This window comes from Mycobacterium sp., from assembly GCF_035274705.1.
GTDB lineage: Bacteria > Actinomycetota > Actinomycetes > Mycobacteriales > Mycobacteriaceae > Mycobacterium.
Genome location: NZ_DATENY010000121.1, coordinates 1 through 48,972, shown reverse-complemented (window position 1 = coordinate 48,972; position 48,972 = coordinate 1). Strand labels below are relative to the sequence as shown.

The window sequence follows — 48,972 nt, the reverse complement described above, 5'->3', positions numbered from 1 at the left end:
CGCCTTGCTGAGTTGCAAGGCGGCCATCGCATCAGTTGTCTACTTCCACCACTTCCACGGCTGATCCCAATGTCCCGGCGGCGGGATGAACGGCAACTGGGCGATATGCCCAGGCGTCGGGACGAAGTGCCCAGGCGGAGGCACTGGATCACACCAGCCCCACCAGCACCAGCCGTCATCGGCCTGCGCTGAACCCGCACCGATACCGACCGAAGCGAAACCGAGCGCCCCCAAGACAGCTACCCCTGCTGCAATCTTCTTCAGTTTCATCGTGAACTCCTTTGTCAGCTGGCTGCCTTGCCGCTACCAAGGACGGCGGCTTGCCGCACACTGGCGAAACGGCAAGGCGCTCACGACTATTTCCCTATATGTCTATCGTCCCACCGGACGAGCTTGTTAGCCACAATGGTGGTCCCGCTTGCGAATTCAGGAGTCAGTATGGGCAACGACTGCCTGGCCGAATCCCTGAAAGTGCTCAATGAGCTCGGCTACCGACAGGTGTATGCGAGCTATGGCCAGTCCACCCTTCAGGAGGGATGACATCCACCGCTAGAGCCCGGCGAATACTACGTGGAGAGCTGGATGCCCGATTGGGCCAGCCTCCGCGAGGAGAACGTCATTCACGTCGAGGCCGACCCCGCCCGTCCGCTCCCCGAAGGCCTGCAGCTGCAGTAGGCGATCTCGTCGCCGCTCGCTATTGGGATGTGCGACTGCCGCACTGACGGCGGAAGCCCAGCGCCAGTTAGGAACCCGTTAGCACCGCTTTCCCCTCGCCAGAAAGCATCGATAGCCCAGCGAGCCGCCCGGTCAAGACGAGCAGGATCGCAATCATCGGACCTTCGATCTCGCGCCCCGAACCAACAGACCATGGGGTGTCGGTTGCGGTGAAGCGTAAGCCGGCGAGTTGAATCTTCTTGAACACCTTGGCCTTCGGGCCTCCCGCATAGAACCACACGCGCATCGCAGCCACCGCCGCAACTTCCGGATCCACATCGAGCCTCCGGCTCAGTGGTATTGCGATGTCCTGTGAATGAACCAGGATGTCGATCAGCGTCTCCTGGCACGTCACTCCGATGTTGTGCCGCCGCAAGCCCACCATTCCGCGGATCTGGGCAATGATCCGCTCTCTCGGCAGACCAGCTTGCCGTTCGGCGGCCTGGCGGATCATCCGATTCATCCCGCCGGGACGGCGGATCGCACATAGCAGCGCCTCGCGAACACCCATCTGCTGCATCGTCAGATGCGCAGCGACGTCTCGCACGGTCCAGCCCTCACACAGCGATCGGTGCTGCCACTCGTCGTCCGAAAGTTGTTCGAGGAGTTCGGCGGTACGCAATCGGTGAGCGTCGATCGCGGCCCAGACATCGTCTTCTTCCATCGTTATCCTCAGCTGAACACCGGCGCGCTGGTCCGCGTGCGCTTCAACTCGAAGAAGTCCGGAAATCCGGCAAGCAGCCGGGCGCCCTCGAACATCTGTAGTGCATCTTCGCCGCGTGGAATCGAGTTGAGCACAGGACCGAAGAATGCGACACCGTCGATATGAACTATCGGTGAGTTGTGTGAGGTATCGAGTGGCGCACGTTGCACTTGACGCAACACCATGTACGTATCGACATGACGTTTCGGTCATCCGAACGGACCTGGCACCGGTTATTGGGGTGGTGCAAGGAGTACGGCGGAGTTGTGTCCGCCCATGCCCAGCGAGGTTTTCAGCGTGATTCCCTTACTCAGGGCTGTGGGTCCATCTAGTAATCGCGGATGACCTTCGGCGACAACGGGAGGGGCTGGTATGACGTCATGTTGGTAGGCGAGGGCGGCTGCGGCGATCTCGACCGCCGCGGCAGCGCCCTGGCAGTGCCCGGCCAATGGTTTCACCGAATAGATGTGTGGCCGCGAAGCGAAAACCTGCTCCAGTAGGGCAATCTCGGCGGTGTCACATTGTTGGGTTCCGGGCCCGTGAGCGTTGACATAGCGGACCTGGTCAGCGGTAACGCCGGACCTGTCCAGCGCTGTTTCGACGCAGTCGATGACGTGCGTCAGCGACGGGTCGACGGATGTCACGTGGTACGCGTCGTGCGACATCGCCCCGCCCAACACCGTCGCGTAGGCGGCAACCTTTTGTTTGGTCAATACGAAAGCCACGGCTGCCTCGCCGACCGCGAATCCGCGGCTGCCCCGCTGGAACGGACGGCACGCATCGAGGGGCTCGGTGTCCACCACCGCCACGCCGAGCCGCACGAAATGCTCGACGTTCTCCCGGGTCAGCGACAGATCGGTGGCGACGAACACCACGTCATCAACGAAGCCGGTGTCCAGCCACATTTTGGCAGTGATTAACCCGGCATTGCCCGAGGCGCACATCGCCGAGATGTTCATCGCCGGGCCGTGAAAGTCGAACTCCTGCATCAGCATCGACACCGGCGTGGACGGCATTAGGGTCAAATAGTCGCGCACCTGGCGCTGACCACCGTCGGTGAGGTAGAACTCCCTCCACTGCTTGGCCTCGGGCAGTACCACCGCGTGCAGCAGCCCCACGCGCGGCCCCGGATTCCAGCCGCGAGCCCGAGCGGCGGCAATGGCCTCGCGGGCCGCGGAACGCATTGCGCGCGCCGATCGGCTCGGCCCGTCGGCATCATCACCGCCGACGGGCACCAGAGCAAGCCACGCGTGTTCGCCGTCGGCGCCGCCGTGCCCAGCCACCATGGCCGCAGCTGGTTTGCTGCTAAGCAAACCGTTCCACAGCCTTTCGGTGCCCCACCCGTAGCCGGTGACCGCGCCGACGCCGGCGATCGCCATTGCGTGTGTTTGCATGTCATTTCTCCTCTGTTGTGTGGGCGGCACCCCGATTGGTGCTCCACTTCTCTTGATTAACCGCTAAGTAGACGGCCATGTGCAGCCCAATATCGATTTGCGTCGTCGTAGCTGTTGCTAGAGTCCGCTAGGGGAGCTAATTTGTCGCTCGGGCAAATTAGGAAGCATCGGTCGGTGGCGAGGGGGTCAACAGCAAAGGAGGCGAGGTTTGACAACGCAAAGCAAACCGGCCGACCTCGGTAAAGCCGACGACGCATTGGGTCCATCGCCCGACGCCGCACGAACTTTCGCCGAGTTAGCCGAGCTGCGTTACCGCCGTTTGGTCGATCACTCCCCCGACGCAATCTGTGTGCACGAAGACGGCTGTATCGTGTATATCAACCCCGCGGGCGTGCGGTGGATGGCCGGCGAGTCCGCCGACCAGATGCTGGGGCATCGCATCACCGAGTTTGTCCACGCCGCCTCGATACCCGCCATGCTGGCGCGCATCACTTTGCTGCGCGAGGAGGGCGACGCATCAGAGCCCTCGGAGGCGAAGTTGCTGCGTTTCGACGGCACCGTACTGGATGTAGAGGCAGTGTCCGTCCTGACCGCGTGGGACGGCCGACCCGCCTACCAGGTGGTGTTTCGCGATCTGTCGGCCCAGAAGGCCGCCGAAGCCACCCTTCGATATCAGGCGGCGCTGGTTAACCATGTCAGCGACGCGATCATCGCCACGACGTCGAGCGGGATGGTGACGAGCTGGAACCCCGCTGCCGAAGCCGTCTACCACCGACCCGCCACACAAGCCCTCGCTACACCGGTCAGCGACGCCGTCGGCGCGCCGTTCGATCCCGCAGAAATTGTCGCCGCCGGCGGGGTTGTTCACACCACCCACTACGCAGCAGACGGATCAGCGCTCGCGGTGCGGGTATCGGCAGCCGCGATGGACAACGGCTACGTGCTGGTGAGCTGCGATCAAACAGCCTTACGCCGCGCAGAACGCTACTTCCAGACGGTGGTGAGGTCGCTGGAGGAAGGTGTCGTGGTATTCGGCCCAGACGGGGGCGTCGAATCGGCGAATCCTGCAGCGCTGCGCCTGTTCGGCGTCGACGGCGAGGATCTTCCCGCTGACCATGACCAACGAGTTCGTGATTTTCCGCTATACGACGAGAATGGCGACGCCGTCGAGGTGGGTCGGCGTCCGATCACGAAAACGCTTCGGACCGGACAACCCACGGAGCCCATCGTCCTCGGCGTCGATCACCCTGACGGGCAACGTGTTTGGCTATCAGGTGGCACCTGTCTACTCAATCCCGACGACCCAAACAATTCGGCTGTGCTGCTTTCGCTCAGAGACGTCACCGCCCAGCGTGCACGCGACGAACGTCTGGCCCGCGACGCCTACCATGACGCCCTCACCGGGCTCCCCAACCGGGCCTATATCGAACGCCACCTCACAGAGGCCTTGCGCCCCGCCAATCGGGGCAGCGTAGCCGCGGTGTTCTACCTCGATCTTGACAACCTCAAGACCATCAACGACTCCATGGGCCATCACGCCGGAGACACCGCCATCCAGGTCGCAGCACAACGCCTGAGAGCCGCCCTGCGTACTGACGACATCGTCGGACGGCTCGGTGGTGATGAATTCGTCGCTGTTCTCGCCGGCAACAGCCCACGCCAGGACCCCGATCAGGTCGCCGACAGAGTGCACGCCACGCTGTCGAAGCCAGTTATCGTCGACGACAAGACCTTCTCCCTCAGCGCGAGCATTGGCATCACCGTTGTAAGGACCGACGAGGCGCGCAGCGCAGCACAGCTACTGCGCGACGCTGACCAAGCCATGTATGAAGCAAAGACCTCAGGACAAGGACGAAGCTGCTACTTCGCTGACGATCTACCTCACGCGGCGCTTGACTGAGGCATTATCCCCAATCAAACCCCTGGCCTCTAGGCTGGAACGATGTACTGATCCCTGCCCGCCAGTGTGAAACGTGCGTGCGAATAGCGGGATGCCACTTGGAATCCGAGAGTCCACCCAAGCCTGTGGTGCTCGGCGGTACTGAAGAAGAAGCGCCGTGCGCGGCGGAGCGCCACCACACACCGTCCGCGCGGCCGGGTCCGCCCTCCACACATGCACCGTGTCTTTCGTACCGACCAACGCGCGCCGTAGGGCTCTTTTACGCGCGGGCTATGCAAGCGGTTTTTGTGTTGCCTGCTTCGCGCGATCACCGATCCCTACGCGTAAGCTCGGGCGCTTCAATAGGCGTCATTCAGCCGCATCCATTCATGCGCTGATACGTTCGGCCGCGTGCGCACCAAGTTCGAATTCGACTTTGCGACAACGGCAACACCCGACCAAGTCATCGAGCTGACGACAGACTTCTCCGCCAGCCGCCCACACCGATGGCCGGCGTCGTCGGTCGAGGCGTTCGAGGTGTATCGCCTCGGCGAGACCGAGGCGGATATCCGTGAGGGACAGGACTTTCCGAAGCTGTGGGCAATGTGGCACTACGACTGGTCCATCCCCGGCTCGGTGACGCTGACGGTCACCGAAAGCGCCGCACTGGCACCCAGCAGCTACATGACGTTGACCGCGACGCCGCGAGCCGAAGGCGGAAGCGCCGTACACGGCGAATGGGAGCAGACGTCGAAGAACCTCATCGCGCTGATCGGCGTGGCCGCGATGCGAGTGATCGGCCCGCGGTTTCTGTCGTCGTACTACAAGAAGGTCTACGACAGGCTGTGACGCTATCGGCCGCGGAAGGCGTCGATGACTGCGCCCGCGGCGAGCACCCGGTCTGTTTGCTTCAAAGATCGCAATAGCCGCGCAATGCACTTTGCAAACTGCCGATTCGCTTCGCTCGCACGCGCCGGGCATCAGCGTTGGTTATGAGGTTGCCCTCGCGTGAGATCCGCTGCGATAGCTGCACCTTATTGCTTCAAATTAGGTGCAACAGGGGTTGCATGCTGGCGCATGTGGTACCCCACCCTTTCCGTCGCTAATACGAGCCAGGGCCGCCGGCTCCATTACGGGCCATCACCACGCCCATGAGAGCCTCCGCCAGAGTGTGTGGCGTCTCCAGAGGCCCAAACCGCACGCAGGCATAGCCGTGTGCGCCGGAGACGCCAGCAAACTAATTGACGTGCGACAAGGGACGTGCCGAGAGAGTGATTCGCGGGGCGATATCCCGGGTCGCACCCATATACTGGCCACGGGAACGTCGGGAGACGAGCGCAGCTCAGGAAAACACGCACGAGATGCCCAGACGGGCAAAAGGGCTAATTAGCGCAAGCGTCAGATCTTCGCGGCACTAGCGAACCGGCTGGGCACTTTGGCAAATCTGTTAAGCATCCGAAATATTGTTCGGCGGTAAAGGCGCCGCTTATCGCGAAGGTTTCCTTATGGCAGTGATGATTAGGAAGCCTAGTATGCGCGCATTGAACGTCGATCTTGATTCGGCTACTTAGGCAACTTAGCTGAATTTAACTTCGATTCGCGAAGCCAAGAACCATTTCGCACAAATAGCGTCCGATTTCGCATTCGAGCTCTTACGTGGGCGTAAATTATTTGCTGTCCACAAAGCCAGGTCAAGGGGGATCAAATGGAACTGACAGTTCGCCCATACCTCACCGCCGGAATAGCCACCGTCGGGGCCACTGCGCTCATCGCCAGCCCGATAGCCCCACCCGCGCCCGACATCCAAGTGCCGGCGCTGCCGTCCGTCACGGCCGATTACCACCTACTGGATGTGGCATCGGCGTTGTCGTTCTTGGTCACCCAGACGTCAGACCTGATCAACTTCGGCTTGATCCAGGTCGCCGACGACACGTCCTTCGGCGCCCAGCAGTTGGCGCAGCTCATCGCATTCGGCGCCGACGGAGTCAGCGCGTTAACCACCGCTGCCGCCGGGATGGGTGTTTTCATTACCGACTCTCTCGCCCAGCTCATCGTGTTCGGGGTGAACCAGACCGCTGCGCTGACCAACTTCGGACTGTCCCAGACGGCGGACGCCATCGCCTTCGCCGCAGGAGGGGTCGCAGGTCTTTCGACTTTCGGGGCCACGGCGTTCGGAAACCTCGTGACAGCCGCGGCCACGGCCGGGGTATTTTTCAACACCCAGATTGGCAACCTGGTCACGTTCGCTATCAATTCGGTTCTCCCCGCTCCCATCGCGGGGGCCTTGACACCCGTGGTCGCCGGACTCACCGCGCTGGGCAACTTTGGGATGAATCAGATGGCGGGTGGCCTTATCTTCGGCGCACAAGCGCTCGCGGGTCTCATCGCCGCCGGCGCCACCGCGACCGCCGCGCTCGCCGGTGGCGCGGCCGACACTGCGACGTTCGCGGTCACACAGCTGGCCGGGCTCACCACTTTCGCGGTGAACCAGACCGCCGCGCTGGTCGACTTCGGAATGACACAGACAGCGGCCGCGATGGCCTTCGGCGCGCAAGCGGTCGCCGACCTCGCCGCTGGCGGAGCCGCAGCATTCTCGGCCATCGTCCAAGCCGCTGCTGCAACCGGGGTGTTTATCAGCACTCAGGTCGCTAATGTCCTGGTGTCGATCATCAACGCGGTCGGGAGCGTAGTGCCGTTCGCCGCACCCACGGTCACCGCCGCGGCCGCCGGACCGGCGACCGTGCCGCTCGCCTCCGCGCGAGTTGTGGCGGTAAACGTTGACAACGGTGCGGTCGATACCGTTGACGCGCAGGGCTCAAAGCAGGACCTGACCGTGAAGGGCAAGGACGAGTCCCAGTCCGTGGCAGCGGTCGAGACCTCCGGTTCGGTTGCCCGCAACACCGCGGCAACTGAGAACGAGTCCGCCGTAGTCGACGGCTCCGCGACGAACGACGAGAAGTCCGCGACGCACGACGAGAAGTCCGCAACGCACGACGCTGATGTCGCGGCCGGCGACGACTCCGCGACTGGGTCGGACGTTCAGAAGAAGGGCTCAACTGACACCGCAGGATCCAACGACACCGCCAAGACCGGTGCCGGCACCGGTTCCGCCACCGGCTCGACCGGCGGTTCCAGCACCGGCTCGACCAGCGGTTCCAGCACCGGCTCGACCAGCGGTTCCGGCGGCGGCTCCGATGGTGGATCGGGGGGCGGTTCCGATAAGAACTGAACCGGAGTAGTTCGGTCAATCACCGCAATCGGGCCCCTCTCGGTAACTTCCGAAGAGGGGCCCGAGTGTGTTTGGTGCCCAAAATTCCAATTCGCTTAGTACGCAGCCAGCCGAGGCACGACCACCGTCACGAGCCGCACCCGGTCCGTCCACGCCGCCAACGCACGCAACAGCGTCAGGCTCTCAGGATTGTCGAGCGCGATCCGCTACGCCCAGCACTGGGGGCACCTCCCGCTTGCGGGGGACGACGAGAACGGACCGTCGTCGATCACTCGAGCCCAGCCCTTCAGCGTCGCCACATCCAGGCTGGGCTCCATCACCGGCGTGGTCATCCCGATTCGCACGTCGGCGATTCTGGCATGCCCGGCGCGGAACTAACTCCGACGCAGGCCGATGACCCTCAGCAATTCCGGACGCCGCATCGCTAATCCGACCCACATGAGCACGCCCAGGTATACCGCGAACAACGTATGGGAGAACAGCGGCGATTCGACGCGCATGTTGGCCGTGACCGCTCCGCCCAGATATGCGGTGACCCCGAGGGCGCCCAGCACCGCCGTACGCGGGATCGCGTAAACCGCAACGCAGATGGCCAGTACGAGGCCCATGATCAGCGCCTGGCCGGCCGGGAATCCGAGCGTTTGTGTGCCGTCCTTCACCTGCGGCACTCCTGCGAGCTTGCCGGCGGCGTCGAACACGAGAAACGCAGTGACCAGCGCACTGATGACGATCCCGGCCTTTCTGAACCGTGGGTGGTCTTTGGCGCCGACGTGGACGGTTTCGGTCGAAGTGACGGTCATGATGGTGCTCCCTGTTGTCGTTGAGGTGGTGACGCTTAGACAGACAGGGGCACCGCAGGAAAATCATCGCGGGCGGCGCCTGGCAGCATGAGCCCATGCCGATCAGCACCTCTTCCATTGCCCACGTCCGGTTGACCGTCACGGACATCGAGCGGTCGCGACAGTTCTACGAGAGCGTCTTCGGCTGGCGCATCCTGATCGAATCGCCCGATAGTGCCGACGAGGCCACCCGTCAGGCACTGGGCTTTCTGTTCGGCGGCGTGATCTACGACCTCGGCGGCGCGCTGATCGGCCTTCGACCCGTCGCGACGGACACCTTCCATGAAGATCGCTGCGGACTCGACCACCTGGCCTTCCGCGTCGGAAGCAAAGCCGAATTGGACGATGCCGCAAAGCATCTCGACGACCTGGGCATCACGCATGAACCCATCAAGGACATTGGGCCTTCATACATTCTGGAATTCCGGGACCCGGACAACATCGCCCTGGAACTGACCGCGCCCAAGTAGCTAACCGCGGGTGAGGCGGGTGACTCCGCTCCAGGTTTTGCCGCCCGGGTTACGCGGATCGGGTTGCGGTAACCAAGCAAGCAACCGCATCCACCGCGGCACCCGATGGTATCGATGCGCGACGGTGAATACGGATTCCACTTCGATGGTCCGCCAGCCGAGTTCTTCGAAGTAGGCCAGGCCGCTGACAGGTGCGAACTTGAAGGGTGCTCTGCCCATCAGGCCCCGGGTCGACGTGTTCATCCTCTTCTGCAGTCCCGGGGAGGAGAAATCCAACATCCACCACGCGATCTCGGGGCGTGTGAACGCATCCGACAATGCGCGGACGTCGCGTTCCTCCAGATACATCAGCAAGCCCTCGGTCAGGACGAGCGCTTTGGTGACACCCTTGAGTTCCTCGTTCAGGAACGCGTCGCGCGCGGCCGGATCGGCGAGGTCGACCGCATGCCTGGTCAACCGGCACCGTGGCGTCTGGTCGGCGAGCATCTGCTCTTTTTCGGCGAGCAGGTCCGGCAGATCTGCTTCCACCCACGTGAAATCTGGCGGGAGGTCCAGCCGGTACGGCCGGGTGTCCAGCCCCGCAGCCAGGTTCAGAACCTTGTCGCAGCCGTCGCCGATCGCCGCGGCGATGGCGTCGTCGATGATTTTGGTGCGAGCCACCAGCCACCAGCCATTGCCGGTCGCTCGCGGCGCCGCGGCCACGATGGCACGGCCCTGTTCGCCCGCAAGCCGGTCGGCGAGCGGATCGTGGAACAACGCGTCCGGACGTGCCGATTCGATCGCCCGATAGGTCGCCACCCAACGAGCCGTATCCGAAACGTGCGAAATCAAGGGCTCAGTCACATTGCGAGTGTGCCATGCACTCCTTCCGCCTAAGTGGCGGCCGTCGGGTCCTTATGCGCCTTGATGGGTGCGGTCGACGGCGGTGCGAAGATGTTGCCGCGCATGCCACCTCGGAACGTCCGAACCGCTACAAGACACCAAGTGCTCAGTAGCCCGACGTAGGCGATAGCGGCGGCCACGCGGAACGCCGGCAGACCCGTGTGGATCGCGAGCTGTGTGGTGCCGGTGACAAAGGTCCCGACGGGGAACGTCAGGCTCCACCAGGTGAGCGCGAACGGCATCCCACGGCGCGCCGTCCGCACGGTCAGTGCGGTGGCCAACGAGATCCACAGCACCGCGAATCCCCACACCGGAACGCCGTACAGAACCGCGAAGACACCCATCCCGTCCGCTAGCTGCGGATCGACGGCCAGGGCGGCGTTCGTCCCGAGAAGGCCTGCGGCCGTGATGGATTGACCCAGCGGGCCCAACACGATCCACAGCGTCGGCACGCGCGCTGTGCCGGAGGTGCCGAAGTGCGCCAGGCGACTCCACACCATGGTGATGATGATCAGCGATGCGACGAGCGACAGCCCGAACATCGCGTAGCAGCCGTAGAGCATGGTTTGACGTCCGGTGCCCGGCACCATGTGCGGGATCAGCAGCGCGCCCGTCGCCGCCGAAACCATCGGTGGTACCACCGGCATCAGCCAGCCGCCGAACGCAGCGTCGGGCTCGACCCGGTACTGGGTGAACATCAGATACGGAATGCTCATCGCGGTGAACAGCCCGCCGAGCGTCCCTGCCGTCCACAGCCCCCAGTGGAGGTCGACGGCCGCCCGCACGCCGATCAGATCCTTGCCGACGAGGACCGCGCCGGCGCCGACTGTGAGCAACGCCATCGGGGCTGCGCCGTAGAAATGACCCATCTGCGGGTTGTATGCGTGACTGCGGGCCACGGTCGGGTGTCGCACCCAATGCGCGACCTCCGCGAGGATGAGGATCACCAGCCATACCGTCGCCGCCACCCACACCGCTTGGGCGAACGCGCGTAAACCGGGGACATGCAGCGGCAATGTCGCGCCGGCCGTGGCCACAATGCCGGTTCCCATGACCGATGCGAACCAGTTCGGACCCAAATAACTCAGTAGCCGGTGCCGCTCAGTTGTCGCCATACGGTCATCCTCCTGCCGCGAGCGTGCGCAAAATGCGCGTATTGAGCGGCGTGTCGGCGTGCAGACTCGCACGGTCGCGGTGGAGACGTGAGGGAATACGGGGGTTTTCCCCCGGCAGCTTCTCCGGAAAACGCTGTGTCGCGCATCGCCTGCGGTCCATAGGTTGAGTGCATGGTCGCAGTTACCGAGCCGATACCCGCCGCCAGCCCGGCGCCCGCTGCCGTCGACGACGGCGCCGCATCGCCCACCCGCAATATCGGCGTGGTGCCGACCGCCTCGTTGCTCACCGGCGCGGCGATCGCATCGGTGTGGTTGTGGATCCCGTTGACGATCCTGATCCTCGGCATCTCCTCGATCCCCAGCGGCATCGGCTTCGCGCTGTCCGCGGTGGTGTTCGTCTACCTGATCCGGGGCGTCGAACACGTCGAACGACTCCGCAGCGAGGCGGTTTTCGGCCTTGGTATCGGCGTTCCGCCGCGGCGGATCTCGCCGTACACGGGCATTCAGCGCTGGCTGCACCAGCTGTGGCTGGACATCAGCAGCGCCAAATTCTGGAAAGCGGCCGCGCATCACTTCCTGCGGATGATCTACGACATGGTGGTCGCCGGCATTGCGCTGGCGCTGCTGGCGTTCGCGTTCCTCGGGCCAGCGGCCGCGATCGCGATCCGTCACAGCGACGTCGACGCGGGCCTGTCGTTCCTGTCGCCACCGCTGGCGTGGCTGCTGGCCGTCGTCGCGCTGGCCGCGGCCGTCGGGATCCTGATATTCGCGCCGGCGCTCGACGCGGCGATCGACCGGTGGCTGCTGTCGCCGTCGCCGACGGCGGCGCTGCAGTACCAGGTCAGCGCACTGGCCGATGCCCGCCAGGGCGCGGTGTCGTCGGCTCAGACCGAGCGTCATCGCATCGAACGCGACCTGCACGACAGCGTGCAGCCACGGCTGGTGTCGCTGGCGATGACGATCGGGCTGGCGCAGACGAAGCTCGACACTGACCTGCCCGCGGCCAAGCAGTTGATCACCGAGGCGCACGACGACGCCAAGAACGCGCTCGTCGAGTTGCGCAACGTGGTGCGCGGCATCGCGCCGACCATCCTGGCCGACCGTGGCCTGGATGCTGCGCTCTCGTCGGTGGTGCAGCGCACGGAAAGCGCAGGGGTGCCGACCATTTTGAATCTGCACCTTCCGCGGCGCTTGCCCGACGAAGTGGAATCGGTCGCGTATTTCGTGGTGGCCGAGGCGTTGACGAATATCGCCAAACACGCACGCGCGTCGCAAGCGGTGGTCACGGTGCGGCTGGACGAAGCCGCCAATCAGTTGCACGTCACGGTGTTCGACGATGGCCGTGGCGGCGCATCTATCACCACCGACGACAACGCCACCGGCCTGCGCGGGCTGGAAGAACGCGTGCGCGCCGCGCGCGGTACGTTCACCGTGTCGAGCCCCGCGACGGGCCCCACGATAGTCACCGCGGTGCTGCCATGCGCATCGTGATCGCAGAGGATTCGGCGCTGCTGCGAGCCGGCATCGAGCGCATCCTCATCGACGCGGGCCACGAGGTGGTCGCCGGTGTGCCCGATGCGACGAATCTGCTGCGGCTGGTCAACGAGAAGCGGCCCGACCTTGCGATCGTCGACGTGCGGATGCCGCCGACGTTCACCGACGAAGGCATCCGCGCCGCGGCGCTGTTGCGCAGCCAGAACCCCGAGTCGCCGGTACTGGTGCTGTCGCACTATGTGGAGGAGCGCTACGCCACCGATCTGATCGCCTCGGACACAAAGGGATTCGGCTACCTGCTGAAGGATCGGGTGGCCGACGTTCCGGCCTTCCTCGACGCGGTCGAGGTGGTTGGCGGGGGCGGCACCGTGCTCGATCCCGAAGTGGTCTCGCAGATTTTGGTGCGCTCGCACCGCCGCAGTGTGCTCGACGGGCTGACCCCGCGCGAGCGTGAGGTGCTGCAGCTGATGGCCGAGGGCAAGACGAACTCGGCGATCGCGTCAGCGCTGCACATCTCCGTCGGCTCGGCAGAAAAGCACATCGCGTCGATCTTCACCAAGTTGGACCTGGCACCCGACGAGAGCGAGAACCGCCGCGTGCTGGCGGTGCTGCGCTACCTCGAGTCCTGAACCATTGAAAGGCCTTCATCGTGACAACCATTGCGCCCCCACCACCGGCACCGGGTAGCCCACGGCCGGCCGAGCCGGCGATGCAGCCACCGCCTCCGCTCTCCCCCGGCGGACGCACCGCGGTCCGCGTAACGCTCATCGTCACCGCGGTGGTGCTGGTGGTGGGGGCCGTCGCATCGCTGGGCACGGTGGCGTGGGGCATCGCCAGCTTCCGTGTCATCACCGACAGCAAGCCGCTGCCGGCCTCCATGCGATCGCTGGTGGTCGACACGGGCTCCGTGCCGGTAGCGATCCGGATCACCACCGACCGTGCGGTCCGCGAACCCCGGGCCGACTTACGAATGGTCAACTCGACCCGGGCGGGTGCAAATCCGTTGGCGGTCAACACCGATGCCGCCAATGCGCGGATAACCATCAACAGCGAGCTGTCGACGTTCTTGCAGTGGGGCCGGGCCGGCGAGATCACGCTCGTGCTTCCACCGGACCTCGCGCGCAGGTTGACGGTCACCACTCAACAAGAGACCGGTGTGGTGCTCGCGCAGGCGGACATCGACCAACTGATCACGCGCACCGACAACGGCGAGGTCGTGTTGAGCGGATCCGCCCGGCGTATCGAGATCCACACCGACAACGGCGATGTGGTCACTCGCGACCCGATCTCGGTGTCGGAGTCGTTTAGCGCTACGACAGACAACGGCGATATCAAGGCGGACTTCTCGAATGCGGCGCCCCGCACCGTCGACGTTAATAGCGACAACGGCGACGTCATCATCGCGCTACCAGCGCATGGTCCCTATATGGTGAACGCGAGCACCGACGAGAAGGTCGGTTCGACGGTGGTGCGGGTGCCGCAGACGACCGATCGCAAGGCAGCGGCGGCGGTCGTCACCGCCCACTCGAACAACGGCAACGTCGTCATCGACGATCTGCGGTAGCCGTCGAAGAGGAATCGGTCGCGGCCATTTCGGCGGACATGATCTTCGAAGCCGTCAGCAACTGTTGACGCCTTGAGAAAGGGTGTGCGCCTAGGTCAGCTGCCGCATGATCTCGGCCACCGGCCCCGACTGGGCCTTCTGCCATCCAGTGCCTGCCCACACGTTGACGCCGTGCGGATCGCCGGCGCGCACCGACGCGGCTCGCACCGGGCTGGTCAGCCAGTGAATCTCCGGATACCCGAACGGCGCATCGGCCTCGTGCTCGTCGATGAACCTGTTGCGCAAACCGCGAGCATAGCGGCCGGAAAACGCCCGCGTGACAAAGGTTTCGGTGAACTGCGGATCCTGCAGCGCAGCACGGTGCACCGGGCTGCTGCCCGCCTCGTCGGACAGCAGAAAGGCCGTACCGAGCTGGGCGGCAACCGCGCCCGCGCGCAATACCCGCGCGACGTCGTGGTCCGTCATCAGCCCACCCGCCGCCACGACCGGCACATCGACGGCAGCGATGACGTCGGCCAGCAGCTCGTCGAGCGGCTGCCTGGCCGGCTGGGCGGATGGGTCGAAGGTGCCGCGGTGCCCGCCCGCCGACGGGCCCTGCGCCGCCACGGCGTCCACACCGCGCGTGACGGCCGTGCGCGCCTCGTCCACGGTCGTCACGGTGCCCACGACGGTGATCCCGGCACCACGCAGCCGCCGGCATTCATCGGCGCTGGGCAGACCGAACGTGAACGACGCCACGTCGGGCCGCACGTCGAGCAGCACCTCGATCTTCGCTGCCCAGTGGTCGTCTTCGTATCGCGGCTCGCCCAGCTGTGCGCCGTAGCGCTCGGCCTCCGATGTCAGCGCCTTGGCGTACAGCTCGATTTCCTCGGGCGTGCCCGCACTGGGTTGGGGCACAAAAAGATTCGCACCTATTGGGCCGGACGCGAGGCGCTGCGCCGCCGCGAGGCGCTCGGCGAACACCTCAGCCGTCAGATAGCCCGCGGCAACGAACCCGAGCCCGCCGGCGTTGGTTCCCGCGGCCGCCAGTTCGGGCGTCGTCGGCCCACCCGCCATCGGCGCGACGATCACGGGTATTGCGAGATCACGTATGTCGAACGCCATCGGTCCTCCGTATCACCGTCACCTCAGCATCACCGTCACCTGAGCGCCGTGCCGAACAGCAGGCAGTCCTGCGGCTCGTCGCTGATGTTGGGCAGCACGGCGTAACGCACCAACCGACCCTCGAACGTCAGCCCGCTGCGTTCCAGCAGCCGCGCCGACGCCGTGTTGTCGACATGGCAGTGGGCGGTCACCCGGTACACGGTCCGGTCGCGCCCAGCCTTGTCGAGCAGCAGCTGCACCACCTCGGACATGATTCCCTGCCGCCACCATCGGCGTCCCAGGCAATAGCCGAAGTCGATGATGTGCGGCTGTGGCCGCCGCCACCCGCACAGCCCGATCGGGCCATCGCCGTCACGCAGCTCAATGAGCCAGGTCGTTTCACCACCGACGTTGAAGACCTCGGTGATGACACGACGGGTCTCTTCGACGTCAGGATGCGGGCGCCACGACATATAGCGCGACACTGCCGGATCCGAGGCGATCCGCTCGAATATGGCTTCTGCGTCGTCGAGCCGCGGTGCGCGCAGAATGACCCGCGGCCCCTCCAACACCTCGACTATCGACATTGCCGCCATGCTATCGACGGTGGTTGACTGGATTGACATGGTTATCACGTTCAACCACACCATCGTCGCCGCAAAGGACCGGCAACAGTCGGCCGAGTTCTTCACCGAACTCTTCGGCCTGCCGCCGGCGATTTCCACACGTAGAGGCGCTGTCCCGCGTCGCGATGCAGACGTCCGTTGAAGAGGACTTCGAGCGCGGGCTGCAGATGCTGCTCGACGGCATCGCCGGCCGAAGCGGATCGCTCTAAGCCATCGGCCTACAGCGATCCGTTTCCTCAGCCGTGCTGACCCGAATCAGGGCCCGACACGTGCGGCCGCCCGTCCCGCCGTCTGCGCCACCGTTTGCGAAACGGTCGATGCGATGTCGGAGAGCCCGACGAGGTACCCAGCGGTCGCGATTGTTCCGTTCGTAGCGAGCTGCGGCATACCATTCAGAAGCACGCCACCGCCGGCTAGCCGCGACATGTGGCTCGCGACGCCCGGACCCATTGCGTAGTTGGTCGAGAACGCCTGAGTACCGCGCGGATCATCCGGGCTCGGAAATCCATGCGGATCGTCGGGATCCGGCATTCCGCCGCCTTTGTCGTCCCCGCCGCCCGAGTTGTCGTCACCGCCGGAGTTGTCGCCGCCACCCGAATTGTCGCCGTTCTCGGGGTCGTCGGGCTCGCAAGTGCTCTTCTCGTCTTGTTGCGAGGAGCTCTGATCCCCTTGCTGCGAGGAGCCTTGGTCGTCGACGGGATCTTGGTACGGATCGCTCGTGCCGCCGGGCCCTGCGCCACCCGCACCGGAATACGAGCCCGCCTGAGGCCCGGTGTCGAACATCCCGCACAAGATTTCACCATCTGCCTTGCCTATTCGTTCCCCGATGAAGCCGCCAGCGGCACCGCCGGCTACGGCGCCCGGGCCCGACGGTGAACTGGCGCCCGCGCCGACCACCGCGCCACACACAGCGCCTACGAAAGCGAACACCGTCACGCAGACGCCGTCTCCGTCCTGCGCAATTCCCGCGTCGAGCGCAGAGACTCGGCCGGCGATCGCTTCGTACATATTGGCGCCGCCCACTACATTCGCGTTTGCGCCGCCGTGACCGAGGCTTGCGAGCCCCTTCTGGCCGAGGTACGCGACACGGTTTGTCGTCGTGTCGAACACGAGTGCGGCCTTACGGCCTCCACCGATGCGCGCCGGAGCGCCATGCGCCTTCCACAGCTTCTCCCCCCGCGCGACCAATTCCGGCTTGCCGAGCGAGGACGCGGTCACGATCGCGGTGAGAAACAACGACTCGAGACCATCGATGCGACCCAGCTTGGCCACGGCGTCAAAGATCGCGCCAACCGTCTGAAGCCGCGTTTGATCCGCAAGCGCAACGTAGCCACCGAGCGCCGATTCCAAGGCCATCCGATACGCGACCTTGGCCCGCTTGGGCGACAGTTTCTTTTCGTCGCGAGTGCCGACCGCACGATCGTGAAGCTGCTGAAGTCGGTGTAAGACGAATGCTGACGGATACGCCCAAAGGCGAATGGGGACGAACCTCATGTCACCCGTCGCGGTGATGATCGACGGGTGCGCAGAAGTCGTGACTTGTGCGTGTTGCGAGACCACGGTGGCTTTCGCCATGGTCAACATGGCCCCAGGGGCAGGAGCCTGTCCTGGGACGGAATTCTCATCTGAAGCGTGCATGGTAGGGCCTTTCGTCGCTGTCGGTTGCGGCCAAGTGGCTTGTCCCACTTGGCAAGGCCACGTTTGTCCTTCGACGCGACGGAGGCGCGAGTAGTCAACTACTCGAATTCGCTTGGCGCGCACCGCGTATACAGCCGGCACACAGCATTCAACAAGCTTCCGTACAGCTACTAGCCGCCAGAGTGGCCGCGCCGCTCCTCTTGGCTCCGATAGTCGTCGGCCATCTTGGCGACGTGCCCGGGCAACGCGCCGGACGCCACGTCGGCGAGGCTGGTCTCCTCGAGCACCGATCGCATGCTGGCCCGCAGTGCCCGCCATACGTCGGTCAGCGCCGCAGTCGGTCCCGAGTAGGGCAGGTCCCCCAGCCCGATGTCGCGAACGCTGGCAAGCGGGCCGTCGATGCAGCGCAGCACGTCGGCGATGCTGATATCTGCAGCGGGCCGGCCCAGCTCGTAGCCGCCGTCGCGGCCGCGGTGACTGCGCACCAGGCGGTCGGTGCGCAGGTCGGAAAGGATGTCGACAAGAAACTGCGGCGGAATGCCCTGCGCCTTGGCGATGTCGTCGGTCTTGACCAGGACGCCGTCGTCGATCGTGGCGAGCTGGACCATGGCCCGGACGGCATACTCCGCCTTGGCCGACATTCGCATGGGGCCAGGCTAGTCCGGTATATCGCCTGCGCCGCGCACCACCACGGCAAATAGGTCAGCGACCGCGGCGAGGCTCGCGCTCTGGACCGCCTCGGCGGGCACCACGGCGTCATTGAGTCCCGGCAGTGCGCGGGTCGCCGTCGCCGCCGCAACGACGGTCGGCGAGTAGCCAAGGTTGAAAGCCCCCCGCGCAGTCGAATTCACACACATGTGGGTCATGAAGCCCGCCAGCACAAGGTTCGACGCGTTGGCGGTCTTCAGCACATCGTCGAGATCGGTCTGCACGAACGAATTCGGATAGTTCTTCACCACCACCGGTTCTCCGTTGTGCGGAGCTACCCGCGACACGATCGCGCCACTCTCCCCCTCGATGTCGTATAGCGATCCTGGGCCGTCGTCGTGCTGGACGTGGATGATCGGGATGCCGGCCGAACGGGCACGGTCGAGCAGGATTTCGACCTCGTCCAACGCGGCCTGCACGCCCTCGAGCTCCATCACGCCGTGCGTGTAGGTGTTCTGGCAGTCGATCAGGATGAGCGTCGATTCGGCGAGGCTTACGGGCTGCTGTGGCAGATCGGCCAGGGCGCGCAGAGTGGTGGGTTCGGGCACGGTGCTGACACTACTGGGCACAGCTGCCGGTGACGGCGAGCACCGCGTCGGCGAACTCTGGGCGGCATACCACCAAGTCAGGCAGCAACGGGTCCGGTCGGTTGTAGACCAACGGCGAACCGTCGATGCGCGACGTGTGCAGCCCTGCTGCACGCGCGACCGCGACGGGCGCCGCGGAGTCCCACTCATACTGGCCGCCCGCGTGCACGTAAACATCGGACAAACCCTGCACGACGGACGCGACTTTCGCTCCGGCCGAACCCATTTCGACCAGGATGCCATTAAGCGCGTCACGTACCGCCAGGGCGATGGCAGGCGGCCGCGTACGCGACACCACGACCCGCGGCTTGTCTGCTGTGGCCGGCGGAGGGGTGACGCTCGGCGTTGCTAGCGTAATGCCTTGCGCCGGAAGGGCGACCGCTCCGGCGACGAGTTCACCCGCCTGCCATAGCGCGACGTGCACCGCCCAGTCTTCACGACCCAATTCGGAGAATTCACGCGTGCCGTCGAGCGGGTCGACGATCCACACCCGCTGGGCGGCGAGCCTGGCTGGGTTGTCGACGCCCTCTTCCGACAGCACCACATCGCCGGGTCGTTCGGTGGCTAGCGCCTCCATGAGGAAGTCGTGGGATCGCTTGTCCCCCGCAGCTTTCCGTTCAGCTTCGCTGGCATCAGTCAGTTCGGCGCGCACGTCGAGCAGCAGCTGGCCGGCCGCCGTCGCAAGGCGGGCGGCGACCTCGTGATCGCTCACCGCCTGCTTTCCAGCAGCTCGATCACCATGTCGGCGAGTTCTTCGGTAGAACGGTCCGGAGTCAGCCGTATGTCCGGATTCTTCGGCCGTTGATACGGGCTGTCGATCCCGGTGAAGTGCGTGATCTCACCGGATCGCGCCTTGGCGTACAACCCCTTCGGGTCACGGCGTTCGCAATCCTCCAGCGGGGTGTCGCAGAACACCTCGAAGAAGTCGAGGCCCGCTTCGGTGGTCACCTGCCGTGCCAACGCACGGTGCTCATCCAGCGGGCTGATCGCGGGAACCAACACGACCTGGCCGGAGTCGGCGAGAATGGCCGCGACGTGGGCCAGCCTGCGCTGGTTCTCGGCCCGGTCGGCCATCGAGAACCCGAGGTCGGCGTTGAGGCCATGGCGCAGGTTGTCCCCGTCGAGAACATAAGCGGGAATACCCTTTTCGAGCATCTTCTGCTCGACGAGCATTGCCACCGACGACTTGCCCGAACCCGATAACCCGGTGAACCACACGGTCCGGCCCTTCGACAGCCTGTCGTCGGCTTTACACAGCGACTCGTGGCGCACCGTGTTGGGGCTCGATGTGCGCGCGGTGACGAACGGCAGGATCATGCCGGCCGCAACCGTGCCGTTGGTGTGCGGGTCGATCAAGATGAACGAACCCGTCGCGGCGTTGCGGCTGTACTCGTCGAGCAGTAGCGGAACCTGCGTGCGCAGTGAAATACGGCCCAGCTCATTGAGTTTCAGAGCGGTCGCGGTCTTGTCGCGGTGCAGCGTGTTGACGTCGAGCCGGTAGTCGAGCGCGGTCACCTTGACCCGCGTGGTGCGGGTCGTGTGCTTGATGACATAGTCGCGACCCGGCTCCAGTGAGGCCGCGTCGGCCATCCAGCACACCGTGGCGTCGAACTCCTGTGCCACCCTCGGCTGATTGTTCGGCCGCGCGATCAGGTCACCGCGGGAGATGTCGATGTCGTCGGCGAGGCTGACCGACACCGCCATCGGCGGAAACGCTTCCTGAACGGGCCCGCTCGGGCCCTCGATCTCGATGATGCGGCTCGATTTGCCAGTGGGCAGGACGACGATCTCGTCACCGGGACGCATGACGCCGCTGGCGACGGTGCCCGCGTAGCTGCGGTGGTCGTGATGGTCGAGGGACTGCGGCCGGATCACGTACTGAACCGGGAACCGAACATCGACGAGGTTGCGATCGCCCGCGATGTACACCTCTTCGAGATGGGACAGCAGCGACGGTCCGTCGTACCACGGGGTGTTCTCCGACTTGGTGACGACGTTGTCGCCCAACAGCGCCGACAACGGAATCGTCGTCACATCATGGATGTCCAGTCGGGCCGCGAACTCGTGAAAGTCGTCGCGGATCTTCTCGAATTGCTCACGGTCCCAGCCGATCAGGTCCATCTTGTTGACCGCCAGCACGATGTGGCGGATGCCCAGCAGCGACGCCAGGAACGTGTGGCGGCGGGATTGCTCCAGCAGGCCGTTGCGGGCGTCGACCAGCACGATCGCCAGTTGCGCGGTCGAGGCACCGGTGACCATGTTGCGGGTGTACTGAACATGTCCCGGCGTGTCGGCGATGATGAATTTGCGCTTGGGCGTAGCGAAGTAGCGGTACGCCACGTCGATCGTGATGCCCTGCTCGCGTTCGGCGCGCAGGCCGTCGGTCACCAACGCCAGGTCGGTGTAGTCGTGTCCGCGCTCTTTCGAGGTGCGCTCCACGGAGGCCAGCTGATCTTCCATCACGGCCTTGGAGTCGTACAGCAGGCGGCCGATGAGCGTCGACTTCCCGTCGTCGACGGAGCCGGCCGTGGCCAGTCGCAGCAGCGTCGTCATCAGAAATAGCCCTCTCGCTTGCGGTCTTCCATACCGGCCTCGGAGATACGGTCGTCGGCGCGGGTCGCGCCGCGTTCGGTGAGCCGCGACACCGCGGTCTCGGCGATCACCTCGGACACAGTGCCCGCAAGGGATTCCACACAGCCGGTGCACGTGACGTCGCCGACAGTGCGGAACCGAACGGTCTTCTCGACGACCTCTTCGTCCTTGCGCGGCTGCAGGTATTTGTGCACCGCCAGGAGCATGCCGTCGCGCTCAAACACCTTGCGCGCGTGCGCGTAGTAGATGGACGGCAGCTTGATCTTCTCGGCGCCGATGTAGGACCAGATGTCGAATTCGGTCCAGTTCGACAGCGGGAAGACCCGGATGTGCTCGCCCTTGTTGTGCCGCCCGTTGTACAGGTTCCACAGCTCCGGCCGCTGCGCCTTGGGGTCCCACTGGCCGAACTCGTCGCGGAAGGAGAACACCCGCTCCTTGGCCCGCGCCTTCTCCTCGTCGCGGCGGGCACCGCCGAATGCGGCGTCGAATTTGTTCTCGCGGATCGCCCGCAGCAGCGTCACGGTCTGCAAAGGGTTGCGCGACGGGATGGTCTCGACCGCGCGTCCGGCGTCGATGTCGTCCTGCACTTTGGCGACGATCAGTCGAACCCCGTGTTCGGCAACCAACTCGTCGCGCGTCTGCAGCACTTCTTCGAAGTTGTGTCCGGTGTCGACGTGCATCACCGGGAGCGGCAGGCGGCCGGGCTGGAACGCCTTGAGCGCCAGATGCAGCATGACAATGGAGTCCTTGCCGCCGGAGAACAGCAGCACCGGCCGCTCGAACTCCGCGGCCACCTCCCGAATGATGTGGATGGCCTCGGCCTCCAGCGAGCGCAGATGGCTCAGCTCATAGCGGCCTGCCTGGTTCAGCTCCTGGGTGGCTGTCATCGCATCCCCGTAAAGTTGGTAGAAATGGTCAACTTTATCTGCATAACCTGATATGAAACCAGCCTGGGCCTGCGATGTCAACGCGCGAACGGCGAGCTCTTAGAGAGCGTCTGTGGACTTGACCTTTGCCGACACCGTCGACGACGGCGCGTCAGTGGGGGCCGCCTTGGCGGCCGAGGGTCTGCACCGGTGTCGCGCCGGGTCGGATCCATTGCGGCACAGGGCGACTGGTCGGGCCCCAGATGGGATTCCCGTCCGCGTCCGAACGCCAGTACCAGCAGGAGTGGCGCCCCTCGGGCCAACCCTCGGGCTTGTCCTCCCACGCTTCGCCGCGGCCATAAGGCGTCATGTCGAGCAGGCCCATGGACCCGTTGACCGGCTCGTTGCCACGCCCCGTCGTCGAGTAGGTGAGGAACGCGCGGTCGCCGTCGCGCAGATAGCAGGCGAGAGAACCCATACTGCGGCCGACCGGCGCCGCTGCACCCCGCACCGAGTACCAGGGCTGGGTGTAACCCATGAACTCGACGTAGGCGGCCACTTCGTCCCAGCGGCCCGTGGTCAGGATGGCGAACGAGACACCGCGGGCGTTGAGGTAGACAGCGTCCTTCAGGTGCCACGCCGTGGTGGTGCATCCCTCGCACTGCCCTTGGTGCGGCGCGCCGTCGTGCCACATGTGCTTGTAGACCACGAGCTCATCGCGACCACCGAACAGGTCCAGGAACGGGACCGGACCGTCAGGTCCGACGGCCTCGACCGTCCCGTCGAACTCCACCATCGGCAGCCGGCGGCGGGCCGCGGCCAGGGCGTCGCCCTCGCGGGTGTGGGCCTTCTCGCGGACCAGAAGCTCGTCACGGGCGGTCTGCCAGGTGGCCAGGTCGACGATGGGCGGGCGGCCGGGCAGCGCGGTGGTCGGGTCGTCCGGCGTCGTCGTCATGGTGTCCTCCGTGGTGTCTCGTGCCGGGCAGCGTCGTACGTCATACGACGGTCACCAAAACAGACTCGCGACCCGGCCGGAACTCATCGCGGCAGGGGCCCTCGGCTGACCCTGCACGGACCATGTCGGGCCGACAAGTTCACAGACGGGCTTACCTGTGGAGTAATTGATCCACTGCAGATACTGGAGCCATGTCCTCCCCCACACAGCCGCAGACCGGTGCCGACGTCATGGCGCAATTCATCCCGTCCTCGCCGTTCGTCGCCAAACTCGGCATCGTCGCCGAGGCCCTCGACGCCGACGAGGTGCGACTGCGGCTGCCGTGGGATCCGACCAACGTCACGATCGGCGACATGGTGCACGGCGGGGCGATCGCCGCGTTGGCAGACGTCGCGGTGATGGCCGCCGCGTGGACAGGTGCAGAGGTCCCGGACTCGCTGCGGGGCGTGACGACGTCGATGTCGATGCAGTTTCTCGCGCCCGCCCGCGCGACCGACCTGATCGCGATCGGACGGGTATTGCGCCGCGGCAAGACGCTGGTGAACTGCGACGTCGACGTCGTCACGCCGGCGGGCGAAGCGGTCGCCAAGGCGATCGCGACGTACAAAGTCGGCTGAGCGCCAGTGATTCTCCGACGTGCCCACCTGTGAGCATGGGTGGTGGTTCGAAAAGCCGTTGTGCCGCCTGGTGAATGAGGCGCTCCTAGAGCTTCACCTCGTTGAGCCGGCCGGTCGCGACGTCGAAGATGAACCCCCGCAGGGATTCGTGCTTGGTGACGAACGGGCTGGCCTCGATGCGGCGCAGCGACTGACGCACATCTACTGCTAGATCGGTGAACGCCTCAGCCGCCCATTCCGGCTTGATGCCGGTTTCGTCCTGGATGGCGCGCTTGAACTCATCGTCGGTGAAAGTCAGCATGCCGCAATCAGTGTGGTGGATCAGGATGATCTCCTTGGTGCCGAGCAACCGCTGACTGATGACCAGCGAGCGGATCTCGTCGTCAGTGATGACGCCGCCGGCGTTGCGGATGACGTGCGCCTCGCCGTCGCCCAGGCCAAGGATGCGGTAGACGTCGAGCCGGGCGTCCATGCACGCCACCACGGCAACGTGCTTGCTCGGCGGCAGCGGCAGCGGGCCTTTGAATGTGCTGGCGTACGCCTCGTTGTTCTTCAGATACTCGTCGGTCACGGACATGGGGACCTCCTCGATGGCCTGACGCGACGATAGCCCCGACAACGGTCGATGTGGCTATAGAAAATCAACGCGAATAGATAGCGACGGCGCCCTACAGCTCACCGTATTTGGGTCAAGTCGTAGACGCTGGTGCCGCCGACATTGACTGCAGTGAAGTTCCGCTCCACCCACGCCGTGATCTCGCTCGCGGTACCCGATTTGCCTCCCGGCGGGCCTTGGCGATTACCGGGGATGAAGTACCGCACCTGCCCCTCGGTGACATACGTCTGGAACTGTGCGAGCGTCGGCGAGTTGTCCGAGCCGCTGAACCCGCCGATCGCCATGATCGGCGCGCCGGTCTTGAGCTCGAAACTGCCCGCGGTGAACGAGCCGACAGTGGCTGCCGCCCAGCGGTTGTCCGCACCCTCGACCAGCTGGGCCAGCGCCGCGTTGTCGGCTTGAGCACCTCCCGGTCCGCCACCGCCCGGCCCTCCTCCAGGTCCGCCCGGGCCGGCACCGAACCCGCCTTCGCGGGCCGGACCCGACGTGGTGCCGGGGCCGCTGTGTGAGTGCATGACGTTGTCGATCGCGAACGCCGTCGGCGCGGCAAGCCCGAAAAGTGCCGCGGCGATGGCTACTACGGCCGTCAACCAGCCGAGCTTGTGCGCACCGACCGCCAGCACGGACGCGACGACGACGGATCCGGCCAGCACAATCCAGCGCAACGCAGGCAGCCAGTCCGACGTCCGGTCGAGCAGGATGAACGCCCACACACCAGTCGTCGCGGCCATCGCCGCGAGCACGATTCGCGATGTCAGAAAGTCCTTGCCGCGCCACAGCTCTCGCGCCGCAATTCCGACGAGTGCCGCGATGGCGGGAGCCAGCGCCACCGTGTAATACGGGTGAATCGTGCCGTCCATGAAGCTGAACACCGCGCCGGTCACCACCGCCCAACCGCCCCACAGCAGCAGGCTTGCACGAACGGTTCCAGTTCGCGAAGTGCGCCGGGTGAACCACAACCCCGCGAGGAGACCGATCAGTGCCGCAGGCAACAGCCAGGACGCCTCGACACCCATCGACTGACCGAACAGCCGATAGATGCCAGGTTCACCGCCGAAGAACAGGTTGCCACCGCCGTGCCCGCCACCGCTGGGGCCGCCTCCGCCGGAACCACTACGGCCGGCGATGCGGTCAATCCCGTTGTAGCCCAACGCCAGCTGCAGCAGACTGTTATCGGTCGAACCGCCGATATAAGGCCGCGAGTTCGCGGGCCACAAGCTGACCAGTGCGATGTAACAGCCTGCCGAAACGATCATCGCCACGGCGCCGACGAGCAGTTTCCCGATGCGCTTCCACAGCCCGACAGGCGCCGCGACCAGGAACACCAGCGCGAAAGCCGGAACGACCAGGACCGCCTGCAGCATCTTCGTCAAGAACGCAAACCCGACGGCGCAGCCTGCCAACGCGATCCAGCGGGTGCTCGCCGTCTCGGTCGCCCGCACCACACAGTAGGCGGCAGCCACCAGCAGCAGCACCAACAAGGCATCCGGGTTGTTGAACCGGAACATCAGCGCCGCCACCGGCGTCAGCGCCAGGACAGCGCCGGCGATCAGGCCTGCCGCAGGGCCGCTACTGCGGCGAACCGTCGCGTACAGCAGCGCGACGGTGCCGACGCCCATCAACGCCTGCGGTAGCAGCATGGTGAACGCGCTGAAGCCGAACAGTCTGCCGGACAACGCCATTACCCACATCGCCGCGGGTGGCTTGTCGACCGTGATGGCGTTGCCGGAGTCCAGCGAGCCGAACAGCCACGCTTTCCAGCTTTGCGTGCCTGCCTGCGCCGCGGCCGCGTAGTACTCGTTGGCCCAGCCGGACGAACCGAGGCCCCACAGGTACAGCACGGCGGTGGCCGCCAACAACGTCAGCAACGCGGGTCGAACCCAGCGCGGCTGGGACCCGTCGCCGAAAACCAGGCGGCTGAGCCTGCCTTCTTGGCCAGGTGGATCCTGCGGCGCGTCGCTCAAGTGCGACCGCGCGTCTGCAGTGATCGTCATCAATCGATTCCTTTGTGTTGAAGGGAAGTCAGCGGGACCGGCCCGGGTGAAATACCCAGCCGCGCAGCAGCACGAACCGCACCGCGGTTGCCACGAGGTTGGCGAGCACCAGCACCGCGAGCTCGACCAGGTGATGCGGTTGGCCGACGACGGCATGCAACACGCCGAGCGCACCGCTGGTGATGGCCAGTGCGATCGCGAACACGATGAGGCCCTCGACGTGATGACGGCCGGCATCCGATCGGCCCCCCACACCGAAGGTGAACCGCCGGTTGGCGGCTGTATTGCCGATCGCGGTGAGCAGCAGCGCGATCAGGTTGGCCGCCTGCGCTCCGGCCCAGCCCTGCATGATCATGAACAGCGCCACGTAGGCGGCGGTCGACACGACGCCGATGGCGCCGAACCGGACGGCTTGGCGGAACAACGACCCGGGCGCGGCCGAGCGTTTCGACGAACCCAGCTGTGCCGCAATCATGTTCACCGGTATCGAGCCGTTGGCGAAGCCCCGGAGCAGCCGGCCGATGCCTTTGAGGTCAGCAGTCGCTGTCGCCACGATGTCGACCCGGCTGTCCGGGTCGTCGACCCAGTCCACCGGAACCTCGTGGATGCGCAGGCCGCTGCGCTCCGCCAGGACCAGCAGCTCGGTATCGAAGAACCATCCGGTATCGCTGACATGCGGCAGCAAGCGCTGCGCGACGTCGGCGCGGATCGCCTTGAATCCACACTGCGCGTCAGAAAACCTAGCGGCCAGAGCGGATTTCAGGATGAGGTTGTAACAGCGGGAGATGATTTCCCGCTTGGGTCCGCGCACCACTCGGGCACCGCGGCCCAGCCGAGTGCCGATCGCGAGGTCGGAGTGACCGGAGATGAGGGGCGCGACCAGCGGCGCGAGCGCGGCGAGGTCCGTGGACAGGTCGACGTCCATGTATGCAAGCACCGGCGCATCCGACGTGGACCACACGGCGCGCAGCGCACGGCCGCGGCCCTTCTCCTCGAGCCGGACCACCCGAACGTCGGTGAGTTCGGCTGCCAGTTCGGCCGCGATCCGGGGCGTGTCGTCGACGCTGGCGTTATCGGCGATCGTGATCCGTGCCGGAAAGGGGAGGTGGTCCCGAAGGTGACGGTGCAACCGGTGCACCGAATCCGCGAGGGCGGCTTGCTCGTTGTACACCGGGACCACCACGTCCAGCACGGGCACTCCTGCGGCGCGGGCCGCGAGCGCGGCGTTCGGCCGTGATTCGAAGTGGGTGCGGTGCCGCCAGGTGGTGTCGCGCTCGAGGACGATGTCTGTCATAACACTCATGGTCGAGGTGCAGCTTGTGTTACCCGTTGGCTGAAGCTATGCCTCAGCTATGAGTTGCGACCCGGCTGCGTGAGGTCGTAGACGAGCACGCGATCGACGGTTTGCGGGGTGTAGTGGGTTTCCACCCAGTCGGCGATGTCGGCGGCCTCATGGCTACCGGTCCCGCCGCCGCCCCAGCGGCCGAAGTTCATCGTGCCGCGGATGAAGTAGTGGATCTGCCGCTGAGCGACATAGGCTTTGAACTGGTCGAGTGTCGGTGACGGGTCGGTGCCGTTGAACCCACCGATCGCCATGACCGGTGCGCCGCTGGCCAATTGATAGCCCGCTGCGTTGTTGGAGCCCACCACGGCCGCGGTCCAGGTGAAGTCGGTTGCATTTGCGCTCAGCGTGGCCGTCAGCGCCTGACCGGGCTTCGGGGAGTCCAGCAGTCCGCCCGGCCCGGCGAAACCGTGGCCCGACGGCCCGACCGACGGTATCGCGCCGCTGTGCGGGGCGGCCGTTGTCGCGATCGAATAGGCCGCGGGCGCGGCCAGACACGCCACGACGGCGACCCCGGCCACCGCGCGTGCGACCGGTTTTGTCAGCCGTCCGGCCACGAGGAGCAATGCGGCTGCCCCCACTCCCCCGACCGCGACGGCCGCGCGCAGCCACGGCATCCACTCGCCGTTGCGCGCCAGCAGCACCGCAGCCAGAATGGCGGTGACCAAGACTGCGCCAGACAGCGCCGTCGCCGCCCAAAGGTCGGTTCGCTTGCGCCACAACAGGGTTGCGCAGATACCGATGCCAGCGCCGATCGCCGGTGCGAGCGCAACAGTGTAGTACGAATGCAATATGCCGTTGGCGAAGCTGAACACCACCGCCGTGATCGCCAGCCAGCCGCCCCAGAGGATCAACGCGGCCCGTGTCGCATCGGTCCGTTGTGGGCGGCGGGTGATGACGAATCCCGCCGTGATACAGATGATCGCCGCGGGCAGCAACCATGCGATGTCCTGACCCATACTGTTGCCGAACAGGCGGCCCCAGCCGACGTCGAAGTTGAGGTTGCCAAGGCCGCCGGGCTCGTTACCGGTCAAACGACCGAAGCCGTTGTAGCCCAAGGCTAGTTCGACGATGCTGTTGTGCTGTGAGCCGCCTATGTAGGGGCGCGCCGACACCGGCCACATCTCGACGAGCGCCAGATACCAACCAGCGGAAGCCACGACGGCTGCGGTCGCTGCGAGCACGTCAACCACTCGGCGCCCCAGCGGCCGGTGACCCGCCACCAGATACGCTGCGGCGAAGCCGGGCAACACCAGAAAGGCCTGCAGCATCTTGGCGAGGAATCCGAAGCCGACGGCGATGCCCGCAGCGATCAACCACCAACGGCTGGCATCCTTTTCACACGCTCGCTGCACGCAATACGCGGCGGCCACCAGCATTAGCACCAACAGGGCGTCGGGATTGTTGAACCGGAACATCAACGCCGCCACCGGCGTCAGTGCGAGCACCGCCCCGGCCAGCAGCCCCGCGCCTGGCCCGCTGACCCTTCGGACCGCGGCGTAGAGCAGTGCGACCGCGCCGACGCCCTCCAGCGCCTGCGGCACGAGGACACTCCACGGATTCAGGCCGAACAGCCGCACCGAGACGTCAATGATCCACAGCGCCGCGGGTGTCTTGTCGACGGTGATGGCGTTGGCTGCATCACTGGAGCCGAACAACATCGCGGTCCAGTCGCTCGCACCAGCTTGCGCCGCCGCCGAGTAGAACGCGTTGGCCCATCCGCTTGCCGACAGGTTCCACAGGTACAGCACGGCAGTCGCGACGAGCAGCACGCCCAATCCCACGCGCGAGCAGACGGAAAGTGCCCCAAAACCCCGGCGTGTCGGGGGCCTTTGCGTTCCCCCGCTGGCGCGTGGGCCCAGCTCAACGGGAAAAACCAGGGTCGGCACCCCAAGAGTTTCGTTGAGCGGGCTAGGTGGTGGATTTGGATTCGCTGTGGCTCGCCTGTGAATCGGCCGGAAGCTTCACCACGAACTCCGTCTTCCCCGCCACGCTTTGCACGTCGATGGTGCCGTGGTGGGCCCTGACGACAGCGGCGACGATCGCCAGGCCCAACCCTGTGCTGCCGCCGCGGCGGGACCGCGACGAATCACCGCGGGCGAACCGCTCGAAGATCTCCGGTCGCAGCCACTCAGGTATGCCGGGACCGTCGTCTGCGACCGTCAGCACGGCACAGCCGGCGTCGTCGACAGCAAGCGATGTGGTGACCGACGTGCCTGGCGGCGTGTGAGTCCGGGCATTGGCAAGCAGATTCGCCAGCACCTGATGCAGTCGGGCTTCGTCGCCGACCACGACGACCGGCTCGTCGGGCAGGTCCAGCGACCACTGATGGTCCGGGCCCGCCACGTGCGCGTCGCTGGCAGCGTCCACCACAAGACGGGACAGGTCCACGGGCTTGCGCTCCAACGGCCGACCGGTGTCGAGCCGTGCGAGCAGCAACATGTCCTCGACGAGGTGCGTCATCCGTTCGGTCTCAGATTCCACACGGCTCATCGCGTGCGCGACGTCGTCGGGCAGGTCATCCCGTTTACGTTGGGCCAGTTCGGTATAGCCACGAATCGCGGCAAGCGGCGTGCGCAACTCATGACTGGCGTCGGCAACGAACTGACGAATGCGCGTCTCACTGGCATGCCGCGCCGACAGCGCGCCCGCGATGCGGTCCAGCATGCGGTTCAGCGCGGAACCGAGCTGGCCTATTTCGGTATGCGCGGCAGCCGGGTCCACCTTGACGATCGGCGTGGGCAAGCGCACCTCACCCGTATCGAGTTCGAGGTCGGCCACCTGCCTGGCCGCATCGGAAACCTTTGCGAGCGGGGCGAGTTGGCGGCGGATGATCAGAATGCCTGCTGTGGTTCCGCCGATCAGCGCGGTGGCCCCGACCACGCAGAAGATCACTGCCACCGACAGCAAGGTGTCGTCCACGTCGGAGGTTGGCAACCCGGTCACGATGGTCTCGCCGGGGCCCCCGCGTGCGTGCATGGCGATGACGCGGTAGCGACCAAGCCCGTCGAGTTCCACCGTTGTCGGCTTGTCGTTAGGCGTGACGGCCGCGAGCTGTTGCGCTGCGGCCGAACTGATTTCGGTCTGGGTGCCGTCAGCGGTGATGACTCCGGCGTCGACGGGTGTGCCGTGCGAGACCACCGCACCAACCGTTCGCGCTGCCTGCCCGGGCGCGTTCAGGAAGGCAGGGCCGGGTCCGAAGTCGTTGCGAATGATGACGCGTCGCGGAAATCCCGGCGCGCCCGGGAAGCCGGGCGGCGGCGGAGGCCCGAACTCGAATATGCCCACCGATCGATGGCTGGTTTCGGCAAGCCGATCGTCAAGTTGGTCGGTCAAAAAGCTTTGCAGCGCAAGCTCGGTACCCACTCCGATCGCCGCGCACACCAATGCGAGCAGAACGATTTGGGTGGCAAGCAGTCGTGCCCGCAGCGACCATGTGCGCGGTGAACGAATCCGGCTGCGGCCAACCTCAGCGTGCTGGCTTGAGGACATATCCGGCACCGCGCAGCGTGTGGATCATCGGCTCGCGTCCGCTGTCGATCTTCTTGCGCAGATAGGAGACGTACAACTCGACGATGTTGGACCGGCCGCCGAAGTCATAGCTCCACACCCGATCGAGAATCTGTGCCTTGCTCAGCACGCGTTTGGCATTGCGCATCATGAACCGCAGCAGCTCGAACTCGGTCGCCGTCAGCGAGACCACGTCGCCGCCGCGGGTGACCTCGTGGCTGTCCTCGTCGAGCACCAGATCGCCGACCACAATCTTGGCCCCGCCGGTTTCGCTCGTCACGCCGGTGCGCCGCAGTAGCGCGCGCAAGCGCAGCACCACTTCTTCGAGACTGAACGGCTTGGTGACGTAGTCGTCGCCGCCGGCGGTCAGACCAGCGATGCGGTCCTCGACGGAATCCTTCGCGGTCAGCAGCAGCAGCGGCAGGCCGGGGATCTGTTCGCGCAGCTTGTGCAGGACGTCAAGCCCACTCATGTCCGGCAGCATCACGTCGAGGACGACGACGTCGGGCGGGGTCTCCCGGGCCGACGCGATGGCAGAAGCGCCGTCGCCCGCCGTGGCGATCTCCCAGCCCTCGTATCGAAGTGCCATCGAAACGAGCTCGGCCAGCACGGGTTCGTCGTCGACGACGAGGACATGAATCGGATTGCCATCGGCCCTGCGCATGACGACGCGCGCGGGATCGCTGTCATTGACGGGACCGGCCACGGCCTCATTATTCGGGCTGGCAGTGGGCACCGACTGTGCTTTTTCTATGTGTTGGCTGAGAAGACCCGTGGACATACCCAACCCTGAACTGACACACAGCCAACACACATCTAGCGCTTGCAGTGTGGTCGGCATGACCACCGATCAGTTAGCAACAGAAGAGCCGGTCTGGGGTGCACCGGACCCCTCACCTCGGCGATGGGGCATGCGCGAGACCGCGGTAGCCGTCGGCGTGGCCGCAGTGATCGCCGGGCTCGGCGGCGCCGCGATCTACGCCGCGACCGAGGGAAATTCCCATTCCCTGGGCGGGGCCCATCAGCCCTTTGGCGGCGGCCCCGGCGGACCAGGTGGTCAACGGTCCGGACCCGGCGGGGCCGTGAGCGGGCCGGGCACGTTTGGCCCGCCGTCGCTACACGGCGAATTCGTCGCGGCTGACCACGCGGGCGGCTACACCACGGAGTTGACTCAGTCCGGCACGGTGACTGCCATTTCACCGGAATCCGTCACCGTGCGCAGCGAAGACGGTTTCAGTCAGACCTACGTCATCCCGCCGACAGCAAGCAGCGCCCAAGCACCGTTCGCGGTCAACGACGAGGTGATCGTCCGCGCGACACGTACGGGTCAGACGGCCACAGTGTCCAACATCAGTCCAGGTGGGCCGCCGCACCACTAGCCGCTACGGGGTCGCGAATCCCGAAGGTGTCGTCGCCGTGACCATTCGGTCTCTGGTTAGCCGTCTCACCTCGCGGGACGGCCCCTCGAACAGTTCACGAGGGGTCGGCCGTCGACCCCTCGTCTGCCTGGGTAACCGAAGCGGTCAGAGGTGAAACGCGGCGCTAGGAGCCGGCGCCCCCGAAGGGCGTGGCCTTGACCGCAGGTACCGCAACCGTGGTCTCAGGCGTGGCCGGCGGGGTTTCCTGAGTGCTCGTGGCGCCCACGGTCATCCCCGAGCTGGTTACCGTGGCCGGGCCCGCCTGTTCGTGGGTGATCGCCATGGTCAGCGCACCCATCGCCACCACGGCGCAGCCGCCGATCACGGCCGCCAGCATCTTCACATTGGTTCGCCTGGTTTCATTCACTGCGTTTGCTCCGTTCTGTCATGAGTCGGTTCGAGCGGCGAACCGACAAACGTGCAGGTGGGAGCTAGTGAATGCGACGAAACTGTGAAAACCCTGGATTGGACGTGCGAAGTACCTAGGTGGGCGCTGGCACGCGCTCACCCGTGAAATATGGCGAACCGAAGGCTATGGCGCGGCAGGCCCCTGCTCTTCGGTCGGCAGTGCGGCCGGGCCCTTCAGCGCCGGCGCCGCCATCGTCGTCGCCTCGACGGCCGATGGTGTCGTCTCGGTGGACGTCGAACCGATCGTCATGGTCGTCGACTTGGCGGCATCGGCAGGGCCGGCTTCTTGAACGACGGCCACGGTCATCGCACCCATGGCTATCGCGGCACTGCCGCCGATGACCGCGCCGAGCAGTTTCACGTTGTTGCGCTTAGGAGAATCCATGTTTGGAACACCACACTTCCTGATGTTTGTCGATGCCGCCGCGACGGCGAGGCGACCCGGTAAACCTGCAGGTGAAACTGATTCAACGCCCCGAAACTGGAAACGGGCTTAAGCGCCGGTAGGAATTCTCTAGCCACGCCGCAGCTGCAAGAACCGGCCACTGCGGAGCCCATCTCATACCCTGTGCGTCATGCAGGCCGCTCCGGGACGTCGCCCATGACGCGATTCCTAATGGGGCGGCTACTGAACTACATCGTGCTGCTGGCGGTGGCCTCGTTCCTGACGTTCTCCTTGGCCTCGCATCAGTTCAAACCGCTCGACAGCCTGTTGCAGCGCAATCCGCGGCCCCCGCAGGCCGTGATCGACGCCAAGTCCGCCGAGCTGGGTCTCGACAAGCCAATACCGATCCGCTACGGACACTGGGTCGCGGGAGTGGTGCATGGTGACTTCGGCACCACCATCGGCGGACAACCAGTGACCGATGAGTTGTGGCGGCGCATCGGCGTCAGCCTGCGCTTGTTGGTCATCGGCTCAGTCCTTGGCACCGTGATTGGCGTCGTCGTCGGCGCGTGGGGTGCGATCCGGCAGTACCACCTGTCCGATCGCGTCATCACCGTCTTGTCGCTATTGGTGATCAGCACCCCGGTATTCGTGATCGCCAACCTGCTGATCCTCGCCGCACTTCGGGTCAACTCGGTGCTCGGCGTGCAGTTGTTCGAGTACACCGGCGAGACCTCACCTGATGCGATCGGAGGGGCCTGGAACCAATTCGTCGATCGCGTACAGCATTTGGTCCTGCCAACGTTCACGCTGGCGCTGGGCGCCATCGCCGGCTACAGCCGGTATCAACGAAACGCGATGCTCGACGTGCTCGGCCAAGATTTCATCCGCACGGCGCGTGCCAAGGGACTGACCCGGCGCCACGCACTGTTCAAACACGGGCTGCGCACCGCGCTGATCCCGATGGCCACGCTGTTCGCCTACAGCGTCGCCGGTCTGTTCACCGGTGCGGTATTCACCGAGAAGATCTTCGGCTGGCACGGCGTAGGCGAGTGGTTCATTCAAGGCGTCGCGACCCAAGACACAAACATCGTCGCGGCGATCACGCTCTTTTCCGGTGTGATGATCCTGATGGCCGGGCTGCTGTCCGATGTTATCTACGCCGCGCTCGATCCAAGGGTTCGAGTGCGATGAGCGAACCGGTCACCACAGACACCACAACAACCGCCAAATCAGGGGTCGACGTCGCCCGGTTCGCATCGCGTCGCGCGCTCGTGCGCCGCCGATTCATGCGCAACAAGCCGGCCGTGGTCTCACTGCTACTGCTGGTTGCGCTGTTCATCGCCTGCTACGCACTGCCACCGACACTCCCCTACAGCTACACCGATCTCGACTTTTACTCGCTGCAGCAGCCGCCGACCACCGACCACTGGTTCGGCACCAACGCGCTGGGCCAGGACCTGCTCGCCCAAACCCTGCGCGGCATGCAGAAATCCATGCTGATCGGCGTCTGTGTGGCACTCATCTCCACAATCATCGCCGCGACAGTGGGAACGATCGCGGGCTACTTCGGCGGCTGGCGCGATCGCACCCTGATGTGGATCGTCGATCTCATGCTCGTAGTGCCCAGCTTTCTGCTCATCACAATCGTGGTGCAGCGGACGAAGGGCAACATCGTCTGGCTGATCGTCCTGCTGGCCGCGTTCAGCTGGATGATCAGCTCCCGCATCGTGCGCGGCATGACAATGAGTCTGCGCGAGCGCGAATTCGTCGCGGCCGCACGGTATATGGGCGTGAGCAGCTGGCGGACCATCGTGCGCCACATCCTGCCGAACGTCGCGTCCATCATCATCATCGACACTGCACTGAACGTCGGCGTTGCGGTGCTCGCCGAAACGGGCTTGAGCTTCTTGGGTTTCGGCATCCAGCCACCCGATGTGTCACTCGGGACACTGATCGCCGACGGCACCAAATCGGTGACGACGTTCCCGTGGGTGTTCCTGTTCCCAGCCGGTGTGCTCGTGCTGATCATCCTGTGCTCGAACCTCGTCGGCGACGGCCTGCGTGACGCGCTGGATCCCAGCGCCCGGCCGCTGCGGAGGCGCCGCAAGTGAGTTTAATATCGGTGACCGACCTGGCCGTAACCTTCCCGACCGATACCGAGCGGGTAAATGCGGTGCGCGGCATGAACTTTGACGTCGGCACGGGCGAGGTCGTCGCGCTCGTCGGTGAATCCGGCTCGGGCAAGTCCGCCACCGCGATGGCGATCACCGGGCTGCTGCCCGAATACGCCGAAGTGTCCGGGTCGATTCGGCTGAATGGCGACGAACTGCTGGGATTGTCGGACAACCAGATGTCGCAAATCCGTGGCAAGTCCATCGGCATGGTGTTCCAAGACCCGATGTCGGCGCTCACACCTGTCTACACCGCCGGCGATCAGATCGCCGAGGCGCTGGAGGTTCACCACCGCGGCATCGGCAAGCGTGCCGCCCGCGCCCGCGCAGTCGAACTACTCGAACTCGTCGGCATCGCCCAGCCCGAACGCCGGGCCCGCTCCTTCCCACACGAACTCTCCGGTGGAGAACGCCAACGCGTCGTCATCGCGATCGCCATCGCCAACGACCCCGACCTGATCATCTGCGACGAGCCGACGACCGCCTTGGATGTCACGGTGCAGGCGCAGATCCTCGAGGTACTCAAGAAGGCGCGCGACGTCACAGGGGCGGGTGTGCTGATCATCACCCACGATCTAGGAGTGGTCGCCGAATTCGCCGACCGCGCATTGGTGATGTACGCGGGCCGCGCTGTGGAGACAGCGGATGTCGACGTGCTGTACCGCGACCGCCGAATGCCTTACACCGCAGGGCTACTCGGATCCGTGCCGCGGCTGGACGCAGCGCAAGGGGCGCGGCTCGTACCGATACCGGGGGCGCCGCCGTCGATGGCGGCGCTGCCTGCCGGTTGCCCGTTCGCGCCGCGCTGCCCGCTCGCGATCGACGCCTGCCGTGCCGCGGAGCCGGAACTGCTCGAAGTCGTCACCGGACACCGCGCGGCATGCATCCGCACAGACCAGGTGGTGGGCCGGAGCGCAGCGGAGATCTACGGCGTGTCCACCGAGCCGCCGGCAGTAGCGCCGGACGCCGACGGCCCATTAGTGCTGCGGGTGCAGGATCTGACGAAAACGTACAAGCTGACGAAGGGCGTCGTGTTGCGCCGGCAGGTCGGCGAGGTGCGTGCGGTCGACGGTGTCAGCTTCGAGCTGCAGCAGGGCCGCACGCTCGGCATCGTCGGCGAATCGGGGTCGGGCAAGTCGACGACACTGCACCAGATCCTGGAGTTGTCGGCGCCGCAGTCGGGTTCGATTGAGGTGCTCGGCGCCGACGTCGCGGCGCTTGACCGGCGTGCCCGACGCGCGCTGCGCGGCGACCTGCAGGTGGTGTTCCAGGACCCGGTCGCGTCGCTTGATCCGCGGCTGCCGGTGTTCGACGTTCTAGCCGAACCGTTGCAGGCCAACGGCTTTGACAAGACCCGCACCGATGAGCGGGTGGCCGAGCTCCTGGGCATCGTGGGGCTGCGCCGCGAGGATGCCAGCCGGTATCCGGCCGAGTTCTCCGGCGGACAGAAGCAGCGCATCGGTATCGCGCGGGCGCTGGCACTACAGCCGAAGATCCTGGCCCTTGATGAGCCGGTGTCGGCACTGGACGTGTCGATTCAGGCAGGCATCATCAACCTGCTACTGGACCTGCAGGAGCAGTTCGGCTTGTCCTATCTATTCGTGTCGCACGACCTGTCGGTCGTCAAACATCTCGCCCACCGAGTGGCGGTGATGTACAAGGGCAAGATCGTCGAGCATGGTGACGGCGATCAGGTGTTCACGCACCCGCAGCACAAATACACCCGCCGGTTGCTTGCCGCAGTACCGCAACCCGACCCGAATCGCAGGTAACGTCTGTCGCCATGAAGATCCGCCACTTCGCCATAGCTGCCCTCGTCGCCGCTTTGACGCTGACCGCCTGCTCAGGCGGCAACAAGGAGACACCGTCGGCAGGCGGATCCGCGGAGATCGGCGCGACCAACGACATCAACCCACAGCCGGTGTCCGCCCTGCAGCAGGGCGGCAACCTGCGGCTGTCACTGCCAATGTTTCCTGCCAACTTCAACCCACTGCACATCGACAGCGAAGGCTTCGGCGCGGCGATGTTGCGGGCCACTATGCCGCGCGCCTTTCGCATAGCGCCAGATGGCTCGACCACCGTCAACAATGACTACTTCACCAATGTCGAACTGACAGGCACGAATCCGCAGGTCGCCACCTACACCATCAACCCAAAGGCGGTGTGGAGCGACGGTACGCCGATCACCTGGGAAGACATCGCCGCACAAATCCACGCGACCAGCGGAAAGGACAAGGCGTTCGCTTTCGCAAGCCCCAACGGCAGCGAGCGCGTCGCCTCGGTGACCCGCGGGGTCGACGATCGTCAGGCGGTCATCACATTCGCCAAACCGTTCGGCGACTGGCGGGCCATGTTCGCCGGAAATGGCATGTTGCTACCCAAGAGCATGACCGCGACCCCGGAGGCCTTCAACAAGGGTCAGCTGAACGGACCCGGGCCGTCAGCCGGGCCGTTCATCGTTTCGTCAGTTGACCGGACGGCTCAGCGAATTACATTAACCCGCAACCTGAAATGGTGGGGAACGCCGCCGCTGCTGGACAGCATCACCTACCTGGTGCTCGACGACGCCGCGCGCATTCCCGCCCTGCAGAACAACACCATCGACGCCACCGGCCTGGCCTCCCTCGACGAGCTGCAAATCGCAAGGCGGACAGCGGGAATCTCGATTAGACGCGCTCCAGCGTTGAGTTGGTACCACTTCACCTTCAACGGCGCGCCCGGATCGATATTGGCGGACAAAGCGTTGCGGCTGGCCATCTCCAGAGGGATTGACAGGCAGACCATCGCCAACGTGTCACAACGCGGACTGGCTGACAAGCCGGCGCCACTGAACAATCACATCTACGTCGCGGGCCAGAAGGGCTACCAGGACAACAGCGCAGTCGTCGCTTTTGATCCGGAGAAGGCCAAGCAGGAGCTAGACGCGTTGGGCTGGCGCATGAACGGGCAGTTCCGCGAGAAGGACGGGCGTCAATTGGTCGTCCGCGACGTGTACTACGACGCCCAGACCACCAAACAGATCGGCCAGATCGCCCAGAACAGCCTCGCGCAGATCGGGGTGAAGCTCGAACTGGTCACCGCGCGGGGAGGCACCCTGTTCACCGATTACGTCACCGTCGGAAACTTCGACATTGCCCAATTCGCCTGGGCTGGCGACGCGTTCGCGCTTTCGTCACTTACGCAGATATACGCCTCGCAAGGCGAGAGCAACTTCGGCAAGATCGGCAGCCCCGAGATCGACGCGAAGATTGAGGAGACGCTCGACGAACTCGATCCGGAGAAGGCACGGGTGCTTGCCAACGAACTCGACAAGCTGATCTGGGCGGAAGGCTTCAGCCTGCCGTTGTTTCAGAGCACCGGAAACGTCGCGGTGCGCAGTTCGCTGGCCAATTTCGGACCCGCGGGCCTGGGCGATCTTGATTACACGAAGATCGGCTTCATGAAGCAGTAACGCGCTGCACGGTGCGGGGCACAGCGGCGGGCAGCGCCTGCTCGAGGACCGCCGCCGCCGCGATGCCCCACACCAGCAGCCTCACCGCGAGCCCACCCGGCGTCGAGTCCAGTTTGTTCGCGCGAGCCGGCAGACCGCCGATTGCGTCGTCGTACACCGCCTTGACGATGTCCAGCGCCGCCCGTTCGCGTAGGTCGATGAGGCTGTGGCCGGCGGTCGCGAGGTTGACCAGCACAGCGCCGGGGATCAAAGACGTAATCCGTTGGGCCACCGAAGGCGGGGTGATCAGATCGCGGCCGCCTGAAATGACCACGGTCGGCCAGGTGAAGTTGGGCATCTCGGCGACGAAGTCAAAGGGTTCTGTCTCGAACTCCGTTGTGTCAGTGGCAAACTCACGAAATGCAACCGCCTGATCGAGCGGTTTGCCATCGGGCACCGCGCCGTAGTTCAGTTCGCGATAGCCGATCCGGCCGACCAGATCGGGCTCATTGCGGTACGGCGACTTGCGTTCGAACAGGAGTCGGGCGGCCTGCCCGAGCGCCGACCACAACCACCGGCGGCCGGCCAGCAGCAGATCGAGTTGGAGCTGCAGCACCCCCGGCCCGGCGAAACCGTAGACCGCTATGGCGAGCTGGGCGGCCGTCGGAGTCAGCACGTCGTTCTCGACCAGCCGGCGCACCTTGGGCGCAAGCCCGGCCGTCTCCGAGCTGTCGCCGTCCCACAGCACGCGGCGGGTGGCCTCGCGCACCGCGACGATGTCGTTCGCCGACAACACCGGTGAATCAAGGATCATCGCGTGCACCCGCGCGGGGTGCCGCACCCCGACCCCCGCGGCGAGATAGGTCCCGTAGGAGGTTCCGTAGACGAGGGCCTTGTCGACGTGGGCGTCGTCGAGGACAGCGGCCACGTCGTCGACGACCTGCTCGATCGTCAATGCTTCAGGCGGCAGGTCGGCGCCGCCGTCGTCGTGGCGGGACATCCCCACGCCGCGGTGTTCGATCATGATCACGTCCAGACCGTCGGCCGCGGCGCGGCGGCGAAAGCCCCGGTAGAGCGCGATCGAGGCTGCACCTGGGCCGCCGGGGATGACCACCAGCGGATGCGCCGACTTGCGGCCGGTGCGGACGTAGTAGAGGTCGAACTGCTCGTCGCTGCCCGGCCGTACGGGCCTGCGCACCGGCCGCACACCCGGCAACGCTGCCAGTTTGTCGTGCGCTCGGCGACGCTTGGCGTTCATCGTCATCAATCCTCATTCTGCCCCGCGCCGCGGTCTTTTAGGACGTTCGTCTGTGACCTCGGTAGCGACTTCTAAGGCACAAAGTCCTCGGACGGGTCAACAGAGATGACGACGCAGGGCCGCGGTCATAGCGTGTGAGCGGGAGCACACAATGACCGATTTCATGCGCAACACCGACGCGTTCACCTGGGCAATGGAAAGCGATCCACGGCTGAGATCAACTGTGGTGACCATGATCATGCTCGACCGATCACCGGAATGGGATGAGGTACGCGACCGGTTCGACCTGGCCAGTCGCAACCTGCCCATGTTCCGGCAACGGGTCGTACCGTCGCCGCCACCGGCGCCCCCGCGATGGGAGCAATGCCCCGATTTCGACCTCGACTTCCACATCCGGCGGGTGACCGCCCCGAAACCCGGCACGCTCGACACGGTGCTGGAGATGGCCCGGCTGGCGCAGATGGAGGACTTCGATCGCGCCCGGCCGTTGTGGAAGGCCACCCTGATCGACGGACTAGCCGACGGCGGAGCCGCCGTGCTGTGCACGTTCCACCACGCGTTGACGGACGGTGTGGGAGGCGTTCAGATCGGGATGACCCTGTTCGACCTCGACGAGCTACCACGCCGCCGCGGTCGCTTGCCAGCTCAACCAGAAGCCTCTGAATCGTCGTGGCTGCGCGGCTACGGAGACACGGCCCGCTATGACGCCGGATTGGCCGGTACGGCGCTCACGAGTGCTTTCAAGTCTGCACCGGGCTTGCTGTACAACGGAATTCGCCGTCCGATCGCGACCGTCGCCTCGGCGACTGCCACAGCGGCTTCCGTCTATCGAACCGTGCGTCCGTTGAGCCGCACCGGATCGCCGCTGATGAAGCGTCGCAGCCTGGTCCGCCATTTGGGCGTCCACGAGGTGCCGATGCCCAAATTACGCGCGGCGGCACACCGCGGCGGTGGCGCGCTGAACGACGCGTTCGTCGCCGGAGTGGCCGGGGGCCTACGCCGCTATCACGACAAACACGGTGTCGCGATCGGTGACCTTCATTTGACGATGCCGATCAGTCTGCGCAGCGAGACCGACGAAATGGGAGGCAACCGGATCACCCTGATGCGGTTCGATGTACCCGCAGGCCTGGCGGATCCATCAGCGCGGATCCGCGAGATCCACCGGCGCGCAAGCAATGTGCGTCACGAACGGTCACTGCCGCACACTCAGTTGATAGCCGGGGTGCTCAACCTGATGCCTCGCTGGTACATCGGGTCAATCTTGCGCCATGTGGACTTCGTCGCCAGTGACGTGCCCGGCATTCCCGTGCCGGTCTTCCTTGGCGGTGCGCGGGTTCGTGATCAGTACGCGTTCGGCCCGACGGTCGGCGCGGCGGTCAACATCACGCTTCTTACCTACGTTGACGTATGCGCGTTCGGCATCAACGTCGATACTGGCGCCATCCCCGATTACGAGGTCTTCCACGACTGCCTCGTCGACGGCTTCGACGAGGTGTTGGCCTTGGCGGACTGAGCTCGGGTTCAGGCCCGGATCAAGTCGGCGGCCTTCTCGCCGATCAGCACGGTCGGCGCGTGGGTGTGTCCGCGGATGATCGTCGGCATCACCGACGCGTCGGCGACCCGCAGCCCCTCGACACCGCGTACCCGCAGCTGCGGGTCGACCACGCTGGCGTCGTCGCTGCCCATCCGGCAGGTGCCCGCAGGGTGATAAAGGGTGTGCGACAACGAGTTCAGCGCCCGCTCGAGGGTCTCCTCATCGAGGTTGGTCGCTCCGAGGGGCCTGGCGACCTTGCCGATCACATCCTTGAGCGCCGCTGACTGTGCAATCGTCGCGCACATCCGCAGGCCCGCGATCAACGCCGCACGATCCGCTCCCGCCTCGTCGGTGAGGTAGCGGGGGTCGATGAGCGGCTTGTCCGCCGGGTCAGCGGACCGCAGTGTGATCGTGCCTGCGCTGCGCGGTTTGAGCAGGATCGGCCCCATCACGACAGCGTGGTGGTCGTAGGGGTCGCCGATACCTTCCTCGAAATACGGTGCGGGAGCGAAGACCAGCTCCAGGTCGGGCAGTTCGAGATCCGGCCGGCTCTTGACGAACCCGTACGCCTCGCCGACATTCGAGGTGAGCATGCCGCGGCGGCGCACCAGGTAGTTGATCAGCTGCAATGGCTTCTCGGCGGCGAACAGCGTGTCGTTGGGCACGTCGAAGCCGAGCGGGACGACCAAGTGGTCAAGCAGATTGTCCCCGACATCAGGGGAATCGGCCACGACGTCGATGCCGTGCTCGCGCAACTGCTCGCGATCACCGATGCCCGACAGCATCAACAGCTGCGGACTGTTGATCGCGCCGCCGCACAGGACGACTTCGCGGCGCGCTCTGGCCACCTGCCGGGCGCCTGCCCTGTTGAATTCGATACCGGTTGCGCGTTTTTCATCGAATAGGAGCCGCGTCGCGGTGGCCTCGGTGAGCAATGTCAAGTTCTGCCGCCGCAGCGCCGGTTTGAGGTACGCGTCGGCGGTGCTCCACCGAGCACCTCTGCGTTGCGTGACGCGGGTCTCGATGAACCCGTCGTGTCCGCATTCCTGTACGGCCTTGAGCCACGCGGCGGTTGACGACCGGGGGCTGCGCTGAGGCGAAATCGTCAGCGGCCCAGTCTCGATACGGTTGAGGTAGGGCTCGACGTTCGCGTAGCTCCACTGGTCGCCGGCATGCTCCGCCCACTCGTCGTAGTCGGCGGCAAAACCTCGCACCCACATCATCGCGTTCATCGACGAGGATCCGCCGAGCACTTTGCCACGAGGCCAATAGATTTCGCGGCCGTCGAGTTGTTCTTGCGGTTCGGTCAGGTAGTTCCAGTCCATGTCGCTGCGGAACAGCTTGGCGAAGCCGGCGGGGATGTGGATGAACTTGTCCTTGTCCCGAGGACCGGCTTCCAACACGAGCACCTGCATGGACGGGTCTGCGCTGAGTCGGTTTGCCACGACCGAGCCGGCCGAGCCCGTTCCTATGACGATGTAGTCGGCATCCACGTGCCGGAGTCTAGGAGCCTGGCACGCGGTACACGGTCAATTCGTCCGCCGTAAGACTCTGGTCATCTCGTTGGGCTGCTCGAGCGCGGAGAAGTGGCCGGTGTCGGGCAGCGTGATGCGCTCGACCTCGGTCAGCAGGCGTGCGACGTGTTCGCGCTCGGCCGGCCGTGACCAGTCCTGCTCGCTGTAAACCAGGGTTACCGGCACCGACACGTCCTGATAGCGATCGCGTGCGTTCTCGAACCCCTTCAGGCTTCGATAGACCGCCCGAGCCACTCGCGCATATCCCCTGCGGCGTCCGCTGCGCCGCAGCTCGGCAACGAATTCGTCGGGCAGCGTGGTCTTGTCGACGACGCCGCCGCGCATTACGCCCCTCATGATCGGCTGGTTCTCCATCATGGCGAACAGCGGTCCGAGGACAGGCATGCGGACGCTGCCGATGATGAAGCGGGCGAACCAGTTGCCGCGTTCGAGCCCGCTCGGGTAGTCGTAGCTGTTGAAAGCGACGACCCGAGCGACGCGATCCTTCAGGTCAACCGATGCCTGCAGCGCCAGCGCGCCACCGAGCGATTCCCCGGCCAGGGTGACGTCGCGCAGATCGAGGCCGGCGACGAACTCGACCACCGCGGCGCGTAGGTCCGGCTCCCCATAGTGGGCGCCAGGCACGATGTCCGACCATCCCATCCCGGGCAGGTCCAGCGCGTAGACGGTGTACGCATCCCACAGCTGCGGTATGACCCGGTGGAAGTAGTCGAGCTGGGTGCGGATGGTGTGCAGCAGTACCAGCGCGGGGCCGCTGCCTGCGGTGTAGTAGCGCAGACGGGAACCGTCGGATCGGGTGAAGTACTGAATCGTGCCGTGGCCGTCGGTCCAGGTGTCGGTGTAGCTCATGCGCACACCGCCTCGGGCTGGGCCGCAATGGCTTTGACGGTTTGGGGTGCCCGCGCGGGCAGCATGATTGCCACTACGATCGCCGCCGCCAGCGCGATCCCGGCGCAAACGAGCGACCCGATCTGCATGCCGTCGAGGAATGCGGCGTTGACGGCCGCGCGGACATCGGGGATGACTGGTTGTGGCAGCTGGCCGATGACGGCTTGCGCCGCGGCCATCGAGCGCTCCATGGTGGCGCGCACCTGCTCGGGCAGCGCAGACACGGCCGCATTGGCGCCGAGCCGGCCGGTGTATATGGAGGCGAACACGCTGCCTACGATCGCCACGCCGAGGGTGCCGCCGAGTTCACGGGTGGTGTCGTTTACAGCCGAACCGACGCCTGCCTTGTCCGCGGACAACGAGCCCATGATCGATTCGGTGGCCGGTGCCGTGGTCAGGCCGAGTCCGCCGCCGAGAAGCACCATCTGCATGGCGATTTGGATATAGGGCGAGTTGGCGTCGGCGGTGGATGCCCATGCCAGCCCGGCCGCGAAGATGGCCAGGCCTGCGACGACAACTGCGGTGGTGCCGATGCGTTCCACGATCCGTGGGCCGGCGATGCTGGCGACGGCTATCGAGATCGCGACCGGCAAGAGCCGGACGCCTGTCTCGAATGCGCTGTAGCCCTTGATGAATTGGAAGTACTGGGTGATGACGAAGATGAAGCCGAACAACGTCAGAAAGCCCGCGGTGACGGCGAGGCTGCCACCGGAGAACCGCCGGTTGAGGAACACCGACACATCCAGCATCGGATGGGAGCTGTGGCGCTCCCACAGTGCGAATCCCACGAGAACGACGATCGCGACGCCGAAGCCGAGCGCGGTGCGTGCGCTGGTCCATCCCCAGTTGGGCGCCTCGATGACGGTGTAGACAAGCGCGGTGATGCCGATCGACGACAGGACCAGGCCAAGCACGTCGATAGACGGTGCGGAGGGGTCGCGCGAGGTCGGCACGAACAGGAGGCCGCCGATGATGGCGACGGCCGCGATCGGCACGTTGACCATGAACACCGAGCCCCACGAGAAGTGCTCGAGCAGCCAGCCGCCGGTGATCGGGCCTGCAGCCACGCCGACGCCGACCATTGCGGCCCATAGTCCGATGGCCTTGGCCCGCTTTACCGGGTCGACGAAGATGTTGGTGATCAGCGAGAGCGTGGTCGGGAAGATGACCGCGGCGCCGACGCCCATCGCGGCGCGGGCGGCGATCAGCGCGTCGGCCGATCCGGCCTGAGCCGCAACAGCGGACGTCAACGCGAACAGGGCGAGGCCGGAACTGAGCCAGCCGCGACGGCCGAAGCGGTCGGACAGGCTACCTGCCGACAACATCAGACCGGCCATGACCAGGGTGTAGGCGTCCACGATCCACTGGAGTTGCGCGGTGTCGGCGTCGAGTTCTTTCGAGAGCGTAGGCAGGGCGACGTTGACGATGGTGGCGTCGACGCTGATGACGAAGACGCTCAGGCAGATGAAGGCGAGCGCGGCGATCGGGTGATCTTTGAAAACTGGAGTGCGGGTACTCATAGACATGACCGTAAACCTCTAAGACAAGTTTTTCAAGCATTATGACTAGATACTTGTCTGAGTGGTATAGTTATTCCCGTGCCAAGGAGCTATCAGCAGAACTGCCCCATCGCCAAAGGCCTCGACGTGCTTGGCGAACGATGGACGCTGCTGATCTTGCGAGAGCTCATCGGTGGACCCCGCCGATACGGTGACCTGCGCGCGCAGCTGCCCGGTATCGCCACCAACCTGCTGGCCGATCGCCTTCGCGAGCTCGAGGAGGCCGGTCTGGTCGATCGCGAGGAACTCCCGCCGCCGGTTGCCCGGACCGTCTACACCCTCAGCGAGACGGGGTGGCGCAAAGTGCTGCCGGTGGTGAAGGCGATCGCGACGTTCGGTCTCGACATGGTGGTGCCGGACGAAAGCGCGCTGACGCCGCTGAACGGATTCCTTGCGGGCATCTTGTTGGGAGTCGAGCCTGCGGTAGCCGGCGACCTGAAGGCGTCGTATCGCATCGAAATCGACGACCGGCGTTTCGAATTCGCGGTCGACGCCGGTGGCCTAACCGCCGGTCAGGGGGCGCCGGCGGTAACGGTGACCGCAACGGCCGCCGACTTGATCACCGCACGGATGGCAGCGACAGCCGCCGAGCGCAAGGCCGCGCTGCGGCGGGTGAAGTTCCACGGCGACGCCGACGCGATCGCCGCGATGCGCGAGGTGTTCGGATTAAGGGGAGATCCCGGCCTGCAGGCCACCTAAATAGCGCGAGCAGACGTAAAGTGCCCCAATTCCTCGGCGTGTTGGTGCCTTTTGCGTCTGGTCACCCGGCCAACTCAGCACGGTCCAAGTGGTAGAAGATCCGTGCCACGAGGTCAAAAGGTTTGCGACGCACATCATCGACGACGATCGGTACGACGCTGTAGCCACATTCCTGGAGCCGAGATGTCTTGATGCGGTCGTGTTTGAGCGCCTCAGGACTGGCATGCCACTCCATACTCTCGTACTCGGCCACCACCATGGCCTCTGGCCAGGCGAAGTCCACCCGCCACAGATCCCCGCAGCGATCGACAATTTCGTATTGGAGTTCGGGCAGTGGCAGTCCGCCCTCAATGAACACCAGTCGCGCTTCGCTCTCCATCGGTGACTCTGCCTGACCGTCCACATACTCCATGAGGTCTCGTACCTTGACGATGCCACGCCTTCCCCTTTGTTCGCGGATGGCTGCATTGAGCTCAACAGATGTGCACGCCCCGGAATGCAGGGCAGCATCGAGCGTCGCCAATGCGCGAGGACGCCGAAGTGTGCGTGCAATTTCCACCGCTGTCCATGCCGGCGCCGTCGCCAGCCGCCCTTCGACGCGTCGCAACGGCGCGCCGACTCGTTGATGCACCATGAGGCCGGGAGTAGGTCGCATTCGAACGCCGGGATCCAAGATGTGAATCCGCTCGTCCCTCTCGGTGTCGAAACCGTACAGCTGTGCGGCCGTGCCCATGCACGCGACAATCGCCTTGCCAGTCATCAAATCCAGCCCCGCAAGTCGGCCGAGCGCGTCGGGGGGACTCAACGCATAAATGCCATGCCAGACCCGGATGATTGCACCCGCCTTCAGGTGAGCGGCAAGCATTTTCCGCGATATCACCGAAAGCAACTGTTCCCTGGTTGCCAGACCGCAGCTCGCGGCGAAGACCTCGTCGATGAACACATCTCGAGAATGTCCGCCGTGTCACCCACCCGACAGTGGCCGCCGATGATCTGTGGATAAAGAGGTCTTTGTGGATTGCTCACCAGACGCAAAGGACCCCGACACGCCGGAGAATTGGCGCACTTTACGTCTGCTCGCGGGAATGGTCAGCCGTTGGACCAGTCGAATTCGTAGTAGATCCAGTTCGTGTCGGTGAAGTCGAGCCGAACACCTTCCGCTTCGACTTGGAAAGTCCCAATTCCGCATTCGCCCTTCTTCCAGATGAATCCATCCGGCAGGACGATCTGGGCCTGGTGCGGCTCACCGGTCACGGGGTTCTTGAAGCTGTCACCGGCGGCGCGACCGACGCCCTCGGCCGTCATCGTCGCCTTCACGCCGGCCCCGTCGAAACTGATGGGCGCCTTCACCAGCCCGGCGACCTCGTACGTCGTACCGAGTATTCCCCACGGGTCACCACCGAGCTGGCCCGTGTAGATCTGTGACAGGCAGCCGACCTGCTCGTCGGTCGTCTCCGGCGCGACGATGAACACCGCCTTGCCGTCGCCGTCGTGAATCGCCTTCGGCCAGTCGATGACCGCGATCGCCTTGACCCCCGACAGGTCGACGTCACCGCATGAGCCTTCGAGGATGTGGTTGCCCACCATCGCCCGACAGCTTCCGTCCGACGACGTCGGGAAACCGTGGAAATTGCACCCGCAACCGGGCGCACAGTTGCAGAACTCGTATCCGCGACCCTTGAGGTGATACCGCGTGCGTTGTTCGGTCGTTGTCATGGTGTGCCTTTCGATCAGATGAGACGGGTAACGAATGATGGGCTGACGACAAGGACGACACCCAAAACAAGCAGCACGACCCCGGTCACACGGGCGAGCTTTTCACCGAACGGCGCATCCTTCTCGAGTAGGATCAGCACCGCGAAAATCACCATCCACGCCAATTGCATTGCGCCGAAGGCGATTAGAAGCGCCATCAACATCCAGCAGCAGCCGACGCAGTACACGCCGTGGCGGCCGCCGGCGACGAACGCTCCGGTCGCACGGTCAAGGTTCTTGCCGTGGCGAAGGAAGAACGACAGCGGCGATCGGCAATGCCGCAGGCACACAGACTTCAGTGGCGTGAGTTGATACAGCCCGGCACCGATAGCCACCGCACCGGCGACTCGCCCCGCCCATGGACTGCCCTCCATGAGGGGCCCATTGAGCCGGCGCCACGCGAAGTACGCCGGAATGCCAACCAGCGCCCACAGCACGATGTATCCGCCGACAAAGACCGCCACCGGCGCGACATGTCCCTTGGCGGCGGCCCGCGAGTAGAGGCGGAC

At 65.2% G+C, this 48,972-nt stretch carries 46 protein-coding genes and 3 pseudogenes; 17 read left to right on the top strand and 32 right to left on the bottom strand.

Annotated features, from left to right (window positions below; genetic code table 11):
• Positions 1 to 39: 39 nt before the first annotated feature.
• The 4 genes and pseudogenes from VJV41_RS25895 to VJV41_RS25880 all read right to left on the bottom strand — a co-directional run bounded on the left by VJV41_RS25895 (position 40) and on the right by VJV41_RS25880 (position 2,811).
• Positions 40 to 270 (bottom strand): hypothetical protein, encoded by a 231-nt coding sequence (locus tag VJV41_RS25895; RefSeq protein ID WP_325338624.1) that lies wholly within the window; start codon positions 268 to 270, stop codon positions 40 to 42.
• A 472-nt stretch (positions 271 to 742) separates the two neighbouring features.
• A complete protein-coding gene (locus VJV41_RS25890; protein ID WP_325338622.1) occupies positions 743 to 1,378 on the bottom strand; it encodes a maleylpyruvate isomerase family mycothiol-dependent enzyme in 636 nt (211 codons plus the stop codon).
• An 8-nt stretch (positions 1,379 to 1,386) separates the two neighbouring features.
• Positions 1,387 to 1,551: pseudogene (locus tag VJV41_RS25885) on the bottom strand (disulfide bond formation protein DsbA); the annotation flags it as partial.
• A gap of 99 nt (positions 1,552 to 1,650) precedes the next feature.
• Positions 1,651 to 2,811 (bottom strand): beta-ketoacyl synthase N-terminal-like domain-containing protein, encoded by a 1,161-nt coding sequence (locus tag VJV41_RS25880; RefSeq protein ID WP_325338620.1) that lies wholly within the window; start codon positions 2,809 to 2,811, stop codon positions 1,651 to 1,653.
• Between the two features lie 208 nt (positions 2,812 to 3,019).
• Here VJV41_RS25880 and VJV41_RS25875 point away from each other — a divergent pair, with 208 nt between their 5' ends.
• The 3 genes from VJV41_RS25875 to VJV41_RS25865 all read left to right on the top strand — a co-directional run bounded on the left by VJV41_RS25875 (position 3,020) and on the right by VJV41_RS25865 (position 7,919).
• Positions 3,020 to 4,711, top strand: coding sequence for a sensor domain-containing protein (locus tag VJV41_RS25875; RefSeq protein ID WP_325338618.1), 1,692 nt, complete (start codon positions 3,020 to 3,022; stop codon positions 4,709 to 4,711).
• A gap of 390 nt (positions 4,712 to 5,101) precedes the next feature.
• Complete coding sequence (locus tag VJV41_RS25870; RefSeq protein WP_325338616.1) at positions 5,102 to 5,539, top strand: hypothetical protein; 438 nt, start codon at positions 5,102 to 5,104, stop codon at positions 5,537 to 5,539.
• Between the two features lie 856 nt (positions 5,540 to 6,395).
• Positions 6,396 to 7,919, top strand: a complete 1,524-nt coding sequence (locus tag VJV41_RS25865) for a hypothetical protein (protein ID WP_325338615.1) — start codon at positions 6,396 to 6,398, stop codon at positions 7,917 to 7,919.
• Positions 7,920 to 8,026: 107 nt separating this feature from the next.
• Here VJV41_RS25865 and VJV41_RS25860 read toward each other — a convergent pair.
• Positions 8,027 to 8,251: pseudogene (locus VJV41_RS25860) on the bottom strand (hypothetical protein); the annotation flags it as partial.
• Positions 8,252 to 8,293: 42 nt separating this feature from the next.
• A complete protein-coding gene (locus tag VJV41_RS25855) occupies positions 8,294 to 8,719 on the bottom strand; it encodes a DoxX family protein (RefSeq protein ID WP_325338613.1) in 426 nt (141 codons plus the stop codon).
• A 95-nt stretch (positions 8,720 to 8,814) separates the two neighbouring features.
• On the opposite strand from VJV41_RS25855, the gene VJV41_RS25850 reads away from it, so the two are divergent.
• Positions 8,815 to 9,228, top strand: a complete 414-nt coding sequence (locus VJV41_RS25850) for a VOC family protein (protein ID WP_325338612.1) — start codon at positions 8,815 to 8,817, stop codon at positions 9,226 to 9,228.
• Here the strand turns inward: VJV41_RS25850 and VJV41_RS25845 are convergent, their stop codons facing one another.
• Complete coding sequence (locus tag VJV41_RS25845; RefSeq protein WP_325338610.1) at positions 9,229 to 10,071, bottom strand: SAM-dependent methyltransferase; 843 nt, start codon at positions 10,069 to 10,071, stop codon at positions 9,229 to 9,231. It abuts the gene before it with no gap.
• Between the two features lie 29 nt (positions 10,072 to 10,100).
• Positions 10,101 to 11,225, bottom strand: coding sequence for a TDT family transporter (locus VJV41_RS25840; protein WP_325338608.1), 1,125 nt, complete (start codon positions 11,223 to 11,225; stop codon positions 10,101 to 10,103).
• A 171-nt stretch (positions 11,226 to 11,396) separates the two neighbouring features.
• Here VJV41_RS25840 and VJV41_RS25835 point away from each other — a divergent pair, with 171 nt between their 5' ends.
• Genes VJV41_RS25835 through VJV41_RS25825 form a run of 3 tightly spaced genes read left to right on the top strand, consistent with a single transcriptional unit; the run spans position 11,397 to position 14,283 of the window.
• A complete protein-coding gene (locus VJV41_RS25835; RefSeq protein WP_325338606.1) occupies positions 11,397 to 12,716 on the top strand; it encodes a sensor histidine kinase in 1,320 nt (439 codons plus the stop codon).
• Positions 12,704 to 13,348, top strand: coding sequence for a response regulator transcription factor (locus VJV41_RS25830; protein WP_325338605.1), 645 nt, complete (start codon positions 12,704 to 12,706; stop codon positions 13,346 to 13,348). The genes VJV41_RS25835 and VJV41_RS25830 overlap by 13 nt, the downstream gene beginning before the upstream one ends.
• A 20-nt stretch (positions 13,349 to 13,368) precedes the next feature.
• Positions 13,369 to 14,283, top strand: a complete 915-nt coding sequence (locus VJV41_RS25825; RefSeq protein WP_325338603.1) for a DUF4097 family beta strand repeat-containing protein — start codon at positions 13,369 to 13,371, stop codon at positions 14,281 to 14,283.
• A gap of 90 nt (positions 14,284 to 14,373) precedes the next feature.
• Here the strand turns inward: VJV41_RS25825 and VJV41_RS25820 are convergent, their stop codons facing one another.
• Both VJV41_RS25820 and VJV41_RS25815 read right to left on the bottom strand, forming a co-directional pair.
• A complete protein-coding gene (locus VJV41_RS25820; protein WP_325338601.1) occupies positions 14,374 to 15,387 on the bottom strand; it encodes a nitronate monooxygenase in 1,014 nt (337 codons plus the stop codon).
• Positions 15,388 to 15,422: 35 nt separating this feature from the next.
• Positions 15,423 to 15,953: a GNAT family N-acetyltransferase gene (locus VJV41_RS25815; RefSeq protein ID WP_325338599.1), complete on the bottom strand. Its 531-nt coding sequence runs from the start codon at positions 15,951 to 15,953 to the stop codon at positions 15,423 to 15,425.
• 37 nt (positions 15,954 to 15,990) lie between these two features.
• On the opposite strand from VJV41_RS25815, the pseudogene VJV41_RS25810 reads away from it, so the two are divergent.
• Positions 15,991 to 16,083 (top strand): annotated as a pseudogene (locus tag VJV41_RS25810) (VOC family protein); the annotation flags it as partial.
• A 19-nt stretch (positions 16,084 to 16,102) separates the two neighbouring features.
• Complete coding sequence (locus VJV41_RS25805) at positions 16,103 to 16,201, top strand: hypothetical protein (RefSeq protein WP_414685058.1); 99 nt, start codon at positions 16,103 to 16,105, stop codon at positions 16,199 to 16,201.
• A 46-nt stretch (positions 16,202 to 16,247) separates the two neighbouring features.
• Here VJV41_RS25805 and VJV41_RS25800 read toward each other — a convergent pair whose 3' ends face one another.
• The 7 genes from VJV41_RS25800 to VJV41_RS25770 form a co-directional block, all read right to left on the bottom strand.
• Positions 16,248 to 17,567 (bottom strand): hypothetical protein, encoded by a 1,320-nt coding sequence (locus VJV41_RS25800; RefSeq protein ID WP_325338597.1) that lies wholly within the window; start codon positions 17,565 to 17,567, stop codon positions 16,248 to 16,250.
• A 233-nt stretch (positions 17,568 to 17,800) separates the two neighbouring features.
• Positions 17,801 to 18,277 (bottom strand): RrF2 family transcriptional regulator, encoded by a 477-nt coding sequence (locus VJV41_RS25795; protein ID WP_325338595.1) that lies wholly within the window; start codon positions 18,275 to 18,277, stop codon positions 17,801 to 17,803.
• A 9-nt stretch (positions 18,278 to 18,286) separates the two neighbouring features.
• A complete protein-coding gene (locus tag VJV41_RS25790; RefSeq protein WP_325338594.1) occupies positions 18,287 to 18,886 on the bottom strand; it encodes a cysteine hydrolase family protein in 600 nt (199 codons plus the stop codon).
• 10 nt (positions 18,887 to 18,896) lie between these two features.
• A complete protein-coding gene (locus VJV41_RS25785) occupies positions 18,897 to 19,637 on the bottom strand; it encodes a 3'(2'),5'-bisphosphate nucleotidase CysQ (RefSeq protein WP_325338592.1) in 741 nt (246 codons plus the stop codon).
• Complete coding sequence (cysC, locus tag VJV41_RS25780; RefSeq protein ID WP_325338590.1) at positions 19,634 to 21,478, bottom strand: adenylyl-sulfate kinase; 1,845 nt, start codon at positions 21,476 to 21,478, stop codon at positions 19,634 to 19,636. Before cysC ends, VJV41_RS25785 begins: the two co-directional genes overlap by 4 nt.
• Positions 21,478 to 22,404: a sulfate adenylyltransferase subunit CysD gene (cysD, locus tag VJV41_RS25775; RefSeq protein ID WP_325338588.1), complete on the bottom strand. Its 927-nt coding sequence runs from the start codon at positions 22,402 to 22,404 to the stop codon at positions 21,478 to 21,480. The genes cysC and cysD overlap by 1 nt, the downstream gene beginning before the upstream one ends.
• Before the next feature lie 151 nt (positions 22,405 to 22,555).
• Complete coding sequence (locus VJV41_RS25770; protein ID WP_325338586.1) at positions 22,556 to 23,338, bottom strand: DUF899 domain-containing protein; 783 nt, start codon at positions 23,336 to 23,338, stop codon at positions 22,556 to 22,558.
• A 191-nt stretch (positions 23,339 to 23,529) separates the two neighbouring features.
• Between VJV41_RS25770 and VJV41_RS25765 the strand changes: the two genes are divergently transcribed.
• The gene (locus VJV41_RS25765) at positions 23,530 to 23,955 is read left to right on the top strand and encodes a PaaI family thioesterase (RefSeq protein ID WP_325338584.1); all 426 of its coding nucleotides are present in this window, start codon (positions 23,530 to 23,532) and stop codon (positions 23,953 to 23,955) included.
• Positions 23,956 to 24,040: 85 nt separating this feature from the next.
• Here VJV41_RS25765 and VJV41_RS25760 read toward each other — a convergent pair whose 3' ends face one another.
• The 6 genes from VJV41_RS25760 to VJV41_RS25735 all read right to left on the bottom strand — a co-directional run bounded on the left by VJV41_RS25760 (position 24,041) and on the right by VJV41_RS25735 (position 32,081).
• Complete coding sequence (locus tag VJV41_RS25760; protein WP_325338583.1) at positions 24,041 to 24,532, bottom strand: carbonic anhydrase; 492 nt, start codon at positions 24,530 to 24,532, stop codon at positions 24,041 to 24,043.
• A 98-nt stretch (positions 24,533 to 24,630) separates the two neighbouring features.
• The gene (locus tag VJV41_RS25755; RefSeq protein ID WP_325338582.1) at positions 24,631 to 26,565 is read right to left on the bottom strand and encodes a glycosyltransferase family 39 protein; all 1,935 of its coding nucleotides are present in this window, start codon (positions 26,563 to 26,565) and stop codon (positions 24,631 to 24,633) included.
• A gap of 28 nt (positions 26,566 to 26,593) precedes the next feature.
• Positions 26,594 to 27,868 (bottom strand): glycosyltransferase, encoded by a 1,275-nt coding sequence (locus VJV41_RS25750; protein WP_414685056.1) that lies wholly within the window; start codon positions 27,866 to 27,868, stop codon positions 26,594 to 26,596.
• A 47-nt stretch (positions 27,869 to 27,915) separates the two neighbouring features.
• Positions 27,916 to 29,685 (bottom strand): glycosyltransferase family 39 protein, encoded by a 1,770-nt coding sequence (locus VJV41_RS25745; protein WP_414685057.1) that lies wholly within the window; start codon positions 29,683 to 29,685, stop codon positions 27,916 to 27,918.
• A 133-nt stretch (positions 29,686 to 29,818) separates the two neighbouring features.
• The gene (locus tag VJV41_RS25740; protein WP_325338577.1) at positions 29,819 to 31,399 is read right to left on the bottom strand and encodes a HAMP domain-containing sensor histidine kinase; all 1,581 of its coding nucleotides are present in this window, start codon (positions 31,397 to 31,399) and stop codon (positions 29,819 to 29,821) included.
• Complete coding sequence (locus tag VJV41_RS25735; RefSeq protein ID WP_325338627.1) at positions 31,377 to 32,081, bottom strand: response regulator transcription factor; 705 nt, start codon at positions 32,079 to 32,081, stop codon at positions 31,377 to 31,379. The genes VJV41_RS25740 and VJV41_RS25735 overlap by 23 nt, the downstream gene beginning before the upstream one ends.
• Before the next feature lie 175 nt (positions 32,082 to 32,256).
• On the opposite strand from VJV41_RS25735, the gene VJV41_RS25730 reads away from it, so the two are divergent.
• On the top strand, positions 32,257 to 32,796 hold the full coding sequence (locus VJV41_RS25730) for a hypothetical protein (RefSeq protein WP_325338575.1): 540 nt from the start codon (positions 32,257 to 32,259) through the stop codon (positions 32,794 to 32,796).
• 163 nt (positions 32,797 to 32,959) lie between these two features.
• Here the strand turns inward: VJV41_RS25730 and VJV41_RS25725 are convergent, their stop codons facing one another.
• Together VJV41_RS25725 and VJV41_RS25720 are read right to left on the bottom strand one after the other, a co-directional pair.
• Complete coding sequence (locus VJV41_RS25725) at positions 32,960 to 33,202, bottom strand: hypothetical protein (protein WP_325338573.1); 243 nt, start codon at positions 33,200 to 33,202, stop codon at positions 32,960 to 32,962.
• Between the two features lie 165 nt (positions 33,203 to 33,367).
• Positions 33,368 to 33,628, bottom strand: coding sequence for a hypothetical protein (locus VJV41_RS25720; protein ID WP_325338571.1), 261 nt, complete (start codon positions 33,626 to 33,628; stop codon positions 33,368 to 33,370).
• Positions 33,629 to 33,844: 216 nt separating this feature from the next.
• Here VJV41_RS25720 and VJV41_RS25715 point away from each other — a divergent pair, with 216 nt between their 5' ends.
• The 4 genes from VJV41_RS25715 to VJV41_RS25700 are packed head-to-tail and all read left to right on the top strand — an operon-like array spanning position 33,845 to position 39,253.
• Complete coding sequence (locus VJV41_RS25715) at positions 33,845 to 34,822, top strand: ABC transporter permease (protein WP_325338569.1); 978 nt, start codon at positions 33,845 to 33,847, stop codon at positions 34,820 to 34,822.
• On the top strand, positions 34,819 to 35,742 hold the full coding sequence (locus VJV41_RS25710; protein ID WP_325338568.1) for an ABC transporter permease: 924 nt from the start codon (positions 34,819 to 34,821) through the stop codon (positions 35,740 to 35,742). Before VJV41_RS25715 ends, VJV41_RS25710 begins: the two co-directional genes overlap by 4 nt.
• On the top strand, positions 35,739 to 37,574 hold the full coding sequence (locus VJV41_RS25705; protein ID WP_325338566.1) for an ABC transporter ATP-binding protein: 1,836 nt from the start codon (positions 35,739 to 35,741) through the stop codon (positions 37,572 to 37,574). The genes VJV41_RS25710 and VJV41_RS25705 overlap by 4 nt, the downstream gene beginning before the upstream one ends.
• Before the next feature lie 11 nt (positions 37,575 to 37,585).
• Positions 37,586 to 39,253, top strand: a complete 1,668-nt coding sequence (locus VJV41_RS25700; RefSeq protein WP_325338564.1) for an ABC transporter family substrate-binding protein — start codon at positions 37,586 to 37,588, stop codon at positions 39,251 to 39,253.
• Here VJV41_RS25700 and VJV41_RS25695 read toward each other — a convergent pair.
• Positions 39,240 to 40,496, bottom strand: coding sequence for an alpha/beta hydrolase (locus VJV41_RS25695; protein WP_325338562.1), 1,257 nt, complete (start codon positions 40,494 to 40,496; stop codon positions 39,240 to 39,242). The two genes, VJV41_RS25700 and VJV41_RS25695, sit on opposite strands and share 14 nt — an antisense overlap.
• A gap of 145 nt (positions 40,497 to 40,641) precedes the next feature.
• Here VJV41_RS25695 and VJV41_RS25690 point away from each other — a divergent pair, with 145 nt between their 5' ends.
• Entirely contained in the window at positions 40,642 to 42,006 is a 1,365-nt protein-coding gene (locus VJV41_RS25690; protein WP_325338560.1) for a wax ester/triacylglycerol synthase domain-containing protein, read from the top strand.
• 8 nt (positions 42,007 to 42,014) lie between these two features.
• Here the strand turns inward: VJV41_RS25690 and VJV41_RS25685 are convergent, their stop codons facing one another.
• From VJV41_RS25685 to VJV41_RS25675, 3 genes are read right to left on the bottom strand one after another with little or no spacing between them, the layout of a single operon-like run.
• On the bottom strand, positions 42,015 to 43,520 hold the full coding sequence (locus VJV41_RS25685; RefSeq protein ID WP_325338559.1) for a GMC family oxidoreductase: 1,506 nt from the start codon (positions 43,518 to 43,520) through the stop codon (positions 42,015 to 42,017).
• A gap of 36 nt (positions 43,521 to 43,556) precedes the next feature.
• Positions 43,557 to 44,411: an alpha/beta hydrolase gene (locus VJV41_RS25680; RefSeq protein ID WP_325338558.1), complete on the bottom strand. Its 855-nt coding sequence runs from the start codon at positions 44,409 to 44,411 to the stop codon at positions 43,557 to 43,559.
• On the bottom strand, positions 44,408 to 45,970 hold the full coding sequence (locus tag VJV41_RS25675; RefSeq protein WP_325338556.1) for an MFS transporter: 1,563 nt from the start codon (positions 45,968 to 45,970) through the stop codon (positions 44,408 to 44,410). Before VJV41_RS25675 ends, VJV41_RS25680 begins: the two co-directional genes overlap by 4 nt.
• Positions 45,971 to 46,048: 78 nt before the next feature.
• Here VJV41_RS25675 and VJV41_RS25670 point away from each other — a divergent pair, with 78 nt between their 5' ends.
• Positions 46,049 to 46,708: a winged helix-turn-helix transcriptional regulator gene (locus VJV41_RS25670; protein WP_414685055.1), complete on the top strand. Its 660-nt coding sequence runs from the start codon at positions 46,049 to 46,051 to the stop codon at positions 46,706 to 46,708.
• A 61-nt stretch (positions 46,709 to 46,769) separates the two neighbouring features.
• On the opposite strand, the gene VJV41_RS25665 is transcribed toward VJV41_RS25670, so the two are convergent.
• The 3 genes from VJV41_RS25665 to VJV41_RS25655 all read right to left on the bottom strand — a co-directional run.
• Complete coding sequence (locus VJV41_RS25665) at positions 46,770 to 47,651, bottom strand: type IV toxin-antitoxin system AbiEi family antitoxin domain-containing protein (protein WP_325338554.1); 882 nt, start codon at positions 47,649 to 47,651, stop codon at positions 46,770 to 46,772.
• Positions 47,652 to 47,797: 146 nt separating this feature from the next.
• A complete protein-coding gene (locus tag VJV41_RS25660) occupies positions 47,798 to 48,424 on the bottom strand; it encodes a DUF1326 domain-containing protein (protein WP_325338552.1) in 627 nt (208 codons plus the stop codon).
• A gap of 14 nt (positions 48,425 to 48,438) precedes the next feature.
• Positions 48,439 to 48,972, bottom strand: a 534-nt coding sequence (locus VJV41_RS25655) for a DUF2182 domain-containing protein (protein WP_325338551.1), incomplete at its 5' end; no start/stop codon positions are given.

What these genes read in the sequence shown, in the direction of transcription:
- VJV41_RS25795 (WP_325338595.1), bottom strand. Translation starts at nt 18,277, where the DNA reads ATGCGAATGTCGGCCAAGGCGGAGTATGCCGTCCGGGCCATGGTCCAG.
- VJV41_RS25680 (WP_325338558.1), bottom strand. Translation starts at nt 44,411, where the DNA reads ATGAGCTACACCGACACCTGGACCGACGGCCACGGCACGATTCAGTAC.
- VJV41_RS25830 (WP_325338605.1), top strand. Translation starts at nt 12,704, where the DNA reads ATGCGCATCGTGATCGCAGAGGATTCGGCGCTGCTGCGAGCCGGCATC.
- VJV41_RS25730 (WP_325338575.1), top strand. Translation starts at nt 32,257, where the DNA reads ATGACCACCGATCAGTTAGCAACAGAAGAGCCGGTCTGGGGTGCACCG.
- VJV41_RS25765 (WP_325338584.1), top strand. Translation starts at nt 23,530, where the DNA reads ATGTCCTCCCCCACACAGCCGCAGACCGGTGCCGACGTCATGGCGCAA.
- VJV41_RS25740 (WP_325338577.1), bottom strand. Translation starts at nt 31,399, where the DNA reads ATGTCCTCAAGCCAGCACGCTGAGGTTGGCCGCAGCCGGATTCGTTCA.
- VJV41_RS25880 (WP_325338620.1), bottom strand. Translation starts at nt 2,811, where the DNA reads ATGCAAACACACGCAATGGCGATCGCCGGCGTCGGCGCGGTCACCGGC.
- VJV41_RS25890 (WP_325338622.1), bottom strand. Translation starts at nt 1,378, where the DNA reads ATGGAAGAAGACGATGTCTGGGCCGCGATCGACGCTCACCGATTGCGT.
- VJV41_RS25820 (WP_325338601.1), bottom strand. Translation starts at nt 15,387, where the DNA reads ATGGCGTTCGACATACGTGATCTCGCAATACCCGTGATCGTCGCGCCG.
- VJV41_RS25770 (WP_325338586.1), bottom strand. Translation starts at nt 23,338, where the DNA reads ATGACGACGACGCCGGACGACCCGACCACCGCGCTGCCCGGCCGCCCG.
- cysC (WP_325338590.1), bottom strand. Translation starts at nt 21,478, where the DNA reads ATGACGACGCTGCTGCGACTGGCCACGGCCGGCTCCGTCGACGACGGG.
- VJV41_RS25855 (WP_325338613.1), bottom strand. Translation starts at nt 8,719, where the DNA reads ATGACCGTCACTTCGACCGAAACCGTCCACGTCGGCGCCAAAGACCAC.
- VJV41_RS25710 (WP_325338568.1), top strand. Translation starts at nt 34,819, where the DNA reads ATGAGCGAACCGGTCACCACAGACACCACAACAACCGCCAAATCAGGG.
- VJV41_RS25850 (WP_325338612.1), top strand. Translation starts at nt 8,815, where the DNA reads ATGCCGATCAGCACCTCTTCCATTGCCCACGTCCGGTTGACCGTCACG.
- VJV41_RS25750 (WP_414685056.1), bottom strand. Translation starts at nt 27,868, where the DNA reads ATGAGTGTTATGACAGACATCGTCCTCGAGCGCGACACCACCTGGCGG.
- VJV41_RS25865 (WP_325338615.1), top strand. Translation starts at nt 6,396, where the DNA reads ATGGAACTGACAGTTCGCCCATACCTCACCGCCGGAATAGCCACCGTC.
- VJV41_RS25700 (WP_325338564.1), top strand. Translation starts at nt 37,586, where the DNA reads ATGAAGATCCGCCACTTCGCCATAGCTGCCCTCGTCGCCGCTTTGACG.
- VJV41_RS25840 (WP_325338608.1), bottom strand. Translation starts at nt 11,225, where the DNA reads ATGGCGACAACTGAGCGGCACCGGCTACTGAGTTATTTGGGTCCGAAC.
- VJV41_RS25735 (WP_325338627.1), bottom strand. Translation starts at nt 32,081, where the DNA reads ATGCGCAGGGCCGATGGCAATCCGATTCATGTCCTCGTCGTCGACGAC.
- VJV41_RS25695 (WP_325338562.1), bottom strand. Translation starts at nt 40,496, where the DNA reads ATGACGATGAACGCCAAGCGTCGCCGAGCGCACGACAAACTGGCAGCG.
- VJV41_RS25715 (WP_325338569.1), top strand. Translation starts at nt 33,845, where the DNA reads ATGACGCGATTCCTAATGGGGCGGCTACTGAACTACATCGTGCTGCTG.
- cysD (WP_325338588.1), bottom strand. Translation starts at nt 22,404, where the DNA reads ATGACAGCCACCCAGGAGCTGAACCAGGCAGGCCGCTATGAGCTGAGC.
- VJV41_RS25755 (WP_325338582.1), bottom strand. Translation starts at nt 26,565, where the DNA reads ATGACGATCACTGCAGACGCGCGGTCGCACTTGAGCGACGCGCCGCAG.
- VJV41_RS25690 (WP_325338560.1), top strand. Translation starts at nt 40,642, where the DNA reads ATGACCGATTTCATGCGCAACACCGACGCGTTCACCTGGGCAATGGAA.
- VJV41_RS25835 (WP_325338606.1), top strand. Translation starts at nt 11,397, where the DNA reads ATGGTCGCAGTTACCGAGCCGATACCCGCCGCCAGCCCGGCGCCCGCT.
- VJV41_RS25675 (WP_325338556.1), bottom strand. Translation starts at nt 45,970, where the DNA reads ATGAGTACCCGCACTCCAGTTTTCAAAGATCACCCGATCGCCGCGCTC.
- VJV41_RS25660 (WP_325338552.1), bottom strand. Translation starts at nt 48,424, where the DNA reads ATGACAACGACCGAACAACGCACGCGGTATCACCTCAAGGGTCGCGGA.
- VJV41_RS25800 (WP_325338597.1), bottom strand. Translation starts at nt 17,567, where the DNA reads ATGGCGAAAGCCACCGTGGTCTCGCAACACGCACAAGTCACGACTTCT.
- VJV41_RS25720 (WP_325338571.1), bottom strand. Translation starts at nt 33,628, where the DNA reads ATGGATTCTCCTAAGCGCAACAACGTGAAACTGCTCGGCGCGGTCATC.
- VJV41_RS25815 (WP_325338599.1), bottom strand. Translation starts at nt 15,953, where the DNA reads ATGTCGATAGTCGAGGTGTTGGAGGGGCCGCGGGTCATTCTGCGCGCA.
- VJV41_RS25895 (WP_325338624.1), bottom strand. Translation starts at nt 270, where the DNA reads ATGAAACTGAAGAAGATTGCAGCAGGGGTAGCTGTCTTGGGGGCGCTC.
- VJV41_RS25760 (WP_325338583.1), bottom strand. Translation starts at nt 24,532, where the DNA reads ATGTCCGTGACCGACGAGTATCTGAAGAACAACGAGGCGTACGCCAGC.